The sequence below is a fragment of the Lactobacillus sp. M0390 genome, from assembly GCF_016102085.1.
In the GTDB taxonomy this organism is placed as follows: domain Bacteria; phylum Bacillota; class Bacilli; order Lactobacillales; family Lactobacillaceae; genus Lactobacillus; species Lactobacillus apis.
Map to the genome: position 1 here is coordinate 1 of NZ_JACFPH010000001.1, position 57671 is coordinate 57671.

Consider the following 57671-nt stretch of genomic DNA (forward strand, 5'->3'; position numbering starts at 1 on the left):
CGGTGTGGCGGAATTGGCAGACGCGCCAGACTCAAAATCTGGTGTCCGTTTAGGACGTATCGGTTCGACCCCGATCACCGCTATTATATGGCAGCTTCTTACTAGAAGCTGCTTTTCTTTTATATTTTTTTGCTTTTGTTTTTATAAAAATTGCACATGCAGGGTGTAATCTTTATAATACCTTTTATGGAGGTATTCAAATGAATATTGGTATTTTTACCGATACGTATTTTCCGCAAATTAGTGGTGTAGCAACATCAATCAAAACATTAAAGGATGCCCTTGAAAAACAGGGGCATAATGTTTTTATTTTTACGACTACTGATCCACATGTACAAAAGGGAGCAGTTGAAGCAAATGTTTTTCGCTTCAGTAGTGTCCCGTTTATTTCTTTTACTGATCGACGTGTAGCTTTTAGAGGCTTTTTTGAAGCAACTAAGGTTGCTCGTGAAGTAAAACTTGATATTGTTCACACGCAGACGGAGTTTGCACTGGGAATGATTGGGAAATATGTTGCGCATCAATTAAAGATTCCGGCCATTCACACGTATCATACGATGTATGAAGACTATTTACATTATGTGCTCAATGGTCATCTTTTGCGCCCATACCATGTTAAGCAATTTACCAATGTCTACCTCAAAAATATGGATGGCGTTATTGCCCCTAGCGAGCGCGTAGAGAAGCTTTTAAAGCGCTATAAGGTATCTATCCCTATGAAGGTGATTCCAACGGGAGTGGACATTGAGAGCCTAAATCAGCCTATTACTAACGACGTTCGTCACGATTTAGGAATCGAACCGGACGCACAAGTACTTTTGACCCTAAGCAGGATTGCTGGAGAAAAGAAGATTAACCGGATATTGAATGTTTTGCCGGAAATTGTAGATGAATTTCCAAAAGCATGTTTAGTAATTGCAGGCGACGGTCCTGATTTAGAAGTCCTACAAGAGCAGGTTGAGCGTTTGACACTAGAAGATAATGTCATTTTTGCAGGAGATGTTCCCCATGAAGATGTTGGTTCATTCTACAAAATGGCAGACTTATTTGTTTCTGCTAGTGATACTGAAACACAAGGACTAACTTATATTGAAGCTCTTGCTTCGGGCACTAGGTGTGTTGTTTATGACACTGATTACACTGAACGGGTATTTGATGATAAATGTTTTGGTGAAGTTTTCACACGACCAAGTGAGATGCGTGATGAAATTTTAGATTACTTAAGAGAAGGTCCAAGCGAAATTCCAGCTGATAAGCTAGCTAAAAAGCTAGATCAAATTTCCGCTAAACGTTTTGGTAGTGATGTTCATCAATTTTATGAAGAGGTAATTGAAAATTACCAAGAGGATCTCGAAGAAGAGGATACCAATGATTAGAATCAATATGTTTTCGCAAGCTGATTCAGTTAAAGGCCAGGGAGTCGGTTCTGCTTACAATGAATTAATTAGCTTATTGAGAACGCATTTAGTAGAAGAATTTTATGTTACGAATAATAAGTATGGTCGAAGTGATTTAACGCACTACCATACAATTAACCCAACTTTTTATGCTAATAGTTTTTCTCCAGCACGTGGGCGAAAAATTGGTTATGTTCACTTTCTACCTGAAACACTTGAAGGCTCAATCAAGTTACCCACTCCAGCTAAAAAAGTCTTTTATAATTACGTAATAGACTTCTATAAGCGAATGGACCAAATCGTTGTCGTTAATCCTATTTTTATTGATAAATTAGTTAAGTATGGCATTAGACGCGAAAAGGTAAAATATATTCCTAACTTCGTTTCAAAAGAAGAGTTTTATCCTGAACAGCAGGCTGAAAAAAATGCCTTTCGAAATCAATTGGGAATTCCATTAGATAAATTTGTTGTTTTTGGTGACGGCCAAGTTCAAGCCAGAAAAGGTGTCGATGACTTTGCAAAGATGGCTGAAGCGAATCCGAAAATTCAATTTATTTGGGCTGGTGGATTTTCTTTTGGAAAAATCACGGATGGCTATGATCACTTTAAAGAGCTAGTCGATAATCCGCCAAAAAACTTGATTTTTACAGGAATAATTGATCGGCAAAAATTAGTTGATTATTTAAATATTGCAGATTTATTCGTTTTACCATCTTTTGATGAACTATTTCCGATGTCAGTTCTTGAAGCCTTTAGCTGTGGTACGCCGGTGCTACTGAGAGATCTTGATTTATATAAAGCAATTATCGATGGCTACTACATGAAGGGCGAAAACTTTGAGGAAATGAATGAGCAACTGCGTCGAGTAGCGTATGATAAAACAATGCTAAATAAGTACGCTAACTTATCAAATATGGCCAGTGAAAAATATTCAGAAGATAATTTAGCCAAGATTTGGAATGATTTTTATCATGAGCAATATGAAATTGGCAGAAGACTAGGACAAATTCACTAATGAATAAGAAACATTTATGGGGCATTGCCATTGTTTTACTAATCAGCTGCGGTGTATTGTACGTTGATCTTAAGGATACTCCAGTTACGCAGCTGGCTAATGCAGCTCATGGAATCAATTACGGTGCGTTAATTTTAGTATTTGCATTGATGATACTTTCCTATGTGTTCGAAGCAAGCATCTTAGCAGTTTTAGCTCATCGCAAAGACGAACCAAAACGTTCAAAATGGTCCTTTTTTCGAATTCCTATCATTCAGGCACTGTTCAATGCTATTACGCCAATGTCAACTGGCGGACAGCCTTCTCAGCTTGCAGCAATGGTTCAAATGGGAATTGAGGGTGGCCGAGCAACATCGCTTCTTTTAATGAAGTTCATTATTTATCAAATCGTGGTTTTTCTCGCTTATGTGGTAACAATAATCACAGGCTTTAAGATGGTTGCAACAAAGTTTGCTGGTCTGGCATTCTTTATTGGAATTGGCTTCTTAATTCATGTGAGCTCGATTGTCTTTTTATTAGCTATTTTATTTGCCTATAACTGGACCAAAAAAGCTGCCAATTGGATAATGGACTTATTAGCAAAGTTTATTTCAACAGATCGCGTTGAAGTATGGCGAAAGAATACAGTTGATAAAATTGATACTTTCTATACTGAAAGTCAAAAACTCAAGCGCGAGAAAAAGAAATTGTTTCTTAGTGGGCTTTTGACTATTTTACAGCTTTTGTGTTTTTACTCAGTTCCTTACATGGTATTAGTTACCTTAGGTGTGCCTGCAAGTTGGGCAAGTGTAACGCAAATGAACATTATGATTATCATGTTTATGGCAATTATTCCAATTCCTGGAGCTTCTGGTGGAGCTGAATACAGCTTCCAGACTTTGTTTGCGACTTTTGTTTCTTCAAAAGGAGCGCTAGTTTTGGGGATGTTCTTATGGCGGTTTGTAACCTACTTTTTAGGAATGATTCTGGGAATTTTTGGTTGGATTTTTAAGCCGAAGAAAATTACTAATACACCAAATGATTAATTTTTACTAAAACCACTATGCATAATTGGCCTAAAGGGTACTATATTATCATAGTGAGAGGAGAATGGAATGACACGGATTAAGTCTTTCTTTCAATGGTTAGTTACTAATAAGCTAGGTTTTTTCACCATTGTCTTGATAACGTTTTGGCTAAAAACGTATTTGATTTATTTAACTAAATTCAATCTCGGTGCAGTCGGAGCGATGCAAAACTTTCTTTTGTTCATTAACCCACTGCCTGCTGCACTATTGCTACTAGGGATAGGTCTTTTCTTCAAAGGACGAAAATCGTATTGGATTATTATTGCAATTGATCTAATCCTTAGTACATGGTTATTTGCGAATATTTTATATTACCGTGAATTTTCCAATTTTTTGTCACTTTCAATTATTAAGACGTCTGGTTCAACTGCAGATAATCTGGGTAAAAGTATTGTTGGCATAACAAAAATAAGTGATTTTTTAACTTTTCTTGATGTAGCAGTCATTATAGGTTTGATGGCAAGTAAAGTTATCAAATACGATTTAAGGCCTTTAAAACTGAAATTTAATCTTTTACTTGAAGGATTAGCCGTGGCTTTAATCGGCGTTAATCTGATGATGGCGCAAAAAGATCGCTCAGGACTTTTGACTAGAACGTTTGATAACAGCTATATTGTTAAGTATCTAGGGATGAATCAATATGCTGTGTATGATGCCTTTAAAACAGCACAGACAAGTGAACAGATGGCCAAGGCAAATGTTTCTGATTTGAGTTCTGTTAAAAAGTACTTGAAGGTTAATTATGTTAAACCTAATCCTGAATATACCGGTGTAGCTAAAGGTAAAAACGTAATTGTAATTCACTTGGAGAGTTTCCAACAGTTTTTGATTGGCTATAAATGGAAGGGGAAGGAAGTAACACCTAACCTAAATAAGCTGTATCATTCGAAGAATACTTTGAGTTTCTCCAATTTCTATAACCAGGTTGGTCAAGGTAAGACTTCTGACGCTGAAATGATGCTAGAGAACTCTTTATATGGGCTGCAATCAGGTTCAGCAATGTCGAGTTATGGTACTTCAAACACATTTGAAAGTGCACCAGCAATTTTAAATCAAGCTGGAGGCTATACTACTGCTGTAATGCACGGTGGTGCAGGATCATTTTGGAATCGAAATAATGCCTATAAGCAATTCGGCTACCATTACTTTATGCCACTGTCTTATTACGAGAACAAGCCAAAGTACTATATTGGTTACGGTCTAAAGGATAAAATCTTTTTATCGCAATCAATCAAGTATATTGAGCGTTTGCCTCAACCGTTTTATCTTAAGTTAATTACTGTCACTAATCATTATCCATATGATTTGGATAAAAAGAATCAGTCAATTGATCCAACTGACACTGGGGATGAAACTGTTGACGGTTATGTTCAAACGGCGCATTATCTGGATCAGGCAATTGGTGAATTTTTACAATGGATGAAGAAAACTGGTCTTGATAAGAAGACAATACTTGTTCTTTATGGTGACCACTACGGTATTTCTGGAAATCACCATAAGGCCAGTGCCGAATTACTTAAGCAAGACGAGTTCACCAATTTTGACAATTTGAAGTTTCAACGAGTACCATTAATGTTCCATATGAAGGGACTAAAAGGTGGCATAAAGGACACATATGGCGGCGAAATAGATGTTTTGCCAACGTTGTTAAACTTGCTTGGCATTAACGACAAGGACACTATTCAATTCGGGCACGATTTGCTTAGCTCAAAGGCGCCGCAGATTGTTGCCCAGCGTAATGGTGACTTTATTACGCCTGAATATGCTAAGGTGGGCGGTACCTATTACTACACTAAAACCGGTGAAGAGATTGAGAAACCAGACAAAAAGCTTAAGACTAAGCTGGTAGCAATTTCAAATAAGGTAACTACTCAATTGTCATTGTCTGATCGTGTCATTGCGGGTGATTTGCTACGTTTTTATAAGCCTAAAGGCTTCAAAAAAGTAAATCCACATGATTATGACTATAATGAAAAAAAGGCGCTTAAACAGCTATACTCTTCTAAAACTAAAACATCTTTGTGGTATCAAAATCACAAGAAAACAACTCAGAAGCAGTTCAAAACTGATGCGCCAGAGTTAGAAAAATAAAAGCTCGAAATAAAACATATTTTGTGCTAAAATTTATCAGTAATCGTATCTGTATATTGGAGGCAGCGTATTGTACAATTTATTTATGACGCTACTAATTATTGTTTCAATTTTAATTATCATTGCAACAATGATGCAGCCGCAGAAGCAACAAGATGCATTAAATGCCTTATCCGGCGGTGCAGTATTTAGTGGTCAAACGAAGAAACGTGGTTTTGAAGCATTTATGGAGAAAGTGACATCAGTATTACTAGCTCTCTTTTTCATTTTTGCTATTGTATTAGCTTATTTGTCTTCAAAATAGTAATGGTTCCTCCCGATCAAACGATGGGAGGATTTTTTTTATCTTTTTATCAAAGAATGGAGCTTAAGTGAATGGCACAGAACGAAAAAATTCTCGCTAATGTTTTAGAGATCTTTCGCCGCAACCCTAAAAAACAATATCAAGTAGAACAGATTGATCGGATGCTTAAACGAGACCGTTTAGGTAACTTTTCTGATATCGTCAAGGCTCTGTCATTTCTTGAGCAAGAAAAGAAACTTATCACGGATGGTAACGGACATTATCAACTGGCTCAAGAAAATACAATAGTCGACGGAATTTTTAAGTCTAATAGCAAAGGTTTTGGCTTTGTTAGGGTTGAAGATGAAGAGACTGATGATATTTTTGTTGCCAAAGATTATACTGCCTACGCAGTTGATGGCGATCAGGTCCGCGTGAAAATTACCGCTGGTGGCAATCCTTGGAATGGAAAAGGTCCAGAAGGACAAGTTCAGGAAATTGTTGAACGTAATTTAACGTCACTAGTTGGTGAATTTCATCCAATGAGCGATGAGCAAGTCAAGACAAGTCACTTTATCGGTTACGTATTAAGTACGAACAAAAAATTAGCAAATTACCGTGTTTACATTGGTGAAAACGGGCTTAAACCGCAAAAAGGTGATATGGTCAAGGTTTCAATTAGCAATTATCCTGACCAAGATAATCCTGATTCAATGACCGGTGTGGTAATTCAGGTCATTGGTAATAAGAGTTTGCCTGGCGTTGACATAATGGCAATTGTGTCAGCTCATGATGTTAAAACCGAATGGAATGAAGATGCACTAGAACAGTCAAACAATATTCCTGATCACGTTACACCAGAGGATATGGCTAATCGCGAAGATATTCGTGATCAACCAACTGTTACTATCGATGGGGACGATTCTAAGGACTTTGACGATGCTGTTGTTTTATGGCAACTGCCAAACGGAAATTATCATTTAGGTGTTCATATTGCTGATGTTGCGCATTATGTTAAAGAGAATACCCCACTGGATAAAGAAGCATATACACGTGGTAATAGTACTTACCTAGTTGATCGCGTGATTCCGATGTTGCCGTTTCGACTTTCAAATGGTATCTGTTCATTAAATGAAGGTGTTGATCGTCTAGTGCTTTCGTGTGAGATGGAATTAACCCCTGAAGGTGATCGAGTTAGCTACGATATTCATCCGTCAGTCATGCGCTCACATGGCCGTTTGACGTATAATAATGTTAACAAGGTGTTAGACCCTGACAATAATGATGAATTGGAAGAAAAGTACGTTAAGTTAGCGCCAATGTTAAAAGAAATGGCTGAATTGCATAACGCACTCTATAAAAAGCGTCATCAACGTGGTGCAATTGACTTTGAAGAGCCAGAAGCAAAAATCATTGTAGACGATCAAGGTAAACCAACCGATATTGTCTTGCATGATCGTGGTACAGCAGAAAAAATGATTGAATCTTTCATGTTGCTTGCTAACGAGACAGTTGCTGAAGCCTTCTATAAAAAGCATGTGCCATTTCTCTACCGTGTGCACGAAACTCCGGACGGCGAAAGAATTAAGAGCTTCTTCGAATTTTGTAGCGCATTCGGTCTAAATATTACTGCAGATCCAAACCATGTTAAGCCACTCGATTTACAAAAGGTGGTATCAAAAACTACAGGCACTCCCGAAGAAGCCGTTGTGCAAATGATGATGTTGCGTAGCTTAAAGCAAGCTCATTATTCGGAAGAGCCGCTAGGACACTTTGGTATTGCGGCTAAATTCTATACGCACTTTACTTCTCCAATCAGAAGATATTCTGACTTAATGGTGCACCGAATGATTCATGCATACGCTGAAGAAGGAACTGATAAGGAAGTCAGAGATCACTTTGCAAATTGCTTGCCTGAAGTTGCAGAACAAACTTCAACCCAGGAACGTGTCTCAATTGATACTGAGCGCGAAACTAATGATCTGAAGATGACTGAGTATATGGCTGATCAAGTGGGTCAACATTTTGACGCAGTTGTCTCTTCTGTGACTAGCTTTGGGATGTTCATTCAATTACCTAACACAGTTGAAGGATTAATCCATATTTCTAACTTAACTGATGATTTCTACAGTTTTAATGAAAAGAGTATGACATTAACTGGTCGCGGGACGCATAAGCAGTACCATGTTGGGATGCCAATCAAGGTAACGCTAACCAACGCAAATGTTGAACAACACCAGCTAGACTTTGAAATTTATGATCCTAACGCGCCTAAAAAGGCACATCACGATCGTGGTACCAACAATCGTCGCCGAGGAAGTCGCGGCTTTCACAATGACCATGGTCGCCGCAATAATGATAGAAATCGTAGCAATTTTCGGAAAAATGGTAATCATCCACATATAAGTAAATATAATCATTAGGACGGAAAATTGAAAAAAGAAAAGCAAGAAAATTTAATTGCTCAAAACAAAAAAGCGCATCATGACTATTTCGTTAAAGAGACATTCGAAGCAGGTATTGCATTAACTGGTACAGAAATTAAATCAGTACGTGCTAGGCGAATAAATCTTCGTGATGGTTATGTCCAAATTATTAATGGCTCTGCTTATCTAGAAAATGTTCACATTAGTGAATACAAAGAAGGTAATCGTTATAATCATGAGCCACTACGCAGAAGGCAGTTACTTTTACACAAAAAAGAAATTGCACGCTTGGCTAAAGAACAAGCAGAGCGTGGTATTGCAATAATTCCGCTCAAAGTCTATCTTAAACATGGCTTTGCCAAGGTTCTTATTGGCGTGGGCCAGGGAAAGAAAAAGTATGACAAACGTGAGACTATCAAGAAGCGTGACCAGGAACGTGAATTACGTCGACAATACAAATTTTAGAAAAACAGTTTAATTGGGTAACCAATTAAACTGCTTTTTTTGTAAAAGAACTTATTTTTTAGTATATAAATGGTTGCTGCTAAAAACTTGGTCTTTTATAATGAAGCGCATAAGTATACATGAACATTTATTATAGATTTAAATAATAATAGTTAACTGTTATTTAATAAAAGCAAACCTTAATTTTTTTATGATATCTTTCTTGTTAAGCATTGCATTATGTATGGATATTTATTATATTATTAGTATGGATAAGAGTTATTTATGACGCAATAATAACTGAATATAGTGAAATTATGCAAAAAGCGCTGCATTTGTTGTGTTTTTTTTATTTTTATGATTAATTTTGTTATTTAAAGGTATAATTGTCTGACTAAATGAACTTTGTTCGTATGCTAAGTATAGAGTAAAGTATGTAAGGAATTGAATTGTAATGGAATTTAATGATGTATATGACCAGGAACGAGTAACTCGTAAATTTACTAACAGAAAAGTCAATGAAAAATTACTTGCTAAAATTATTAAGAAAGCACAGCAATCCCCTTCATTACTTAATTCACAGCCGTGGAAGGCATATGTTCTAACAGGTGAACCACTTAGTTGCTTAAAAGAAGAGGTTAAAAAGCAAATAGATGAAGGCGTAGAGCCTCATGAAGATTTTGCTAAAATACTAGCACTTAATTGGGATCCATATCCTAGTCAAAATTTGGCTGTGGTTGGTGCTTCTCAGCCTTATTTTTTCCACAATAAGATGGATTTATTTAAGAATTCAAATGATACAATGTTCAATGCTCAAGATGTTGTTTTTCTAACAATTCCAAAAGCTTCACCAGCGTGGTCAGTGTTTGACTTGGGCATTTTTTCTCAAAGCATTATGCTTTTAGCAATTGATGAAGGTTTGGCTGTTATGCCAGCTCATTCAATGGTTTCATTTCCCGAATTGGTTCGGAAATATGCAGAAATTCCTAACAATGAAATTGTAGGAATGGCTATCGGTTTAGGATATAAAGATAAAACTGCAGAGGTCAATGATCCAAAGTTTATTCCAGATCGTTTACCATTTGAAAAGATTTATAAACTCGTAAAATAAATCTTCTTTTTATAAAAATAAAGTGCTATTAATGCTAAGATATATATCAAAGGATTTTTTTAAAGGTGATATAAATTTTGAGTACAACCCAAATAGTTACTAATTTAATAGCAACTTTAGTAATTTTTGTCTTTGCAGCTTTTTTTGTTGCTGCAGAATTTGCTTTAGTCCAAACGAGATCAAGTCAGCTTGAAGACATGTTGAGTAATAATGTGGGAAGCAAGCGTAAAGTTAAGCGTGCTTTACATATGACTCACAACCTAAATGAATATCTATCAACAACGCAGGTGGGAACTACACTTGTCGGTGTTGTTTTAGGTTGGTTTTCAGCTGACACGTTTGCGGCTTTATTTTTTAGATTATTTAATTTAACCCAACTAAATCATTCTCTTGTGCGCTCTATTAGTGCACTTTTAGGAGTGATTTTCTTGACGTATTTAGAAGTGGTGGTAACAGAAATTGTTCCCAAGAATATCGCAATTGATATGCCGGTAAAAATCTTACTAGCAATTTGTACACCACTTCAGCTTTTCCATACACTGGTTTATCCATTCGTCTGGCTGCTTAATACCAGCTCTAATGGACTGTTAAAACTGCTTGGCTTTGATCAGGCTGATGAAGAAAATCAAGTTTATTCACAATCAGAGATTATTAAGCTTTCTCGTAAAGCCGTTCATGGCGGCGCGCTCGATAAGAATGATTTAACTTACATGCAACGCGCTTTTGAGTTAAATGATAAAGTCGCCAAAGACATTATGACTGACCGAACAAGGCTAGTTGTTATTAACTCGAAAGACACAATTAAGCAAGCGTTAAAGATGTATCTTGATGAGGGCTCTAGCAGAATTCCAGTCGTCCGTGATAATGATAAAGACGAAGTGGTTGGCTATATCTATGCCTTTGACGTGGTACAGCAAAGTCAAATTGATGAAAATGTTCCAGTTACGCGGATTATTAGGACGATGATTACTGTTCCTGAATCAATGCCGATTCAAGACATTTTGCATCTGATGATCAAGAAGCACACACCAATTGTGCTGATTGTGGATGAATACGGTGGAACTAGCGGAATTGTAACTGATAAAGATATTTATGAAGAGTTATTTGGAACGGTTAAAGATGAAATTGATGATGTTTCAGATGACTACATTATCAAGGATAAGCATGATAATATTCATGTTTCCGGCAAGACTACGTTATACGATTTTGCGCGATATTTCCACAAAGATTTAAAGAGTTTTCAGAACAGTGATATCATCACTATAGGTGGATATATGATGGAGCATTATCCTGATTTGAAGAAGAATGAAACTGTTGAATTAGAAAACTTTGAATTTAAACTTGAGAGTATTGAGCAAGGTTTTATGCGCTGGTTTGTGGTTAAGCAGTTAGATAAAAAGCAAAAGTCAGAAGAAAAACAAGAATAAAAAGAAAAGGACTTATCTCTTAAAAGATAAGTCCTTTTTAAGTGCTAAAAATAATTATTTTTGAGCTAATTTGATAACTTCAGGCTTTAAAACACCAATGTAACTCAGGTTACGGTAAAAGCTCATAAAATCGAGACCATAGCCGACTACAAACTCATTACCAACCTTGGAACCATAATATTCAATTTCAATATCATTTTTACGGTTAGCTTCTTTATTTAGTAGAACACAGCATTTTACGCTTTTAGCACCACGCTTTTTGAGTAAGTCCTTCATAAATTTTAAAGTTAATCCTGTATCAACAATATCTTCAACAATTAAGACATCGCGATCTTCTACATCAGTTGCTAAGTCAGAAACAATCTCAACTTTGCCTGAAGACTCAAGCCCATCACCATAACTTGAAACATCCATAAAATCGATTTGTTCTTTTACGTCCATTTCACGAACCAAATCAGTTAAAAAGAAAATTGCACCTTTAAGTGCTCCAACAATTAATGGATTCTTTCCAGCATAATCTTCAGTTAGTTGTTGACCTAGTCTTACACACATTTGATGAATATCATCTTCAGAAAATAGTTTGTGATCAATAATATTATCAATATTGTCGTTTTTCGGCATTTATCTACCCTTCACTTAAATAAACTCAAAATTACTTGATAAAATCGATTATATCATTTTTCATATAAAAAAGTACCGTAAATTAGACTTTTTCACAGTTTATTGCCTATTTTACGTACAAAAAGTTAAATTAAATGAAAAATAGTAAGATTATTATAAATGCTTTTTAATTTAATGGTTATGGGCTAACAGTTTTTGCTACAATGGAAGAAGTAATTAGATCAAGCGAAAGGTATTAAAAGTATGAAAAAAGAGCAAGAAATCAAAATGCTAAAGGCTTTTTCAGATGCCAATTCAACTTCTGGCTTTGAAGAAGAGTTTGTAAAATTATTTACTGAAACTGTTAAAGACATTGCCGATGTTAAAGTGGATGGAATGTTGAACGTATATGCTTCAAAAAAGGAGAATCAACCAGATCGTCCAGTTATTCAGCTTGATGCACACTCAGATTCGGTTGGCTTTATCACTCAGGCTGTTCGACCAAACGGAATGATTAAGTTTGTCCCACTTGGTGGTTGGGTAAAATATAATATTCCAGCTTTACGGGTTAAAATTTTAAATCGTGCTGGTGAATATGTTCCTGGTGTTGTTGCAACTAAACCGCCTCACTTTATGACTGAAGAAGAACGTAATAATGTTCCCGATGTTGCCGATATGTCGATTGACGTTGGTTCAAGTTCACGTGAAGAAACGATTAATGACTATCAAATTGACACCGGTTGTCCAATCTTTGTCGATGTAAAATGCGAGTACAATGAAAAAACCGGTCTTTTCTTTGGTAAAGATTTTGACGATCGTTTTGGTGCTGCTGCAATGGCTGATGTACTTGACAATTTAAATGGTGAACAAGTTGACTTTAACGTAGTTGCTGCCTTATCTAGTCAAGAAGAGGTTGGTTTAAGAGGGGCATATGTTACTGCTAAGGCTGTTAAGCCTGACTTGGCAATCGTTCTTGAATCATGTCCCGCTGATGATACCTTTACTCCAGAATGGTTATCTCAAACTGGATTAAAGCGTGGACCAATGCTTCGTGATATGGATACATCGTTTTTGCCTAATCCTAAATTCCAACAATATGCTTGTGATATAGCTGATAAAAACAATATTCCTTACACTCGTTCAGTTCGTACTGGTGGTGGACAAGATGGTGCAGCAATTTACTACGAAAATGGTGCACCAACAATTGTTATTGGAATTCCTGTACGTTATGAGCACTCACCATACTGCTTTAGTGCATATCAGGATTTCAAGGCATCAGTTGATTTAACTGTTGCTATTATCCGTGATTTAACCAAAGAAAAATTAGCTAGTTTTAGTCAATTTTAAATTCAAGGTTGATTACTAATCTTTTAAGCCAAGCATACTTGGCTATGTTATAATAGAAAAAATAAAGTCACTAGGGGTGCCACATTTAGCTGAGAAATACCCTCTGAACCTGAACGGGATAATACCTGCGCTAGGGAAGTGTTGAAATAGATTTTTCATGTGCTCCTAATGACTGTTGAAGTTTGTTAGGAGTATTTTTTATGTTTACAAGATCTTCAAAATGGAATGTTAAATCGATTATTCTACTTGCGTTAATTGGAATTATTTTAGGGGTAATTTATACCTATGGATTTAACTGGGCATTTAACCTGGTAAAAATGATGTTATTACCAACAGGCTATGCACCAGTGACTGATGCAGTCTTTTCTGGACTCTGGTTACTTGCAGGACCACTTGCAATGTACTTTGTACCTACAGCAGGCTCTGGCGTTGTTGGTGAAACTTTGGCTGCAATTGTGGAAATGGTGATTGGTGGTCAATGGGGCGCTACAACGGTCCTTTCTGGACTAATTCAAGGCGCTACTAATGAAATTGGCTTTTTCCCTAAAAAAGAAAGATATCAAAAGTTTTCTTGGCAAAGTGTTTTAACGGGTGCCTTTTTTGCAGGGCTAGGTAGTTTTATACCAACGTACTTTTTATATGGCTGGAGTAAATTCAGTGTTAAACTGCAAATTATTATGTTTGTGACAATGATGCTATCGGCGCTGCTTTTTGATGCGGTATTGGTTAAACTAATTACCAACTTATTTGATAGAGCACTAAAGCCTAAGATTGACTAAATAAGGTAAACGCTAATAATAATTAGCGTTTTTTTAATGCCACAAAAGCCATGGACTAAATTGTGAAGAAAAATTATAATTAATATTTATATGAGTAAGTAGAGTGCAAAGATACTATAAGGAGAATTATGGCAGAGAATATCACAAATTGGCGTTCATTAGGTGGCTATGTTGGTGCCGAAGGTAAAAAGGTTAAAGAGGGGATGCTTTTTCGTTGCGGTCAGTTATTTGATTTAACTGACGAGCAAAAAGATTTGGTTCAAAATCATTATCAACTTAAGAGACTTGTTGATTTACGTGGTGATGATGAACGAAAAGAATACCCAGACTATGTTTGGCCAGGTCTTGATTATGTGATTTTAGATGTTTTAAAAGATTCAGGTACAAATCAGGCAAGTGTAGATGAAATTGTTTCGGCTAACAGTCATGTGGAATCTGATATGCTCAAGACATACGAAGAGCTAGCCTTATCAAATTCTGCACGTGAAGGTTATCACCACTTTTTAATGGATTTAATTAACGATCCTGTACCAGTTGCATTTCATTGTTTTGCTGGGAAAGACAGGACTGGTGTTGCAGCAGCATTAATCTTGAAGAGTTTGGATGTTAGCGAAGACCAAATTTTTGAAGATTACTTGAAAACAATTGAGGCTCGTAAAGAAGCAAATCAAGAAATTTTGGATTACTTAAAAGACAAAATGGATCCTAAGAATATCAAAGATGTTGCCATTGCCTTAACGGTTGAACGTCAGTACTTGGAACGTTACTTTGAAACAGTTAAAAAGAACTATGGCGACTTTGACCGCTACTTTGTGGAAGGTCTTGACTTGCCAGCTGATTTTAAGGAGCAGATGCAAAACATTTACTTAGTTTAGTTTTTTCACTGTGATAAATAGTATTTGGAGAAAAGAGAAAAAATGAATCGCGAAGATTATATCAAGAATTTAAACCTTAAACCCCACCAAGAGGGTGGCTGGTTTCGCCAAATTTATACTAGTGACGAGCAGTTTTATGCTGAAGATAGTAAAGGCAATCGCTATTACTACACTTCAATTTATTTCTTACTAGATGATACCAGTTGTTCTCATTTTCACCGTTTAAATCACGATGAACTGTGGTATTACCATGATGGGGAACCAATCACCATCCACTGTATTTCACCCGAAGGAGAGTATCAAGCTGTTAGACTAGGTAAGGATGTTACCAAGGGTGAAGTGATGCAATTTAAAGTACCTAAAGAAACGATTTTTGCTTCTGAAGTAACTAAACCTGACAGTTTTTGCTTAGTTAGCTGTGTTGTTTCACCAGGTTTTGATTATCATGACTTTGAGATGCTTAAGAAAAAAGAATTGTTAACGCAGTATCCAAAATATGCCGAAGTAGTTGAACGTCTAGCAATTGACTAAAGAAAAGACCAAGTTCTAATGAACTTGGTCTTTTTATGTTGAGATAATTATTTAGCGTTTTGACTTAAGACAGAATGGACCTTGGTAGTCAACATATCAATCGCAACGTCGTTTTCGCCACCCTCGGGGATGATAATATCCGCATAGCGTTTCGTTGGTTCAATAAATTGGTGGTACATTGGCTTAACAGTATCAAGGTATTGTTCAATTACTGAATCAATTGAACGACCACGTTCCTTAATATCGCGCTCTAGACGCCTAATAAAACGAATATCGTCGTCAGTATCAACATATACTTTGATATCCATTAAGTCACGAATTTCCTTGCTAGCTAATACAAGAATGCCTTCCAAAATGATAATGTCCACAGGTTCCGTATGGATTGTTTCCTTGCTTCTTGTATGTTCCTTAAAATCATAAACAGGCATCTCAATTGGTTGATGCTTTAACAAACAACCAATTTGCTCTTCTAGAAGTGGAACATCAAAGGCATCGGGATGATCATAATTAATGTTCTGTCTGATATCCATTGGGATGCCAGTGTTGTCTTTGTAGTAGGAATCTTGCGTCATAATCAAGACATGTTCATTTTCTTGCATTTGATCAACAATTTTATGGGCAATTGTTGTTTTTCCACTACCAGAACCACCAGTAATTCCAATCACAACAGGTTTTTCAAGTTTAGACATTGAGCTACTCCTTTTTTATCAATAAACATTTTACTTTACTTTTCCTTGAATTACCAATACTTAGGGGAAAAAGAAAGGTTCTACGTGAGTTTTTAAAATTTATTACAACTTAATAAGTCTAAAAAATAAAAGACTTGATAAATTGAACTAATCGTTTTTTGTGTTCAGGAAGAATAAAATAGTATTTGGTAGAAAATATGAATAATGGTAAACTTCAACCTAATAAAAGATTCAGTATTTTTATTGCGCAGCAGGAGAAGTAATGTGGAGGGCCTCTAAATGAAAATAATTGATTTAAAGAAGTATTTAACACCATTTGAATTTCAAGTAGTTGATAAAGATATTAGGGTAAAAATATATTCGGACACTACAATCGAGGCTTCTGGATTTTATAATTCCATTTTTAAAGGAGAAACTGGATCATTGAGGAAAAGACTTTTTACAATTATTGAAAATGGAAAAATAGTTTCTGTAATTACTTCAATAATCCCACAAAAGTTCATTAGCAATCCACGTATTGATGATATTGAAGAGGAAACAGACAAAATACAAAAAAGTACAGAAATTTATAATGATATTATGCTTACTTGGCCCAGTAATGACGAAGAAAAATTGTTTTTAAGCGATCAAACGCAAGAAAAGTTTCAAGTTATCTTACGAAAGGCTCTTTTTGTTAATGCGAATAATGACATAATTAGGTATGAGGAAGATGCGATGTTACCTGATGTTTTTTGTTTGCAAAAGGGGTAGCTATGAGTTCATTTTTATATCAAGAAGCCAAGAAAAAAATATTGGACATAATTGCCAGCGGCGAGTTTAAACCAAACTCTAAAATTTGGAATGAACGAGTTTTTGCCCAGAAATTAGGCTACACACGTTCAACTATAAAAAATGCAATTAATTCATTAGTTGAAGATAATATTTTAGAAAAAAGAAGGGGAGATGGAACGTATCTAGTGAATGAGAATGTAAATAACTCATTTGAAATAGGAGATGATTCCCCGAATTCATTTACACAGCTTGTTAAAATTAATCGACAAGAAGTGGTTAATAGAGTAGAGTCGTTTAAATTAATCTATGATAATAAAGATTTAGCTATTATTTTTGATAATAAATATAGCGACTTTTATGAACTAATTAGAACACGCATAGTAGACAATACTGTTGTGGCTGTTCAGAAATCGTATATTCCTTTTAGTTTGTTTGAAGATGCACACCGATATGATTTCAGTAATATGTCTTTATACGATTATATGGACTTTAAGAATCATAAACCGACAAAATTTGAGACTAGAATTGAAGCTCGGCCAATTAGTGACAATCAGTTTGTAGAGGATACAATTAAGTTAGATAAATCTAAATACGCCTATTTATTATTCTTGGAGTATCGCGGTTTTTCAGATAAAAAAGAGATGGTTGAATACACAAAGTCATGGTATAATCCCGATTTTATTAGCTATAAAATAAAAGTAAAAAGATAAATTGGTCTTAAAATTGGTTGCAAAAAAGGAACTACTTTAGAAAGCGGTTCCTTTTTCTATTGCCTAAAATAATATTAAGTACTAAATTAAAGTTATGAAGAAAAGAAGGGAGGAAAGTCGCATGGAAATAGTATTAGCAAGCCATTCCACTTTAGCTCATGGAATGTATGATACTGCTTCACTTATTATGGGAAAGTCAAAAAACCTGCACTACATAACTGCATATTTAGATGATAGTGTTAACTTTTGCGACCAATTGAAAGAAACAACTGATGAGATTTCAAATCAAAAAATTGTTTTTGTTACTGATGTTGTGGGTGGTTCTGTTAATAATGAGCTTACCAAATTTGTTGCTGAAAAACCAAATTGGTTTCTTGTTTCTGGTATGAATTTGCCTTTTGTATTAGAACTGCTTAATTATTCAATTGCTTATCCAGATGACGATTTGGAAGAAATTAAAGCTAAGTTGGCTTCTTTAGTTGAAACAGGTAGAGAAGGATTACAGCTAGTTGAATTAAAAGATCAAAATGAAGAAGAAGATTTTTAATTTGAAAGGGGATTATAAATTATGATTGCGATGACGAGGATTGATTATCGGTTATTACACGGACAGGTTGCTTTCGCATGGACCAATAACCTATCGGCTAATGCAGTTTTAATTGCAAATGATGAGGTTGCAGGAGATAGTTTTCGTAAAAAGACATTTCAATTGGCTAAACCAGAGAATGCTAAGTTGATATTTAAAACAATAGAGGATTCTGCTAAAGCAATCGCAAGTGGCGTAACTGATAAATATCGTGTTTTTATCGTGGTTGAAACCATCAATGACGCGTACCGTTTAGCTAAACTTGTTCCTGAAATAAAATTAATTGACTTAGGATTATCGAGTGAAAAAGAGGGTTCAACTAACATTGCAAAGTCAGTTTATGTAACAAAGAAGGACATTGAACAACTTACTGAACTTGAAAATGATGGAGTAAAGGTTCTTGTAAAACAGGCGCCAGGCGATCCTGATACAGAATTTTCTTCACTGATTAATTAGGAGGAAGAAAAAAATGGTTTTACAAATTATTGGTATCTTTCTTGTTTCCTTAATTGCTAATATGCAAGATTTTCTTGGTTCATCTTTTATTGGACGACCAATTGTTACTTGTTTATTTATTGGCTTGATTTTTGGAAACGTCCAACAAGGATTAATTATTGGAGCAACACTTGAATTAGCCTTTCTAGGTTTAATGGGTGTTGGAGCTACCGTCCCTCCTGATGAAATAATCGGAGGAATTTTGGCAACAGCTTTAGCATTAAAAAATGGTTATGGAGTCAGTGTGGCTCTTACATTGGTTTTACCAATTGCAACCCTAGGGTTATTAATTAAAAATTTGCTTTATGTTGTTATCTTCCCTGCAATGGCACATAAAGCAGATGATTATGCGGACCAAGGTGAAGTGACTAAAGCAGGAAATATGCATATTTGGGCATCATTCACGAGAGTCATTATGATGGCACTAGTAACGACTATTTCGTTTGCTCTTGGTAGCAACTTAGTTGGTGCATTCGTTAAATTGATTCCGAAGTTTTTGATTGACGGTATAACTGTTGCTACGCAAATTTTGCCAGCCGTTGGTTTTGCAATGTTAATTAACATGACTTTCTCGAAAAAAGTTGCACCATTTTTCTTTATTGGATTTGTTTGTGCGGCATATTTGAAGCTAGACATGATTGCAGCATCAATTATTGGAGCTATCTTTGCGGGCATCATGTATCTGATTACTGAAGAAATTCATAACAGTAATGGTGGAAACTCAAATAGCGCTACGGAGGTGCAAGAAGATGACTTCTAATATTAAAGAGAATACTCAGGAAAAGAAACTCACCAAAAAAGACTTAAAAGGAATTTTTTGGCGTAGCATGCCAATGGAAGCATCATTTAATTATGAACGAATGATGAGTATGGGTTTTGCCTATACTATGACGGGAATTATTAATAAGCTTTACGACAAAAAAGAAGATAGAAAACAGGCAATTAAGCGGCATCTTGAATTTTTTAACTGTACTTCAGCCACATCACCATTTATTGCTGGTGTATTGGCCTCAATGGAAGAAAAAAATGCCAATGATCCAGAATTTGATCCTAGTTCAATTAACACAATGAAAACTGGATTAATGGGCCCTCTTTCAGGGATTGGTGATTCAATTTTCTGGGGTAGTCTAAGAATTATTGCGAGTGGTATCGGTGTTTCTCTTGCTCAAAAAGGAAGCATTTTGGGACCAATCTTGTTCATTCTAATTTATAACATTCCAAATTTATTAGTTAGATATTATGGCACAATGTGGGGTTACAAGTTAGGAACAACGTTTGTAGATAAGATGGCATCTGGCTTGATGAACTCAATTACGTATGCCATTAATATTTTGGGAAATACGGTCATTGGTGCTATGGTGGCTTCAATGGTTGTTATTAATATCCCAGTTCAACTTAGTGGTGGTAAAAATCCCGAAACAATTCAGTCATTGCTTAATTCAATAATGCCCGATTTAATGCCTTTAGCAATCACCTTTTTCATTGCTTGGTTACTAAAGAAAAAGCATGTCAAAATGATGTGGATCTTGCTAGCAATCTTAGCTATTAGTATTTTGGGCACATTCTGTGGTTTCTTAAAGCCTTAATGGATTGAAAGGAAAAAATAAATGTATTTCGATAAAAATGAGTTTTTAACTAATTATAATTCTGCCGTGAAGGAACTTGATCACGTTGATGAAGTTCTAGCAAAATTAAGAAAAAAAGATATCAAAAATATTTTCTTTACTGGATGTGGAGGTTCATATACCAAGTTTGTTAACTTACGTCCGTTAATGTTTAAAAAATTGTCTATTCCTTTTGTTGTCACTACACCTGAAGAATTATGTGACCTATATCATGATGATATAACCAATGATAGTTTAATTTTAGCTGGTACAAAAACCGGTGAAACGACAGAATTGGTTGAAGCAATTGGAAAAATCAGAAAAGATTTTCCTAAGTCAACGATTATTAGTTTTATCGGAGACGAAAACAGTACCTTAGAAAAAGAAGGTCTTATTGATGAGCGTATTAAATCGTTTGATACGGATGCAAATTTAATTGAATTAGGTTGGTTTTTAATTCACTTTGCACAAGAGACAGATAATAGAACAAATGAAAGCCAAAAACAGCAGCTTAAAGAAATGGCACAAAATGTAGCCGAAGGGATAGAAGCACTTGTTCCTGCTGCCTTAGATCACGTCAATAATACTGATATTGATCAGATGCAAATGTGGGTTGGTTCAGGAAATGTTTGGGGAGAAGTTTGCTGCTTTGCAAATTACTTAATGGAAGAAATTCAGCACATTAAAGCACAAGCAATTAACTCTGGTGAGTTTTTCCATGGACCTTTTGAAATTATTGATAATAATCAAAGTGTTAGTGTTGTTGTTAACAGTAATTCGAATCGCCAAGAAGACATGCGTGTAGTAAACTTTGTTAAACAATTTGCTAAAAATCCTTTGATCATTGATATGAAGGTTTTTAAACTAGATAAATTTGATAGTGACTTACAGGTGTTCATTGAAGCTTATGCTTTAAACCATTACTTTGATACGCTTTTCAACATGTATTCAATTAAAACGGGAAGATCTGCTAAAACAAGACGCTACTACCGTTTGCTTGAGTATTAAACCATAATCTTATTAAAAAAATGATTCAAAAGCCATATTTCGGTACTTGACCGAGATATGGCTTTTTTTTGCTAAAAATGAGCCATTATTTGCTGGAAGTGCTATCATAAAAGTATAAATAGATGTAGTACCACTCCTTAGAAAAAGACAGTGCAAGTCTAATAACTTTCAATTACTAATCTTTTACTAAAGATAAAGATACTTACTTAATTGAGGAGGACAGAATCATGCTTTTAACTTCTAGTTTGGCAACCTTATTAAAGGGCAATGTTACTGGTCGCTTAGTTGGAATTGTTTTAATTATCTTAGGTGTAGTTGAATTGCTTTTCAGCTTAAGATATAGCAAGGGTGTAATTAAAAATGGGACTAGCAATGGCTTCGCCCCAGCTTCGATGGCCTTTTCGTTATTCTTCGGGCTGATTTTATTAGTTGTGGGAATTTTCGTTGTTGTAACTACTTTTTAAGTAGTAAACCAATTTTTTATTAAAGACGAAAATAGGATTAAATATTATCTTTTTGATAGTAAGCGCTAACCTAAAAGTGTTATAATGTAATTAAATTACGGATACATTTTAGGAGGAAAAAATTATTATGGCAGAACAAACTATTATGCTGAATTGTAGTGCAGGAATGAGTACATCATTGCTAGTAACCAAGATGCAACAAGCTGCTAAAGATCAAGGAATTGATGCAAATATTTTTGCTTGCCCAGCTTCAGAAGCTACTCAACATATTGAGCAGGATCATCCAGATTGTATTTTACTTGGGCCACAAATTCGTTACATGGAAAGTGACTTCAAGAACAAAGTACAGGGTCAAGGTAAAGATGGAAAAGATATTCCTTTTGCCGTAATTGATATGCGCGCTTATGGTATGATGGATGGCGTAAAAGTTTTACAACAAGCAGAAGATTTAATTAACGGTTAAAACGGAGGAATACGATGGCAGAAAATATGACACCTGAACAAGAAGAACAAGCTACTTTAGAATCAGCAATGGGTTTAATTGCCAATGGTGGTAATGCAAAGAGTTTAGCTTTTGAAGCAATTCGTTTGGCTAAAACTGGTGACATTGAAGGTGCTAGAGCAAAATTAAAGGAATCAGATGAGTCATTAAATGAAGCTCACAATTCTCAAACTGGTATGCTTACCAAGGAAGCTCAGGGAGGCCATACTAAAGTCACCTTGTTAGTAGTTCACTCACAAGACCATTTAATGAATGCAATTACTTTCAGAGATTTAGCCGGTGAAATGGTTGACTTGTACGAAAAATTGTATGAAAACGGTACTTTGAAAAAATAAGATAACTAAAGAGTAAAACTTTTATATCTTCTAAAAACCAGATAACCTTTAAATAAGGTTATCTGGTTTTTATTTTAATTAAACAGTAATCGAGTTCTAAAAAATATTTTTCCCTATTTCCTAAAATACAAAAAAGCGAAGTTAGTAAGAGCTTCGCTTTTTGATTGATTTTTAAATTTACTAGTCTAAATCTTCACCATTTGAACTAATAACTTTTTTATACCAGTTAAAGGAATCTTTGCGTGAACGCTTCAATGTTCCTTCACCAGCATCATTTTTGTCAACATAGATAAAGCCGTAACGCTTGTCCATTTGTCCAGTTCCTGCAGAAACTAGGTCAATTGGTCCCCATGGAAGATAACCCATCAGGTCAACACCGTCAATTTCAACGGCTTTTTCCATTTCGGAAATATGCTTTCTCATGTAATCAACACGGTAATCATCATGAATTGAGCCATCTTCTTCAACTTTATCATATGCACCCAAGCCATTTTCAACAATGAATAGTGGGATGTGGTAACGATCAGTTAAGTGGTTTAATGCAATTCTAAGTCCCTCTGGGTCAATTTCCCAGCCCCAGTCACTACGTTCCAAAGTTGGATTCTTAGCGATTGCTTTTGATAAATCGTTTAATTTATCAGGTTTAACCTTTTCGGCCGATACAGTAGTTGTCTGGTAGTAGCTGAAGCCAACGTAATCAACTGTACCTTCTTTTAAAACAACACGATCTTCATCAGTGATGTCTGGACGGTAACCATTACGAGTAATGTATGCTTCAACTTCTTTTGGATATTCACCGAAAACATGAACATCTGAGAACCAGTCACGTCTTTGCTCAAACTTGTCAGCTAATAATACATCATCTGATGAAGGAGTTAGTGGACGAACTGGTGAGTAATTAATCATACAGCCAATTTGGAAATCAGGATTAATCTTATGTCCGATTTTGACAGCTAAGGCTGAAGCAACCAATTCATAATGAGCTGCTTGGTACATTGCTGCTTCTTTTTCTTGATCAGTCATGCCATCAAGAATAAGTCCTGAGTTAGTAGCCATTAAGAAGTCTTCATTATAAGCTGCTTGATTATCAATTTCGTTAAAAGTCATCCAGTATTTAACGCTGTCTTTGTAGCGGTTAAAACAAACTGTTGCAAAGCGTACAAAGTAATCAATCAACTTACGGTTAGTAAAGCCATGATATTTCTTTACTAAGTTGTATGGGATTTCAAAGTGAGAAAGGGTGATAACTGGCTCGATGCCATAGTGATGGCAGGTAGCAAATAAATCATCATAGAACTTCAATCCTGCTTCATTTGGCTTTTCATCGTCACCATTTGGAAAAATTCTTGTCCAAGCAATTGATGTTCTGAAAGCTTTGAAGCCCATTTCAGCCATTAGCTTAATATCTTCTTCGTAGTGGTGATAAAAATCAATAGCACTGTGGTTAGGATAGTTTTTACCTGGAATTACTCCATCTGTAATTTCACGAGGCTTAGTGGCTGAACCAACAGTCATGACGTCGGCAACTGACATACCTTTGCCGTCAACATTCCAAGCACCTTCTAATTGATGAGCAGCAACAGCGCCGCCCCATAAAAAGCCATCTGGCATTTTTGCTGAGTACATTTGAATCTCCTTTTTAATATTTTTACTGATAGCGCTTAACAAATCTATTTTAAACAAATAAGATAATCCAATCAAGTTATTATAAGGGAAATCAATTTTATTTTTTGGCGGTATAATAATACATAATATATTGCATAGTTAAGGAGAAAATAATGTCAGATAATTCACAACCAAAAACGGTTGAGCAAAAGAGGCACGCAGATAGCATTAAATATCTCTATTTTAGTCGGTATTTAATGCTACGGTATAGTGTAGTTATATTCTTATTCGTGAATTTATTTTGGTTTTTAATCCTAATTCAGTATCGGACATGGATTGGTATTGTGTTATCAGGGCTAGTAACGCTTTTTTCGGCTGCAGCTGGAATTGAGCAGTTAACCAAGATGCATAATCGCAAACCAGACGTTCCAGTGACACGTTACTATTTTTGGACACAAATTGGTTTAAATTTGATTTTAGCAATATGTTTATTTATCCCAATGAGAAAACAACTTTTTCCGTTTGTTACCAACGCAGATTCACTGTATCTGATGCTCGCTTTTTTATTTGTTGAGATAATTCTTGCCTACATTTGCGAAAGAAGAATCCACAATATTATAATAGGTAAGGATAAGTATAAAAAACTTATTGAAACATACAAAAAAGCAAAATAGGTATTTATTTTATTCATGAAAAGGCTTACAATGATATTAACTTAGTTAGGATACAAACTAAGAAATAGAGGGGAGTTATATTATTATGGCAGAAACGACAAAAAAACCGTTGAAGGATCGGTTTGCTGAAGTTGCCGGTAAATTTGCTGCTACAAGATTTGTTCGAGCAATCATGGATGCAGGATACAGCGTTATCTCGTTTTCAATTGTTGGTGCATTTTTCTTAATCTTGACAGTATTACCACAAGTTATTCGTGTTAATGGTTTTATTAGCTTTTATGCTAATACAATTGGGCGTTTTACTGACTTATTTCAGTCTGTTTATAATGCGACAATGGGGATTATTGCATTAGTTTTCTCAGGAACGTTTGCATTTTCATATACAAAAATTTATCGTGATGAAGAGCAAATCAATTTAGTTCCAATGAACGGATTAATGATGTTCTTAATGGGCTTTTTCATCACCGTTGCTCAGTTAGTCTGGAAAGATGGAAGAATGCAATTTTTGCAATCTATCACCAAGACTAAGATGGTAGTTGGTGGTTATCAAGCTTCAACAGCAGGTATATACAGAATAGGTGCTGTTGGTATCTTTGTTGGTTTGGTAATAGCTTGGCTAACGGTTCAAATTTACCGTTATACAGTTAAACATAACTGGCAAATTAAGATGCCGGATTCAGTTCCAGCAGGAGTCGCAAACTCATTTAGTGCTTTGATTCCAGCGTTTTGCGTTGCTATTGTAGTTGCTGTACTTAATGGTGCTTTAGTCATGGCTGGCACCGACATGTTTAACTTGCTATTTATTCCATTTTCATTCATTAGTAATATTGCAGACACATGGTGGGGCTTCTTGATTATTGTCTTCTTAATCCACTTCTTATGGTGGTTTGGAATCCATGGTGCAACTATTATTGGCTCATTTACGACTCCAATCGTTTTAGCTAATATGGCTGACAATGCTCAAAGAGGTGGACAACACTTCTTTGCAGGAGACCCAACTAACTCATTTATCACTATTGGTGGTTCCGGAGCAATGCTTGGTGTTGCAATTTGGTTAGTTCTTAGAGCTAGATCTTCTCAATTGAAAGAACTTGGTAAAGTTGAAATTGTACCTGCTATCTTCAACATCAATGAGCCACTAATATTTGGTTTGCCAATTGTTTACAATATCGATTTGATGATTCCATTTATCTGTGCTCCGCTTGCTTCAGGAATTGTGGCCTACCTTGCTATTACGTCGCACTTAGTTCCAGTAATTAGAGTTCAGCAACCATGGCCAACGCCTGTTGGTCTGGGGGGCTTTATTGCAACAACTAGTTGGCAAGGTGGAGTCCTTTCAATTGTCTGTGCGATAGTTGCTTTCCTTGTTTGGTACCCATTCATTAAACATTATGATAATGTCTTACTAAAACAAGAAAAAGAAGGAGCTACTGCTACCGCTGAATAAAATTAATATTAACTAATAAAAACACTCTATTTAATGAAATAGAGTGTTTTTTGTGTGTAAAGATATATCAAAAAGTCCAAAGTCTATTAAAGATTATTTTCACCCCAATCATTCATAGTCTCCATTATCTTAATGAAACTCTTTCCTTGTTTGGTAAGGTAATATTCCACATGTGGTGGTACGGAATGAAAGTCTTTTCTTAATACGAAACCGTCTTGGGTAAGTTCTTTTAGGCATCTATTGAGCATTACATTAGTGATTCCGTTAGTATCTCGTTGTAATTGATTAAATCTAATTCCTTCATTCTGGTGAATTCGCCAGATTATCAAAAATTTCCATTTTCCACCTAACTGACTCATTACTTTGGAAATGCCACAACTGGTCTGTGAAACTTGATTCATTAATATTCCTCCATTTACAGTAACAAAAAGATTAGTACTTGTTTATTTTTTACTGTAGTTTAAAGTTACTATATCAAAGAATATAGGGAGAATAAACTATGAAAAAAGATTTTATTGATTTTTTAGCTGAGAGAAAATCAATTAGAAAATTTGATACTAGTCATCGTATTTCAAAGCAGGAAATAGAAGAAATACTGTCTTTGGCGGCAAAAGCGCCGTCAGGAAATAACACACAGCCTTGGAAGGTTGTTACAGTTATGAACAAGGAAGTACAAAAACAATTGGTACCCCTATCTTTTAATCAAAGTCAGATTGAAGATGCAGCAGCAATATTTATCGTTTTTGGGGATCCACTTGAATATGATGTGGATCATTTAGCAGATTATAAAGCGCGTAATGAGCATTTATCTCCTGAAGAAATAGAAAAATTCAAAGGAAAAATGACGAAATTTTATGAAATGTCCCCAATCGACAAAGGTCCAGAAGCGCTTAAATTAGATTGTGGCTTATTCTCAATGAACTTATTATCCGCCATTCGTGCATATGGCTATGATGGCGCCCCAATGAGAGGTGTAAATTTTGCTGGAATTAAGGAGATTTTATCTATTCCTGAAGATTGGTTGCCAATATTAATTATTCCATTTGGGAAAGCAAATGAGCCTGGAAGGCCAAAAGTTCGCAAACCTGTTGCTGAGTTTACTAGGTTTATAATTTAATTGCCTTGAAGAACATATCGGGATTATTTTAAAAAAGTTGCTATACTGCTTTAACTTTCTATTAAAAGGGACTAGAATACTGGTAAATTAATAGAAGGGAGCGATTTATATGATCACTTTAGGTAAAAAGATGAATTACTGGCCATTGTTTTTCTCAATTTTTTGGGCCCTTTTTGTATTTCCATTTGCATTAATTCTTTTCCAGACAATTGGCGTTAATGCAGTTATTTGGTCTTTATGCGTTTCGGTGGCAGTTTTTCTATTTGTTTCAGGCATTTATTACCCAACAGCACTTCAATATGATTACAGTTATTATGAAATTTCTGCTAACCAAATTAAATACTATGACTTTAGTACTCGGCTGAAAAAGTTTGAGATGATTTTTTTAGGACCTAATACCCCAATGAAGAGCTTAAACATGGATGAAGTTGAAGATGCAAAAACTTTTGGTGAAAGTGGTGTAGAAAAGCTACCTTCTGTTGCTTTGTTTGATCCAATTATTTCTTTACCATTCCTGACAAAAGTTTCTGTTATTAAAAACCCTTATGGAATTGAATTGGAACTTGATGGAGGGCAAAAGGAATATATTTCATCTGCTCGTGATAAGGTTTATGACAAGCAAACTTGTACTGCTAAGACTAAGGCAGCACTGGATTTGATTCAAAAGAGCATCTATGGCAGGCAATTAGCTTAATATTTTTGCTTTAGCACGATTTACAATCAATATTTTAGTATTAACAAGGTGCACTCGATATAATAAAGGTGTAACAAATTTATTAGATTTGGGAGGCACTTTTATATGAAATATCCAAAGACTAAAGAAGTTTTAAATCAATTAGTTGCTGATTTGACACAATTACACATGATTGTTCATCAACATCATTGGTATATGCGTGGCAACCGTTTTTTGAAATTGCACCCATATTTAGATAAGGTAATGGATGAATTAGCTGATCAACTGGATGAAGTTTCTGAACGTTTAATTACATTAGACGGTTCGCCAGTATCTACTTTGAGTGAGATCGCAGCAAAAACAAATATCAAGGATGAAAAAGGAAACTGGGATGAAACAATTGATGAGCGCTACGCTAAAATCATCGATGGCTACCACTACCTTGAAAATCTTTATCGTGAGGGAATAAAGGTTAGTGATGAAGAAGGCGACTATGCGACAAATGATTTATTAACAGGTTTCCTTGCTGATGTTGAAAAACGGATTTGGATGATGTCAGGAGAAATAAATAAGGCACCTGAAATTGATCCAGAATAAAAACCAGTTTTAAAAGGCAGTTTTTGTTAACTGCCTTTTTTGTTGTCTTCTTTTAAAATTATTTTTGCTATAATGAAATTAACTTACTCAATGACAAATAGTTGATGAAAAGAAAGCAAAAAACAATGGATAAGCAGGAACAGGACAAATTAAAGCAAAAAGCAGCCGAAAAGGCAGCTAGTTTAGTAGAAAATGGAATGAAATTAGGCGTTGGAACAGGTTCGACTGTTGCCTTTTTGATTGAAGAGCTTGGAAAACGTAAGGACCAAGAAGGTCTAAACATAGCCACAGTAGTGACAACTTCAAGTAGAAGCAAGAAACAATTGGAGAGCTGTGGTTTTAAAGTTAGTGAATTGGCTGAAGTTGACCATCTTGACTTAACAATTGATGGAGCTGACCGATTTGCAAGTGATTTCGATGGAATTAAGGGTGGCGGTGGTGCACTGACACTAGAAAAAAATGTTGCGGTTAATTCGGAAAGAAATATGTGGATTGTGGATGAATCAAAACTCGTTGATCAATTGGGTGATTTTCCATTACCTGTCGAAGTTTTGCCAATTTCTTGCGAGCAGAATTTCCGTTTGTTTAAAGAAGATGGCTTGAAGCCACAATGGCGTATGAATGGCGAAAAGCGCTTTGTTACTCATTATGGTAACTACATCATTGATTTGAATATTGATCCAATTCCAGACCCATACGGTTTAGCGGATTACCTAGATAAAGTTGTTGGTGTAGTTGAAAACGGGCTTTTCCTTGAGGTGTGTGATGAAGTGATTATTGCGCATTCAAACGGCCAAATTGAAGATCGAAAGAAGCAGTAAATGTAGTGAAATTCTGCATATTATGCATGATAAATTGCGTTCGCTTTAAAGAAGAGGATTTTAATGACTAAAAAACCATTAATTATCAGTACTGATCCTGGTATTGACGATGTTGCAGCAATTATAATTGCTCTGTTTTCAGATATGCTTGATGTTAAGCTAATTGCCGCAACTTGGGGCAATGTGCCACTTAAAAAAACATTGACTAATACATTGAAATTAGAGGCTTTTTTGAATACGAATGTGCCTGTAGTTTCAGGCGCTTCATGTCCACTTCTGAGACAACAAATTGATGCTTCAGATGTTCATGGTAAAAGCGGCTTAGGTGGCTATGAATTTCCTGAACCGGATATGTCGCTATTAAAAGCTGGAATTGCAGCAGATGCCATTCATGAAGTAGTCGCAAATAGCAGTGAAAAAGTAACTTTAATGCAAATTGGACCAGCAACTGATTTTGCCTTGTATCTCAGACAATACCCAGAGGATTTAGCTAATATTGAGCAGCTGGTAATAATGGGTGGTGCAATCGGCCGCGGCAATTGGAGTCCTTATAGTGAGTACAATGTTGCTGGTGATCCTGAAGCAGCACAGATTGTTTTTTCTAGTGGATTGAAAATTTTGCTTGCGCCACTAGAACTAGGGCATCAAGCTTTTATTACACCTGATACGCTAAAGCAAATTAAAACGTTGAATCAGACAGGGGAAATGTTATATCAAATCTTGACTGATCTGCATGATGAAACAGAAGGTGATGGGCGTGAAATATACGATGCCCTTGCAGCTGGAATGTTAATCAAGCCAGAAATGTACACCTTTCAGTCTGCATATGTTGCAGTTGACACCAAAAGCATGTACTCTTATGGAGCTTCACTAATTGATTTTGACGATTTTTATCATCAGCCTGCTAATGCAGAAGTCGGTGTGAAAGTTGATCGTCAAGCTTTTGAAGACTGGTTTATTAGTGCAATTAAAAAGGCAAAGTAATTGAGGTAGCAAATGGCAGATTTCGTTTATCGCACAGTAATGCACGATATAAAACAAAATATATTGGATAACAAATATGAAGGGATGCGTCTCCCAGACGAGCGAAGTCTTGCTGAACATTATCAGGTTAGTCGTTCTTCAATGAAACGAGCAATGGAGCTTCTATCTCAGCAAGGGATTGTTTTTAAAAAAAGGGGAAGTGGGACTTTCATTAATCCTTTATATTTAAAGAACCAATCCTTATTTCGCTATGAGGGCTCTAATTTAGGGTTAACCGATAGTCTAAAAGTCCCTGGCAAAAAGCAGAGCATTAAATTACTAGACTATAATGTCATCAAAGCTCCAGAGGCAATCAGGCAAGATCTGTTTTTAAATGAAGATGATTTTGTTTATGAGTTTAAGAGATTAAGATTTCTTGATGAACAGCCATTTTTAATTGAGACAGGCTACCTTCCGATTAAAATTGTTCCTGAATTAAAGCCTGAACATTTGAAAAAATCTCTGTTTAATTACTTAGAGGATTCTCAAAATAAGGTTGTTACTAAAGCCTTTCTCAATATCACAGTTGAGCCTTCAAGTAGTGAGGATCAAGAGAAATTAAAGTTAAAAGAAACAGAACCTGTTGGAGTGATTGAGGGCATCTTCTTTTTGGATGATGGTACACCATTTGAGGTATCAACGATGCGTATTCATTACCAATACATGAAGTTCAACACGTTCGTAAATTTAAATAAATAGAGCATATCTTAAAGACCGAGAATTAATTTCTCGGTCTTTTGTTTATAAAAGTATACTTTCATTGTTTTACTTTGCCATGTATCTAAATGAATATCCTTGACCTATAATTGAAAGCGTATTCAGAAGGAAGGTGATCCTATTAATGAGAATGAAGTAAAAATTGTAAAGCAAATCTTGGATGAAGGTGTAACTCATTACAAAAATATTGAACATAATATTGGAATGTCTAGAAAGACTGTTAATAAGTATTTAAATGAAATTGCCGAAGAAATTAAGCCATTTAATGTCGAACTCGTTAGAAAACAAAGCGTAGGCATTTATTTTGCTGGTGATACCGCAAAAATTCGTTCTTCTTTACAAGATGGTGAACTAAAGGCAAATAATGAAAGTCCGCAAGAAATAAAATTGGCAATACTTTCATTGCTATTAACAACTAATGAACATATAACAATTCAAAAACTTTCTGATCGTTATTATGTGAGTAGAACAACTTTGGAAGGATACCTCAAGCAAATTAAAAGTCTAATAGACAAGCAAGGAGCTAAATTACAGAGTGATGAAAAGGGGATTTTTATTAAGGCTTCTGAAAATATTCGAAGAAAATTAATGACGCAGCTCCTTGGCTTTTATTGGGGGGATAGCTTAAAGGTCAAACATAATACTGATTTAAAGATGGTTATCAATGTTCCAGATGAACTAAAAAGTATCTTTGATCAGGTGATTTTTAAAGATGTTGTAACTACACTTAATCAGTTTCAGAAGGCCAGTTCAATTAAACTCAATGATTATCAGTTTCAGTCTTTGGCTGTCCATCTAGTGATTGCAATTCAAAGAATAAAGAACAAGGAAATTATAAAGGCTGATTCTGAACTGAGCAGTCATCCTTTATCCAAAAATACGATTTTGCTTTCAAATTTGCTTGAAGAAAACTTTGGTTTTGCTATTCCCGTAGCTGAACAGGCGTACATTAATATTCATATTCTTGCAGCTGAATCGGATCAAAAAGCACATTCAAGTCCAAAAAAAGATAAGGAAAACTCTAAGAATGGGGAATTAAGCCAGTTTCTAAAAAGCAATTTAACCCACTATGATGAAGTACTTGTTAATAATTTGATTTTACATTTAGTACCAGCTTTGCATCGATTTGAACTAGGTCTTAGTATAAAAAATCCATACAAAGATAGTATTAAAGGCAACTTTCCCTATGCATACAACCAAGCAGTTGATTTAAGTATTGAAATCGAAAAAAGATTTTCAGTAAGCATCAATGATGATGAAATTGCGTATATTGCCCTACATATTGAGAGTTTCTTAGAAAGGAGAGAAGAAAAAAGAGTAAAGACAGTAATTGTTTGTAGCACAGGACTGGGAACTGCAAGACTTTTAGAGCAAAGAATTAAGAAATATTTTTCTGATGAACTAGAAGTTAACCGGGTGGTATCTGTTTCTGAATTAATGGCAGCACCAATTACTGAAGATTTAATAATAAGTACAGTAGATTTAGATATTAGGCAAAAAAATGTAGTAGTTGTACCACCATTTCTAGACGTTCAGTCTAAAAGAAAGATACAAACTGCTCTTGACAAGCTGAATAAATTTCAAGAAAAAGCAACAGAATTTATGAAATTGGTTGAGCCTGATTTAATCATAGTTGATAACCAAAAAATCAATCGTGATCAAGCAATAAAAAAAGTTTGCAAACGTCTATGCGATAAACACTATGCACTTTCTGGAATTGCAGAGGCTGCGATTGAAAGGGAAAAAGTTGCGAGTACTGAAATGGATTTTGTAGCAATGCCACATGCGCCAATTAAATATGTTAAAACTCCTCGGATTGCAATTTATCTTAATTCACATGGTATTGATTGGGATAAAGGTAAGGTAAATATCGTTTTCTTTATGGCAATGAACGAAAGTATCAAAGGCTCAATTGACCAAATTTATAACTACTTCAATGCAATTCTTGAAGATAAAAAAATGTTAAAAAGTTTGTGCAGATTAACATCAAAACAGGAAATAATTAGGCTTTTAGGAAGTGAAGAATTTGAATAGTAAAAGTAATGATTTTATCTCGAAAGATAATATTGTCATTGGTTTAAATGCATCTTCTAAAGAAGATGCAATCACGCAATTAGCAAAAATAATGGAAAAAAATGAAATTGTAAGTGATGCAAAAAAATTTAGAGATGATGTGTTAGAACGTGAAAGTCAGACAACAACAGGAATAGGCAATAATATCGCTATTCCACATGGTAAAAGTTCTACTGTCAATGTAGCGTCGCTAATGTTTGCAAAAACAACCACGCCACTAGAGTGGAATTCCTTAGATGGTAGCAAAGTTTCAATAATTTTTTTGATGGCGGCCAGAGAAAAAGATACTGGTAAAGAACATCTGAAAATGTTGGCTACAGTCGCAGGAAAATTAATGGATGACGATTTTGTCAAAGAAATCAAGGCAGAAAATGATCCAGATAAGTTAGTTAATATCTTTAAAAAAATAGAAGAAGATTAGGAGAAAAATTATGAGTAAATTCGTAGCAGTAACTGCTTGTATTGCAGGAGTAGCACACACATATATGGCAGCACAAAACTTGAAAAAATATGCCAAAAAAAATGGTGATCAAATAAAAGTTGAAACTCAAGGTGCAATGGGTTTTGAAAATAAACTTAGTGCTAAGGATATTGCTGAAGCAGATGCCGTCATTTTTGCGGTCGATACAAATGTTAGAGAAAAAGAACGCTTTGATGGTAAAAAAATTGTGAAAATGGGAACATCAGAGGTCGTGAAAGACGGTAGCAAAGCGATTGAAAAAGCGCACGAAATTATTGACAACTGATAAAGACAGAAAGAAAAGGTTATATAAATGGACAAGTTAAAACAATTTTTTAAGGACTTAGTAGACCACTTCCAAACAGGTGTGTCTTACATGATTCCATTGGTTTCTGCTTCCGGACTGATTGTTTCAATTGCCGTTATTGGTGGTGGCAACGGAGTTTGGAATCAAACCAGTAACATTTGGGGAATTTTAAGAATGATCGGTCAGCAGGGATTAGGATTTATTCCTGTAATGATCGCCGCCTATATTTCATACTCGATTGCTGATAGACCAGGGCTTGCGCCTGCTTTTATTGTTGGCTTGGTTGCTAACAAATTAGGTATGGGATTTATTGGTGGAATGGTAGTTGGTGTTTTAGTCGGCTATTTAGTATATTGGCTGAAAAAGTTACCAATGCCTATGAGTTTAATTTCGCTAAAATCAATTTTCATCATTCCACTAACTTCAGTGTTAATTGGTGGTTTAGTAATCTTCTATGTCTTCAGTGATCCTGTTAGAGGAATGCAAAACGGTTTAACTTCATGGCTAGCAAGTATTAGTGGTTCAAACAAAATCTTAGTAGCTGCAATCATTGGAGCGATGATGGCTACAGATATGGGTGGTCCAATCAACAAAGTTGCATATACATTTAGTATGGCTTCATACACTTCAGGTGGATATGCAATTAGTACAGCTTGCTTTATTGCAATTGGTATTCCTCCATTAATTATGGCTTTAGCAAGTTTCATGGGTAAAAAGTATTATAGTCAAGACGAAAAAGAAAATTCTACTACGGCTTTAATTATGGGTATTATTGCCACAACAGAAGGTGCAATTCCGTTTGCAGTTTCAGATCCACTGGCTGTTATTCCTAGTTGTATGGTTGGCTCAGGACTAGCTAGTGCATTAAACGCTTTCTTTGGTACAACGCAAAAAACAGCTCTATCAACATTTATGGCGGCTCCATTTGACTCAAATATTTTGCTGTATTGCTTATCGATCGTAATTGGCGTTGTAGTTGGAGCAGTAATGTGCAATTTCCTTAAGAAATTAATGCATCGTGACCAAAAAGTTGCAGCAGAAGCTGCGGCAAATTAAATAAAAGGAGTAAAAATGTACAAAGTTTTTTATAAACCTACAGAAGATAAATGGATGGGCGATATTATGCCCTTTGGTAAAGACGGAAAGTTTTATTTGTATCACCAAAGAGACCCTAGAAAACCTGGTCCTCTGACTGATAATGATGAACCATTTGGCTGGTCGCTCTCAACTACAACTGATTTTGTTAATTATGATGATCATGGGGATGCAATACCTGCAGGTAGCGCAGACGATCCAGCACAATGGATTTATGCAGGATCTGTTTTTGAAGCTGATGGAAAAGTACAAGCTTTTTACACAGGCTATAATAAAAAAGCTGAGCAGGAAGGACGAGCTTCCCAAGTCTTACTTCATGGTGTAAGTACTGATTTCGATCATTTTCAAAAAAATGTTGATAAATTGTTATTACCAGCTCAAGAAGGTTATGACAAAACAGATTGGAGAGATCCTTGGGTAATTTGGAATGAAGATAAGCAAGAATATTTGCTGATTTTGGGGACAAGATTAGCAGGTCCAAAATCCAAATTAACTGGCAGAATTGTTTCCTTCACTTCCAAAAATCTTAAAGACTGGACATTCCAAGGCGACTTTTTTGCGCCAAATCTGTACACAGGGCTGGAAATGCCAGATCTCTTTAAAATGGGAGATTGGTGGTACTTACTATATACAGAATATAGCGAGCAAAGCAAAACTAGGTACCGGATGAGCAAGAATATTGATGGTCCATGGTTAAAGCCTCAAGATGATTCCTTTGACGGTCGTGCATATTATGCTGCTAGAACGGCCTTTGATGGTAAACGAAGAGTTTTATTTGGTTGGGTACCGACCAGAGAAGAAGGCAAAGGTGACAAGGTTAACTGGGAATGGGGCGGTACGTATGTTCCATTAGAGTTAGTGCAAAGAAATGATGGAACTCTAGCTACCAAATTACCTGATGAATTAACCAAACAATTTACAGAAGAAACACATCTTGCTGATTTATCAATTGATAATCAAACTGGAAGAACTGAAAAAATAATTGCTCAAAACGTTGGTAAACATTTTGTTTTAGATATGGATGTAACTTGTCAAGACGGCATTAGCAATATTGCTTTGCGATTCTTTAAAAATGTCGAAACTGATGAATCATATCAATATCTGCTGTCAGCTGACGATCGGAGACTTGTCTTTGATAAAAGTCCGGAGTGGCCATGGTTCCAAATGATGAATAAGGGACTTGATCGCCCACTTGCAAAGAGTGAATTCGAAAAAATGCACATTAAATTGATGGTTGATGATGACATAGCTGTTATTGTTGTAAATGGTATTAGTTTAATTGCACGTGTGTACCAAAAGTTTGGTGATGATTTGGCATTAGCCGTATCTAACGGTAAAGCAGAGTTTTCAAATATTACTTTGAGAAAGTAATTGTTTATGGCAGATAAAATTAATTCTCTAATATTTTTTGACTTGGATGGAACTCTTCTATCGAGTAATTCTACTGTTTTACCTGAAGTAAGTGCTGCTGTAAGAAGCTTAAAAGCTAACGGAAATATTCCAATAGTTTGTACAGGTCGTGCCGCTTTTGAAGTTCGTGAAATTATGGCGGAATGTGAAATTGATTCTCTGATTGCGACTAATGGACAATATGTAGAGTTTAATGGTCAAGTGAAGTTTAATCGAACTATTCCCTCACTCTTGTGTCAGCAGGTACTGACTTATGCAAACAGCAGAGATGACATCATTGGTTTTTACAATTATGAACAAATTGCTATCTCTGAAGATCAGCCGCTATCTCGGCATTTTTATCAAAATATTGCTTCATCATTTCCTCAAGTAGCACCCGATTTTTACCGGACAAACCCCGTTAATCAAATTTTGGTAATAGCGCATTGTGCTGATCAACAGTATAGTGATCATTTCCCTGAATTAAACTTTATGATAACTGGTCCTAATTCAATTGATACAGTTCTAAAAGGTAATTCAAAAGGAAAAGGAATTTCTGACCTAATTAAAAGTGAGGATCTTCATGTTCCAACTTACGCTTTTGGAGACGGTAACAATGACCTAAGCATGTTTGAAGCAGTGGACTATGGTATTGCAATGGGTAATGGAAATGATGCAATTAAAAATTCTGCTACGTATGTCACTGATACAAATGATAAACTAGGGATAATTAAAGGTTTACAAAAGTATGATTTGATTTAATGAGGTTTTGAATATGAGTATTTTTAAAGGGATTTCCCATGTAGGGATTCCAACTAATGATTTTGCTAAGAGTGTAACTGAATATGAAAAGATTGGCTTTAAGTTAATTAATCAAGAAGATAATAATGGTAGTGCGACGGGCTTTTTCCAATTAGGTGATTTAATGCTTGAAGTTTGGGAAGCTGAGACCAACCCGGTAAATGGTGCAATTAACCATTATGCTATTGATACCGATGAAATTGATGAAGCGTTCGAAAAGATTAAAAATGCAGGTTTTAAGCTAATTGATCAACAGGTGATGCACTTACCTTTTTGGGAGCATGGAATTAGTTACTTTAACTTTTATGGTCCTAATAATGAAACTATTGAAATTTGTCAAAGAAATAAGAAGTAAAAATAATGTTATTAGGTTCAGTAGAAGCCGGCGGGACAAAATTTGTTTGTGCTGTTGGCAATGAAAACTATCAAGTAAAAAACTCAATTAGAATAGCTACTACAACTCCGCAAGAAACGCTTCAGCAAGTAACTGCTTTTTTTAAAAAGTATCCTGTAGAAGCGATTGGAATAGCCTCTTTTGGCCCAATTGAAATACGCAAAACGGCTTCTAAATATGGCTACATAACGGACACGCCCAAAAATGGATGGCAAAATACTGATTTCCTTGGCTTTTTGAAAAAAGACATTGATGTTCCAATGTTCTTTACAACTGATGTAAATGGTTCTGCATATGGTGAATATGTTATGTCATTGCTTTCGAATGAAGACATTGATTCCTTGGTCTACTACACGATTGGTACTGGAGTGGGTGGTGGAGCCATAATTGATGGTCAATTAGTTGGCAGTCAAGGACACCCAGAAATGGGACACGTTTTGTTAAAAAGGCATCCCGATGATGTTGATTTTCTAGGAATATGTCCATTTCATCAGGATTGCTTGGAAGGACTTGTGTCTGGACCAACATTTGAGGCAAGAGTTGGCAAGCCAGGATCAGAAGTACCATTGACTGATTCTGTTTGGAACATATTGAGTTATTATGTGGCCCAAGCAGTTTTACAAGTTACATTGATTTTACGTCCTGATAAAATTGTTTTTGGTGGGGGCGTAGTTAGTGAAGCATTCTTAAAGAAAGTTAGATCTGATTTTGCTAAGATGCTGAATAGTTATGTCAAAGTCCCAAATTTAGACCAGTACATTGTTATGCCAGCTATTGCTAATAATGGCTCAGCTACAGTTGGCGACTTTGCGTTAGCTAAAAATTTATTAAAACAATAATCCTAAAAAGAGTGCACATGTATTAACCAACTTGTTAATTGACGTGCACTCTTTTTTAAAATAATAAAGGAGATAAAAATGACAACTGCTTATTTAGTAAATCATACCCACTGGGATCGAGAATGGTATTTTTCGATTATGGATGAGCAAGTTTTAGGAGAGCAATTATTTACAGAAGTTTTAGACGAACTGGAAGCACATCCAACTGCAAATTTTTGCTTGGATGGACAAGTTTCAATTGTTGATGAGTATGTTGCGATTCATCCAGAAGCTAAGGCCAGAATTCAACGTTTAGTGAATGAAGGTAGGCTATTTATTGGCCCTTGGTATACTCAAACTGATGCTCTGATGCCAACTGCGGAATCAATTATTCGCAATTTAATTATTGGCATTAAGGATACAGAAGGAAACTATGGTAAGCCAATGATGATTGGCTATTTGCCTGACTCATTTGGTTTTAATGCGCAGATGCCGACCTTATTAAAACAAGTTGGTATTGATAATATGGTCTTCTGGCGAGGAATTAACTTTAAAAGACAAGCAGGTTCGACTTATTTTTGCTGGCATGGAATAGGTAACAAAGAAATAGTTGCACTTAATTTTCCATTTGGGTATTTTACAGGTCAAATTACGCCAGAAGCAAAACAAAAGTTAAATGAATTTGTTGAACAAAAATATGATCCAGCAATTAAATTTGAATCTGAGCATGACCAAAATGAAGATGTTTTAATTCCCTCTGGAATTGATCAGATGAATATAGTTAAAAATATCAATCAGACGGTTGAACAAATTAATAGTATTAGTAAATATCATACCGAAATTTCTACTTATCCTGAATTTGTCGAATTAATTCGTCATAGGTCTGAGAGTCTGCCAGAATATCGAGGAGAATTGCGCCTACCTACATATGCGCGTGTTCATCGGTCAATTGGATCAGTCAGAAGCAAATTGAAGAGAGAAAATTTTAGACTAGAGCAGAAACTTTTGAAACGAGTGGAGCCGTTATGCGTAATTGGTCACAAGGTAGGAGTTAATATCGGTAATGGTTTGCTGACCAAAGCTTGGAAAAAATTATTAAAGTGTCAACCACATGATTCTCTTGGTGGCAGTGTTTCAGAAAATGTAGCAAAAGATATTTGGCAGCGATATAAAGAAGTTGATGAGCTAGTTGACGGGATTGAGAACATGGTTAAGAAAAAAATTGCTCAATACTTAAAATTAACCTCATCGCAATTACTAGTATTTAATACAGATCCACATGAATTTGACGGTTATAAAGAAGTAGATATTGTTGCTTCAACAAAAAAAATCAAAATTAAGGGGATGGAAGATACTGAAATTGTTTCTAGTAAGTACCACCCTGCAAGAGAGCATATTTTAATGCAAACGCCCCATGGAGAGGATTATACTGACGAACCTAGTTATTATGAATTAAGAGTCAGAGGTAAGGTTCAATTACCAGCCTTGGGCTATAAAGTTTTCAAAGTGATAGATAGCAATGAAAAATTACCAGAAATTACTGCGGGGAAATTTGGTAGTTACGGCATTATTTCTAATGGCAAGCAAGCTATTGAATTTAGTGATGGTGAGATTACCTTAATTAATGACGGTACTAAAATCAAAAACTTTATTTCTTTACTAGATCAGCCCAATGATGGTGATACATATGATTTTTCCCCTTATAAAGACTTTAAAGAACAGGAGCTACCTTTTCAAAGTGTAGGTATTAGCAAAGGCAAACATGATGTAATGACTCTGAGAGGAAGTGCTAGTTTACCACTGGATTTGGTTGATTATACAGATGAAAATCCTAGATACGGTAAATTATCGTATTCATTAGATATTTGGTTTAATGAGTTGGGACAAGTTGCGGTTAAATTACTGGTTGATAATCAAATTAATTCTCATCGATTAAGAGTTTGTTTTTCACCACAAATAAATACCGATGAAGTCAGAGCAGAGATTCAAGCAGGTTATGTTACAACTAAAAACGAGCCAATTGATCCTGATTGGCAAAAAGAGTTTGTTGAGAAACCAGTCAATTTATATAATTTTGATAAATCTCTTAACTTAATTGATGCAGATAAATACTTCACTTTTTGGGGATATGGTCAAAAAGAGTATCAATATGAAGACGGAAAGCTTAAAGTTACGCTAATGGCAACAACAGGAGAATTAGGAAAGCCTAATTTAAAGTGGCGGCCTGGAAGAGCATCTGGTGACACGACTAGTCAGGGGCATATTATGATGGCAACTCCTTCGGCTCAAGAAAAAGGACAAAATAAATTTGTATTTGCATTTAAACTTGATGGTGGCAAATTTAGTGAAGAAGAAAATAATCAATTGACAAATAAATGGTTGCAGCCAAATATTTCATACCAGTTACAAGGTCTAAATGTTTTTATCAATCGTTTAGATAATAAGATTTGGGCAACAGAAAAGACTCCTAGGATACCTGAACACATTGAACTATTGAACTTACCGAAAGAAATAATGGTTTCAGCGCTGTATCCTTCGGTGACAGATTCAAATAGTTATATTCTAAGATTGGAAAATTTGACTAATCAAGCTGTCATGTTACCAGACTTTATTAGGGATAAAGGTCAAGTTGTTAACGCACTTGAAGAGCCGAGTGACGAGCAGCAAATTTCTCCATACGATTTAATTTCAATTAAACTTTCAATATAAGATAAAAAGCAAGTAAAAGTGGACCATATAGGTTCAAGCATTACTTGCTTTTTTGGATACATTCTATTTAAAAGAAGGAAATTAAATATTACTAAATTTAAATTGGCTTATGTCCGTGATGGGACTAGTGTAAACAAAATTTAAACTTATCTGTTTGGTTTTGTCACTTAAACTATGTAGGAGCTTTTGCTGAAAATTGGATAAGTGCAGATGATTAAGCGCAGTGTTAGCCTGAATATACAGCACTAATTTACCAGTATATTGTAGCGGATGATCATTTGACTCGAATTTTCGCATAACTAGTCCGATTGCATCTCGAATTGGCAGATATTTTGCAATATTTAATTCGTTATAAATATTATTAAAAAAACTACGATAAAATTGATCTAATTCTTTGTATGTTTCATTAATCAGCTTTTTTTCTTTTGGAGATGAAGCACCGATTAAGTGAACACTCATTACATCACTTCCTTAGTACAGAAATAATTTGTGTTTTAGGCGCAAATTTTTCTTTTAGTTCTTGGGGTAACGGATCATCAGTAATAAGTACATCGATCTGACTCAAGGGGATTGACATAAACGGAGAAGTATTTTGACTGTTGAACTTATAATTTTCTGCGATTACCACGACTTGTTTTGCCCTCGAAGCAGCGACACGAGTTAATTCTGCATCACTCATCTTTGTGAGATAAGCACCATCTTCTTTGACGTTTGATGTGCCAAAAAATGCTGTATTAAAGCTCATTCGCTTTAAAGTATCAATCGATGTGACTGAATAATTAAAGCGATGTTCTTTGTCGATTTTTCCACCTAATAGACGAACGTCGGGTAGTCTTGATCGCATCAATTCCAGGGAATTATCAATTGAATTTGTCACAATCTGCAAATCCATACCACAAATTAATTCGCATAGCTTTTTCAGCGTAGTTGAAGCACCAATAAAATCGTATTGATTTGGATGAACAAAGCGGAGCGCCATCTGTGCCATTTTCGTTTTAATAGGGGAATCGATGTGATTCCTGGTAATGAAATTAGGTACATTGTCGTGACTGTTAGCCAGTAACCCACCGTGAACTCGAATTGCCTGACCTGTGGAAGTTAATCTAAGAACATCTCGCCGGGCTGTATCAAACGAAACATTAAAGTAGTCAGCTAAATCTTTTGTAACTAAGTGATGTTTTTGTTCTAATAATTTTTTTATTTCGCGAATTCGTTCTTCTTGAGTCATAATATTTCTCCTAAAAATAATCTAGCATTTTTTATTTTTTTAAGAATCAAATAGTCAGTATTTCATATTGGATTTTATGTGCTTGTTTGTGTTTAACTAAAATTATACTGAAGTTTAAAGTTAAAAAGACTGATAAATCAAGATTTTGAAAAAACATATATACTTAAATGCTTATTTTAAAAATTGGAACGAACCAATTTTTAAAATGGTTGATATTGAATACAAAATTGGTATAATAACCGTATAAAGAAAGTTTAAGTAAATAATTTCTAAATAGGAGAAATAATATGGCAGTAGATTATGATTCAAAGGAATTTTTAAAGAGCGTAGATGCCCATTGGCGCGCAGCTAACTATTTGTCAGTTGGTCAACTCTTTTTGATGGATAACCCGCTTTTAAAGCATGACCTTAAAGCAAGTGAAGTTAAGCCTAAACCAATCGGACACTGGGGGACAATCTCACCACAAAACTTTATTTATGCACATTTAAACCGCGTCATTAAAAAGTATGGCTTGGATATGTTTTATATCGAAGGCTCCGGTCACGGTGGTCAAGTAATGGTTTCCAATTCATATCTTGATGGTTCATACAGTGAGCTTTATCCAGAAATTCAACAAGATGAAAAGGGAATGGCTAAGTTATTCAAACGCTTTAGTTTTCCTGGTGGTTCTGCTTCTCACGCTGCTCCTGAAACTCCAGGTTCAATGCATGAAGGTGGCGAGCTTGGCTACTCACTTTCACATGGTACCGGTGCAATTTTAGACAATCCTGATGTGATTGCAGCAGTTGAAATCGGTGATGGTGAAGCTGAGACTGGCCCGTTAGCTGCAAGTTGGTTTAGTGACAAGTTCATTAACCCAATCAAAGATGGTGCTGTACTACCAATTCTACAAATCAACGGTTTTAAAATTTCTAACCCAACCATCGTTTCAAGAATGTCAGATGAAGAACTAACCAAGTACTTTGAAGGTATGGGTTGGCATCCTTACATTATTTCTGCATATAATGGTGGTGAATTTGACGGCTATAAAGATCACATGCAAGTTCACGAAGAAATGGCAAAATTAATGGATACTGTAATTGAAGAAATTAAAGCCATTCAAAAGAATGCTCGTGAAAATAATGATGAGACTTTATCACATTGGCCAATGATTATCTTCCGCGTTCCAAAGGGATGGACAGGACCTACAACTGATCTTGACGGTAATCCTATTGAAAACTCATTTAGAGCACACCAAATTCCAATTCCTGTTGCTCAAGATGACATGGAACATAAAGATATGTTGGTTGATTGGCTTGAAAGCTATAAACCAGCAGAATTGTTTGATGAAAATGGTGTACCAACTGAATTGGTAACTGCTGATAATGTTACTGGTGATAGCAGAATGGCAGTCAACCCAATTACAAATGGTGGTGGCGACAAGGCTAAGCGTCTCAACCTTCCAGATTATCGTAAATATGCCTTAGAGTTTGATCAACCTGGTTCAGTTGAAGCAGAAGATATGACTGAATGGGCAAAATATTTGAATGAAATTGCAGAACTTAACCCAGACAATTTCCGTGGTTTTGGACCTGATGAAACCAAATCAAACCGTTTGTTCAAATTTATTGATGAGCAAAAGCGTCAATGGGAAGGCTCAGTTCATACACCAAACGATGAGAACTTAGCACCAAGTGGTCGTTTAATTGATTCTCAATTATCCGAACATCAAGACGAAGGTTGGCTTGAAGGCTATGTTTTATCTGGTCGTCATGGTTTCTTTGCAACTTACGAATCATTTGGACGTGTTGTTGACTCGATGTTAACCCAGCACATGAAGTGGTTAAGAAAAGCCAAGGAACAATATTGGCGTAAGGATTACCCATCTTTGAACTTTGTTGCAACTTCAACTGTTTTCCAACAAGATCACAATGGTTATACTCACCAAGATCCAGGTATCTTAACTCACTTATATGAAAAGAATCGTCCAGATTTGATTCACGAATACTTACCAGCTGATACAAACTCTTTATTAGCAGTATCTCAAAAAGCATTTACTGATCGTGAATGTATCAACGTTTTGGTTACTTCTAAGCAAGAACGTCCACAATGGTTTTCAATCGATGAAGCAACTAAGATTGCTAACCACGGTTTATCATATATTGATTGGGCTTCAACTGATCAAAATGCTAAGCCTGATGTTGTCTTTGCTTCAACTGAAACTGAGCCAACTATGGAGTCTTTAGCTGCTATTGACATTTTGCATAAGAATTTCCCAGAAATGAAAATTCGTTACATTAACGTCATTGATGTAATGAAGTTAATGAATACAACAGATAATCCAGAAGCAATTTCCGATAAGGAATTTGAAGAATTATTCCCAACTGATGTGCCAGTAATTTTTGCATGGCACGGCTACAAGGCAATGATGCAATCAATCTGGTTTGGTCGTAATCGTAGCAATGTTCATATTCACTGCTATGAAGAAGAAGGAGACATTACTACTCCATTTGACATGAGAGTTGTTAATGAACTTGATCGTTTCCATTTAGCAAAGGATGCAGTTTTGAGTATGCCAGAATACGCTGAAAAGAGCGCCGGCTTTGTTGCAGAAATGGATCGCTTATTAGCTAAGCACCACCAGTACATTCGTGACAATGGTAAAGATATGCCAGAAGTAACAGAATGGAAATGGACAGGCTTAAAATAAATTAAGTGTACATCTCATTTTACTTATAAATAAAAACGTGATTCCAATCGGAACCACGTTTTTTGCTTTGAAAATTATTGTTGATCTTTTGGATTGATTCCCCAAAAGAAGGTTAATATTGCTGCCGTAATTAGAGATATTGCGGAGCCTAAAATCATAAAGCCAATTGGCTTATACATTAGCATCAAGATTGAGAAAATGTTGTCAATTTGGAATGCTCGAACAACTACGTGAAGTGAGGCATTAATGGCACCACCAATTCCACCTGCAATTGCTGTGATGATCATTAATCTCTTTGAGGGCATAATTAAACCGTACAAAATCGGTTCAGTTACACCGGCAAAAATACCTGTAATTGTAACAGATCCTGATAGTCCCTTGAGTTTGGCATCTTTCTTTTTGAGCAAACTGTATAAAAAGATACCGAGGGAAACACCGATTTGTGCCCAAACGGCTGCAACTGCCACACCACCAATTACATCACCACCGTACATTTTGAGGTTTTGCAATGTGATTGGCACTAGGCCCCAGTGTAAACCAAGTACGGTTAAGAAAGGATAGACCATGCCTAGCAGCAAGCCGGCAACTAATCTGCTTTTACCGAATAGCCACATGATAATAGCTGAAATCCATTTACCAACAGTGTCACCAAATGGACCAAAAATTAGTACGGTTGCTGGTACTAAGATAATTAAACAAATCATTGAATTTAGGAAAATCTGAATTTGTTGTGGAATAATCTTTTTCAATAAGCGGTCAAGTAAAACGTAAACCCCGATAATGACAAAAATTGGGAATACTGTGGTGGAATAGTCAATTGCGTCTAATGGCATGCCAAAAAGACTAAGACCGTGCTTTCCAACCAGCTGAGTGAAATTTGGTTCTAACAGTGCCGCCCCCAAGGCACCACCGACGAATGGGTCTGCTTTAAATTCTTTGGCTAAAGTAATGCCGACAAAAATAGGTAGAAAGTAAAAGACTGAATTCCCAGCTGCAGATAAGACAAGATAGGCTGTACTAGTTTCAGATAACCAATGCAAATTAGCTAAAACTGTTAGAACAGCCTTTACCATTCCGGCGCCAGCCATTACTGAAAGAAGTGGCATAAAAGCCCCGGAAATAGTTTTAGTTATTGACAACTTAGCCTTTTTATCTGTTTTTTCTTCTTTAGAGTTAGCTGTCTTGTGATCACTCAGTTTTTTCTGAATGACGTCATAATAATCTGCCACATTAGTACCAATTACGACCTGCTCTTGACCGCCACTTTTAACGACACTTAAAACGCAAGGCAAGGAATTCAATTTGTCTTTATCGACTTTACTATCGTCTTTTAAGTCAAAGCGCAATCTAGTTACGCAATGGACCAAATTATTGACGTTATCTGGTCCGCCAACATATTTTAAAATTGCCTCTGATTCACCATTAATATTATTCATACATTCTCCCACTTATAAAAATTAATGAGAACAACTTTTAAATTATCTCATTATATTTTAAAAAATAAGCAATATTATAATTTAACTTTATAGTAATTGTCAATGAACTTAAAAAGAACATTTTAGAAGTATATTGCCATTTATAAATCCTTTAGTATAAAATTAAATTGTTGGTAATTTTTAACAAATTTAAAAAAGGAGGAAACAGTGAATAAACTAGTAAATGTGTTAACTACGACAGATATCCATGGCTTTATTTCTAATGAGGGGCAGCCACCTGCCTTGGCGTTGCAAGGAATAAAGGAAAAATATCCTAACTCTCTGTTAATGGATAGTGGAGACTTCTTTGTTGGCAACCCTTTGACCACTTATTTTTGTGATCAGATGCAAGTATCTCCAATGGTAGATTATGCCAATAAAGTCGGGTTTGATGTCATGGTACCTGGAAACCATGATTTTGATCATGGATTGAATTATTTAAAGAGTCAGGTTAGCCATTTAAATGCTGACTATGTTTGTTGTAATGTTTTTGATGAAGAGGGAAATTGGATTTTTTCACCGTCTACCATTAAAGAAATTGATGGAATCAAAGTGGGAGTAATCGGCTTACTGACAAGTAGAATGTCAATGATCAGTGACTTTGATGTAACCACGGGAGTAGTTGTTAAGGAAGCATTACCTGAATTACAAAAACAGGTAGCAGCTTTGCGTGAGCAAGTCGATTTAATTTTAGTCGGCTATCACGGTGGAATTGAACGGGATTTGAAGACACACGCTGAAACTAACTATGCAACGGGTGAGGATGAAACTTTTAAATTAGTATCGCAAACACCAGGCATTGATGGTTTTAGCTGTGGTCACCAGCATCGTATTAATCATGGTCAAATAGGTGATACCCTTGTTGTTCAAGGTGGATACCGAGGTAATTGCTTTGGTCACATGACGTTTGACTTTAATGATCAAAATAAAATTGTAAAACGTCAAGAAGAAATCGTCTTAACTGAGACTCTGCCAGCCAAAACAGGCGATTTTTATTCAGAAGAAGATTATCAAAATTGGCTTGCAGAAGATTTTGATCTCAGTCATTTAGTAGAGTTTTTAAAACAAAAATTTGCTCGCGAGCATTTAGGAATTTTTATTAGCTTAAAAGGGAAAACTAGGCAGCAAGTAATAGATTCTTTTACCATTCCATATGGTGTTAGAATTTATCGCCTGACTTCGTCCGAATATCAGGTTTTCAGCCAACAAGATTGGGCTCTTAAGCAAGAAAATTATGATTCTAATGCTCACGATTTTTTGGTTCTGACGAATTCTTATGAAGTACCAGAATATCGGTTGACGGACCAATTTGTTGATAATATTTTTGATGAATATTCATACTATTTAACGCAGCGCAATTAGGGAGAAAGTAATGGGAGTAATTGGAATTATTATAGTGTTGGGTCTACTTTATCTGGTAAGTTTTGATCGCAAGCACATCGACTACAAATCACTTATTTATCTTTTTGTAACAGAATTAGTAATCCTGTTTTTGATTTTAAAGACAACAATTGGTAATTGGATCATTAAGGGATTATCCGGTAGTTTAAACATTATCAGTCAGTCTAGTAGTAAGGGTGTAAACTTCGTTTTCGGTGATTTAAAAAATCCTGGTGCTACTTCACAATTTTTCTTAAATGTCTTATTACCATTGATTTTTATTTGTGCACTGATTGAATTGTTGCAGTATTTGCGTATTTTACCTTTTATTATTAAATATGTTGGTAAAGTTCTGAAAAAGCTGTTCCATATTGATGAAATTAATGCGTTTACGATTTTAAGTTATCCTTTTGTAAGTAATGGTGTTTTTGTTCCTTTTAAGGATCAAATGAAAGACATGTCACCAAATCAATTATTTACACTATCAATTTATACTTTATCAAATACTACAGTAACAATGATTGCTTCATATATGCATATTATTAAATCTGAATTTATTATTGTTGCTTTGATACTTAACCTCTTCACTTCGATTATTGTTGCTAAAATAGTTGCACCATACGATATTTCGCAAGTTAATTATGAAATTTCGACTAAGAACACTAATCAAAAGTCATTGATTACGCGCTTGATTGACAGCATGAACCTTGGATTTAAACTGGCAATTAACATTTCAATCTCAATTATTGGTTTTGTTTCGTTAATTACTTTTGTCAACATTATTTTCAAATCAGTTTGTGGTAAAACCTTAACGGCCTTAATTGGTTATGTTTGTGCTCCTGTAGCTTTTATCATGGGAGTAGATCCACATTCAATTGTTAGTGCTGGTACAGTTCTGGCTACCAAAGCATTTACCAATATCTTTGTCGCAATAAACCAAATTAATATGCACGCAGTTCCGCTTAAGACGCAAGCAATTGTTAGTGTTTTCTTGATTTCTTTTGCTAACTTACCAAACTTGGGTACTACCCTGGGTATCATGCATACAATGGTTGACGAAGAGCATGGTGAAGCTATTGCAAGTCATGCATTAAGACTATTTTTGGTGGCAACAGCAGTCAGCATTCTTAATGGGGCATTGGCTGGTCTATTTTATTCATTTTAATTAGCTTTCTCCTTGTTAATCTGAAGATTTTTATTTATAATAAAAACATCATAAGGGAGTAACAGCAATTACCTGCGATAAGCCCAACAACCGAAGATATACTTCTGGACTTATCTTAATTAGTGAGACTTGTGTGTGTTAAACATATAAGTCTCTTTTTTATTTTTAGGAGGAAAAAATGCCCCAAAATTTTTATAATCAAACAATTAAAGATATTGAAAAAGAGCTTTCAACATCTTGTGAAAATGGTTTAAATTCGGAGCAAGTAAAGCAGCTTCAGGAAAAATATGGTCCTAATAGTCTTGCTGGTAAGAAGAAAACCAGTATGTTGCAACGCTTTATTGCACAATTTAAAGACTTTATGATTATTGTTTTGATCATTGCTGCGCTTTTATCTGGTTTTGTCGCTCAAGAGTGGACAGACGCTGCGATTATCATGGTTGTTGTTATCCTGAACGCTGTTTTAGGTGTCTTCCAAGAAACTCGTTCTGAAGAAGCAATTAATGCTCTGAAAAAAATGGCCACGCCGAATGCGCATGTGCGAAGGAATGGGCAAGTGGTTGAGATTCCAAGTACTGAATTAGTGCAAGGCGATATTGTTTTACTTGAAGCTGGAGATGTCGTTCCCGCAGACTTGCGTTTGACAATCGCTGAAAGCTTGAAGATTGAGGAGTCCGCATTAACTGGGGAATCAGTACCAGTTGATAAAGAGCACGACCAAATTGATGAGGATAAAGTTGCTTTAGCCGATCAGGATAATATGGCGTTTGCCAACACCAACGTTACCTATGGTCGTGGTGAAGGAATTGTCACTGAAATTGGAATGAATACTGAGGTCGGTAAAATTGCCACCATGCTTAATAATACCGATGAAACGGATACACCACTTAAGCGCAACCTTAACCAATTAGGTAAGACATTAACAATTATGATCTTGCTGATTTGTGCGGTTGTTTTCGTTGTCGGTTTCTTTACCAAGCAGGGTACAGAGCCAACACAAAAATTAGCAATTGATATGTTCTTAGTTGCTGTTTCGTTAGCAGTTGCGGCAATCCCAGAAGGACTACCTGCAATTGTTACCATCATTTTGGCGCTGGGAACGCAAGTAATGGCTAAGCACAATTCGATTGTGCGTAAATTACCTGCAGTTGAAACTTTGGGTGCAACTGATATTATCTGTTCAGATAAAACTGGTACATTAACTCAAAATAAGATGACAGTTGAGCAGGTCTACTATGACAATGAAGCTCATCAAGCAGACCAGAAGATTTCTGAAGATAACCCTACGTTGTTGTCAATGGTTTTAGCTAACGACTCTAAGCTTGATGACACAAATAGATTGTTGGGAGATCCAACTGAGACTGCACTTATTCAATATGCCTTAGATCAAAAGATTGATGTTCATCAGCTACTTGACCAGCACAAACGGGTTCAAGAAGTTCCCTTTGATTCTGGCCGTAAGTTAATGAGTACGGTTAATGAAAATGGTGGACAATATTTTGTTGCTGTTAAGGGAGCACCTGACCAATTACTTAAACGAGTCACTAAAATCGAAATTAATGGCAAGGTAGAAGCGATTTCTGCTGAACAAAAAGAAGAAATTTTACTTTCTAACCAAAAAATGGCAAAAAGAGCCTTAAGAGTCTTAGGTTTAGCGTATAAGACAGTTGATCAGCTATACGATGCTCCTTCAACTGATAACGTTGAACAAGATTTGATTTTTGTCGGTTTGGTTGGAATGATCGATCCAGAAAGACCTGAAGCTAAAAAAGCAATCGCAGAAGCACATGATGCAGGAATCAGAACAGTTATGATTACTGGAGACTTCCAAGTGACTGCACAAGCAATCGCTGAGCGACTTGGAATTCTAAAACCAGGCCAAGATGAACGTGTGGTTACTGGTGCTCAACTTGATGAGGTTAGCGATGAATACTTGCAAGAACATGTACCTGATTACAGCGTTTATGCTCGTGTTTCGCCAGAGCACAAGGTTCGAATTGTTAAGGCATGGCAAGCACGTGGCAAAATTGTTGCGATGACAGGTGATGGTGTTAATGACGCTCCTAGTTTGAAGCAAGCCGATATTGGTATTGGTATGGGGATTACAGGTACTGAAGTTTCCAAGGGTGCTAGCGATATGATTTTGGCCGACGATAACTTTGCCACAATCGTTGAAGCTGTTAAGCAAGGTCGTAAAGTTTTCAGCAATATTCAAAAGGCAATTCTGTACTTGATGAGTTGTAATGTTGGTGAAGTTTTGACAGTGTTTATGATGACAATGCTTGGCTGGGACATTCTAGCACCCGTTCAACTTCTTTGGATTAACCTTGTTACTGATACATTACCAGCTATTGCACTTGGACTTGAACCAGTGGAAAAAGGTATCATGAAGAGGGCACCACGTGGTCGGAAATCCAATTTCTTTAGTGGTGGCGTTTCTAGTTCAATCGTCTACCAAGGAATTTTGGAAGGTATTTTAGTTTTAGCAACTTATCAATTAGGCTTGAAATTTGGTCCTCATGTTAACAGTGCTAACTTACAGCATGCGGATGCATTGACTATGGCATTCTTGACTTTAGGATTAATCCAATTATTCCATGCGATTAACTCAAAATATATCCATCAATCAATCTTTTCTAAGCATACACTTACAAATAAATGGTTTAACTGGGCTATCCTTATTTCAGCAATAGTAATGGCCGCGGTAGAACTACCATTTATGACTAAGTTCTTTGATGTTACTGAATTAAATGGCATGCAATGGTTAATTGTCTTAGGTGCAGGAACTTGTATGATTATCATTGTTGAAATTGTTAAATTCTTCCAACGTCAAGCAGGTCAAAAATAGTCAAAATAATAACTAAAAAACTGGTAAATTACGCTATAGAAGCAGTAGTTTACCAGTTTTTTTGCATTTATTAATTTTAAAAAGCTAGTTTAAATACAGTTAGCAATTTTAGTTAGGTATTCGGAATCAATATCGTCAAAACGTGCGAAGTTCTTGCTATCAAGGTCTAAGACGGCAATCAAAACTTCATTTTTCATGATTGGAATGACGATTTCTGAATTGGTAGCAGCATCGCAAGCAATATGGCCAGCGAATTTATGAACATCAGGGACAATTTGCGTTTCTCTTGCTTTTGCGGCTGTACCGCAAACACCTTTGCCTATTGCAATGTGCATGCATGCAACAGGACCCTGAAAAGGTCCCAAAATTAATTCGTTATTTTGATAACGATAAAAACCAGCGTAGCTGACATCAGGCAAATTATTAAACAGAAGGGCACTGATATTACTCATATTGGCGATCAAATCGTGCTCATCTTCAAGTAGGCTTTGTGCTTGTTTAAGTAGCAGTTGATAACGTTCAAGTTTGTCCATTAGCTTTCTCCTTTTTGACTAAGTCTAAACTAAGAGGGTGATTTTTAAAAGTCAAACAAAGTATTTACTTTTTGATTTCAAATGTGTAAGATTGAACAAGCCGTTATAAAAAAGCTATAATGAAATGTGTGGTAGCGCTAAAATCATTGCTAATATAAGATTTAACAATGATTTGGTACCTAAGAAACTTTGTGATTTGTAAGAAATAAATTACAAAAATGTATAAATTTTCATTAAAAAAGGTGTATAATTTTTAAAAATCTTAACGGCTATAGTAAAATGGTCTCAATGACTTATTTTATTGCAAGATAATGAAAGGGGCGATAACAATGTCGATGATAGAGTTCCATGACGTGCAAAAATATTATGGCCATTTTCATGCACTGCACGACATTAATTTGGAAATTGATGAAGGGGAGACGGTGGTTTTAATTGGACCATCAGGTTCAGGTAAGAGTACTTTAGTACGTACCGTGAACGGCCTTGAAACAATCCAAAAAGGTCAATTGATTGTTAACGGTCATGATTTGTCTGATCCAAAGACTAACCTTAACATTCTTCGAAGTGATGTTGGGATGGTTTTCCAGCACTTCAACCTGTACAAAAATAAAGATGTACTTGAAAATATTATGTTGGCACCAAGAATTGTTAGCCATATTCCAGAAGAAGAAAACAAAAAACGAGCAATGGAACTGCTCGAAATGGTTGGTCTGGAAAAATGGGCACACAATATGCCTTCACAAATTTCAGGTGGTCAAAAACAGCGTGTTGCCATTGCTCGAACATTGGCCATGCGTCCTAAGCTTATTCTTTACGATGAACCAACTAGTGCGCTTGACCCAGAAATGATTGATGATGTTTTGCAAGTTATTAAGAAAGTTACAAATGAGAGCGGAATGACATCCTTGATTGTTACCCACGAAATGGGCTTTGCTAAAGAGGTTGCCAACCGAGTTATCTTCATGGACCAAGGTCAAATTGTTGAAGATGAGAATAGCGCAAGTTTCTTTGAACAACCTAAGACAGTACGGGCACAACAATTCTTGAGTAAGATCATCTCTCACTAAGGAGGCCGATTATGAAAAAGAAATTTTGGTTGCTTCCTTTACTAGCATGTGTATTGATGCTAACTGGATGTGGTAAGAGCCTAAGTGATCAATCTGTTTTAGATAATGTTAAAGAGTCTAATACGATTACTTGGGGCGTTAAAGGTGATGTTAAACTTTTTGGCTTGATTGATGTCCGCGATGGTCAACAAAAAGGTTTTGATGTTGACATGGCCAAGGCAATTACTAAGCGTATCTTAGGACCTAAAGGCAAGGCAGAATTTGTCACAACCACGTCACAATCAAGAATACCGCTTTTGAAGAATGGTAATGTCGATGCAATAATTGCTACGATGACGATTACTCCAGAGCGTAAAAAGATTATTTCATTTTCACACTCATACTTTGATGCCGGTCAGTCAATATTAGTTGCTAAAAATTCCTCAATTAAAAGTGCCAAAGATTTAAATGGTAAGACTGTTATTGGGGTAGTTGGTGCTAATTCAGTGGACAACATTAAAAAGATAGCTCCTAAGGCAAAAGTGATTGAACTACAAGATTATGCTCAAGCTATGAATGCATTGAAATCAGGTCAAGGTGATGCTTTGACTACTGATAATGGTATCTTATTTGGGTTAGCAGTTCAGAACCCAGGCTATGAAGTTCGTGGTGGAACTTTCACCGTTGAACCTTATGGTGTTGCGGTTAATAAGGGACAAACCGGATTTACTAAGGCTGTTGACAAGGCAGTTCTTGAGATGCAGCACGATGGTGAATACAACCGCTTAATCAAAAAGTGGTTTGGCGATGTTCCAGGATTTAAGTATAAGGAGCTGTATCGCCGATGATTGATATTTTTACAAGATTTAGTGGTCAATTATTTGTTGGTTTAGGCTGGACGATACTTTCAAGTGTGATTGCATTATTCTTCAGTTTGATTATAGGAACTGTATTTGCAATTATGGAAGTTGTTCCTAGTAAAATAGCTCGCTTCATTGGACGTGCTTACGTAGAAATATTGCGTAACATTCCACTGCTGGTAATTACGATGTTCTTCTATCTTGTTATTCCAAAATATGTGATGAAGATTAATGGTTTTACTGCAGGAACAATTGGTTTAACGCTTTATACTTCTGCATTTATTGCTGAAACGATTCGTTCAGGTATCCAATCTGTTTCTGGTGGACAAATGGAGGGTGCTCGTTCTACAGGTATGACTTATTGGCAAGCAATGCGTTACATTATTTTGCCACAAGCATTCAAGATCGTTATTCCACCACTTGGAAACCAGTTTGTTAACTTAGTCAAAAACTCATCGGTTCTTGCCTTTGTTGCAGGATTTGATTTGATGTATCAAGCAAACTCAATTGCTTCGACTACTTTTGACCAGATTAACAGCTATTTAGTAGTTGGGGTTTTGTATTTAATTATTACATTACCACTTAGCTACTACATGCAGTATTTGGAAAAGAAATTAGCCTGAGAGGAGGTTCAGTGAAATGCAAAATTGGATTAGCGCCTTTTCATGGCTAAACGTGCACTTTCTATTAATGGGCCTTTGGGTTACTATCTATATTTCAGTAATTTCAGTTATTTTGAGTTTCATTATTGGCTCAATTTTGGGAATTATTAGATATTCAAAAATCAAGTTTGTTTCAAAAATCGTTGGTTTTATAATTGATATTATTCGTAACGTGCCGTTACTTTTGATTATCTTCTTTACCTACTTTGGCTTGCCAAACTTTGGGTTGAGACCAGAAACGATTCCAGCAGCAGTTATTGCAATGACGGTCTTTGAATCAAGCATGATTGCAGAAATTGTTCGTTCAGGAATTCAATCAGTTTCTACCGGACAAATGGAAGGTGCAAGATCAACGGGAATGTCCTTTGTTCAAGCATTATGGCATGTTGTATTGCCACAGGCATATAAGAACATGATTCCAACAATTATTAGTCAATTCGTTTCGCTAATTAAGGATACTTCGTTAGCAACAATTATCGTTGTTCCAGAAATGATGCAGCATGCACAAGTTATTTATGGACAAAATTCTAATTATATTTTGCCAATGTTTGCTGCTTTAGCAGTACTATACTTCATCGTCTGCTTTACACTTTCAGTGATTGGCAACGTAATTGGAAAACATTTGACTTAAAATTAAATATTTTGATTTATTTTCTTAAAAAGGATTTCACACTGTGAAATCCTTTTTTTGTGTGTTTTTGCTGATATAAAGCTTTTTATGACTGAGTATCCGATTATAAATAAACAATTAATTAGATTTTTTTTAGAAAAAGTATTGACAGATTAAAAATATACACTTATCTTATTATATAACATCATATAACAATTAATAGATAAGAGGTAAACAATGAAGAAACAATATCAAGACGAAATAACAAATGCGATTAAAGCCTGTCAAAAGATTGACGGCATCAATCATATTTATTTTGCGGCATGTGGTGGTTCAATGGCTTTCATGCAACCAGCAGAGTACATTATTAACCGCGAGTGCGACATTCCTGCAACTATTTTGCCATCACGTGAATTTACCACACGTGATCCTCATGACTTGGGCGAGCATAGTGTAGTTGTAACTTGTTCTCACTCAGGTAGTACTCCAGAAACTAATGAAGCTGCCAAATTTGCTAAAGAAAAAGGCGCTTTAACAATTGGAATTGCCTTCACACCTGATTCAGACTTGGAGAAGAACTCTGACTATACTTTGCATTACAGTTGGGGAAAAGGTACAGACGCTTCTGATTTAAACACCGGTGTACTTTATGGCTTTATTTTTGGTCTGTTAAAGGCTGTGACTGGTGATGCTAAGTATGACAAGGGCTTGAAAGCACTTGACGACTTGGAAGCAATTGCTGAAAGAACTCGTCAGCAATTCGGTGATACAACTAAGAAGTGGACTAGTGAGTTAAAGCGTGAAAAGTTGATTTATGCAATTGGTTCAGGTATTAACTTGGGTGAGACATACTCATTTTCAGCATGCTGGCTCCAAGAAATGCAATGGATTAACAGTAGCTGCATTGACTCAGCTGAATACTTCCATGGTCCATTTGAAATTACCGACTTTGATGTTCCTTTCATTATCTGTGAAGGAATGGGTGTTACTCGCAAGATGGACCAACGTGCGGTTGATTTTGCTAAGAAGCACAGTGACAAAGTTTATGTAATTGATAATGCAGACTTTGATATGCATGAAATTGATGACGATTTTAAAGAATATTATTCACAGATTCTTTCAGGTGTGGTCTTCCGTCAACTTGCTGAAGGTTTTTCATATGAAAGAGGTCATTCTCTAGAAGCTCGTCGTTACATGTGGCACTTAGATTATTAGTGTTAGTCCAATGAAGATAATTTCAATTGGAGATAATGTAGCTGACACCTATGTTAAGCAGAGAATTTATTTTCCTGGTGGAAATTGCGTCAATGTTGCTGTTGATGCAAAAAAAGCTGGAGCAGAAGTTTCTGCTTATCTCGGCATTTTAGGTAATGACGATCGTGCTAGCCATATTGAAGAAGCACTAAAAGAAGAGCAGGTTGAATTAGTTAACTGTCGTAAAGTTTATGCTCCTACGGCGCAGCCACGAGTTTTCCTAACTGCTGAGGGCGATCGAACCTTTGAAGCAGGCCCGAAGAACTCAGGCTTACACTTATTAAACTTACGATTAACTCCTGATGACTTTACAACAATCGATGGCTTCGACGTTATTCATGCAGGAATTGATTCTGGAATTGATGAGTATCTACCAGAATTACATAAACGAGTAAAAGTTTCCTTTGACTTTTCTATTTCTCGGGATAAGGACTACTTTAAAAAGACACTTCCTAATGTTGATTTTGCATTTTTCTCTGGGTCTGAAATGAGTGATGACCAAGCTGTAGAATTTGCCAAAAAATATTTAACCTTAGGTCCAGAAGTTATTGTTATTACAAGGGGAGAAAAACCCGCATTTTTGTTAACTTCACAAGAATCTTATTACCAAGAACCGCAAAAAATAAAAGTTGTCGACACGATG

General features: G+C 35.7%; 58 protein-coding genes, 1 tRNA gene and 1 riboswitch (1 of these 60 running past the window's edge). Of the genes, 51 read left to right on the forward strand and 8 right to left on the reverse strand.

Annotation, left to right across the window (positions count from 1 at the left end; all coding sequences use genetic code 11):
* From H3R25_RS00005 to H3R25_RS00050, 10 genes are all read left to right on the forward strand, one after another.
* Nucleotides 1-83 (forward strand) — tRNA-Leu (locus H3R25_RS00005).
* A 117-nt stretch (nucleotides 84-200) separates the two neighbouring features.
* Nucleotides 201-1376, forward strand: coding sequence for a glycosyltransferase family 4 protein (locus tag H3R25_RS00010; protein WP_198193684.1), 1176 nt, complete (start codon nucleotides 201-203; stop codon nucleotides 1374-1376).
* A complete protein-coding gene (locus tag H3R25_RS00015; protein ID WP_198193686.1) occupies nucleotides 1369-2412 on the forward strand; it encodes a glycosyltransferase family 4 protein in 1044 nt (347 codons plus the stop codon). Before H3R25_RS00010 ends, H3R25_RS00015 begins: the two co-directional genes overlap by 8 nt.
* Nucleotides 2412-3437, forward strand: a complete 1026-nt coding sequence (locus tag H3R25_RS00020; RefSeq protein WP_074425709.1) for a lysylphosphatidylglycerol synthase transmembrane domain-containing protein — start codon at nucleotides 2412-2414, stop codon at nucleotides 3435-3437. The genes H3R25_RS00015 and H3R25_RS00020 overlap by 1 nt, the downstream gene beginning before the upstream one ends.
* A 69-nt stretch (nucleotides 3438-3506) precedes the next feature.
* Nucleotides 3507-5570: an LTA synthase family protein gene (locus H3R25_RS00025; RefSeq protein ID WP_187157601.1), complete on the forward strand. Its 2064-nt coding sequence runs from the start codon at nucleotides 3507-3509 to the stop codon at nucleotides 5568-5570.
* 70 nt (nucleotides 5571-5640) lie between these two features.
* On the forward strand, nucleotides 5641-5874 hold the full coding sequence (gene secG / locus H3R25_RS00030) for a preprotein translocase subunit SecG (protein WP_046306231.1): 234 nt from the start codon (nucleotides 5641-5643) through the stop codon (nucleotides 5872-5874).
* 71 nt (nucleotides 5875-5945) lie between these two features.
* Nucleotides 5946-8276: a ribonuclease R gene (gene rnr, locus H3R25_RS00035; RefSeq protein ID WP_198193688.1), complete on the forward strand. Its 2331-nt coding sequence runs from the start codon at nucleotides 5946-5948 to the stop codon at nucleotides 8274-8276.
* A gap of 9 nt (nucleotides 8277-8285) precedes the next feature.
* A complete protein-coding gene (gene smpB, locus H3R25_RS00040) occupies nucleotides 8286-8744 on the forward strand; it encodes an SsrA-binding protein SmpB (protein ID WP_074425706.1) in 459 nt (152 codons plus the stop codon).
* A 433-nt stretch (nucleotides 8745-9177) separates the two neighbouring features.
* Entirely contained in the window at nucleotides 9178-9834 is a 657-nt protein-coding gene (locus H3R25_RS00045) for a nitroreductase (RefSeq protein ID WP_198193690.1), read from the forward strand.
* A 77-nt stretch (nucleotides 9835-9911) separates the two neighbouring features.
* A complete protein-coding gene (locus H3R25_RS00050; protein WP_122034430.1) occupies nucleotides 9912-11261 on the forward strand; it encodes a hemolysin family protein in 1350 nt (449 codons plus the stop codon).
* Between the two features lie 54 nt (nucleotides 11262-11315).
* On the opposite strand, the gene hpt is transcribed toward H3R25_RS00050, so the two are convergent.
* Complete coding sequence (gene hpt, locus H3R25_RS00055) at nucleotides 11316-11882, reverse strand: hypoxanthine phosphoribosyltransferase (RefSeq protein WP_198193691.1); 567 nt, start codon at nucleotides 11880-11882, stop codon at nucleotides 11316-11318.
* 243 nt (nucleotides 11883-12125) lie between these two features.
* Between hpt and H3R25_RS00060 the strand changes: the two genes are divergently transcribed.
* The 4 genes from H3R25_RS00060 to H3R25_RS00075 all read left to right on the forward strand — a co-directional run bounded on the left by H3R25_RS00060 (nucleotide 12126) and on the right by H3R25_RS00075 (nucleotide 15393).
* On the forward strand, nucleotides 12126-13208 hold the full coding sequence (locus tag H3R25_RS00060; RefSeq protein ID WP_187157605.1) for a M42 family metallopeptidase: 1083 nt from the start codon (nucleotides 12126-12128) through the stop codon (nucleotides 13206-13208).
* Between the two features lie 62 nt (nucleotides 13209-13270).
* Nucleotides 13271-13362, forward strand: a riboswitch (TPP riboswitch).
* Nucleotides 13363-13408: 46 nt separating this feature from the next.
* Nucleotides 13409-13987 carry an ECF transporter S component gene (locus H3R25_RS00065; RefSeq protein WP_198193693.1) on the forward strand — a complete coding sequence of 193 codons (579 nt, stop codon included), beginning with the start codon at nucleotides 13409-13411 and terminating at the stop codon, nucleotides 13985-13987.
* A gap of 128 nt (nucleotides 13988-14115) precedes the next feature.
* Nucleotides 14116-14862, forward strand: a complete 747-nt coding sequence (locus H3R25_RS00070) for a tyrosine-protein phosphatase (RefSeq protein WP_198193695.1) — start codon at nucleotides 14116-14118, stop codon at nucleotides 14860-14862.
* 42 nt (nucleotides 14863-14904) lie between these two features.
* On the forward strand, nucleotides 14905-15393 hold the full coding sequence (locus H3R25_RS00075) for a cupin domain-containing protein (RefSeq protein ID WP_198193697.1): 489 nt from the start codon (nucleotides 14905-14907) through the stop codon (nucleotides 15391-15393).
* Nucleotides 15394-15440: 47 nt separating this feature from the next.
* On the opposite strand, the gene udk is transcribed toward H3R25_RS00075, so the two are convergent.
* Complete coding sequence (udk, locus tag H3R25_RS00080) at nucleotides 15441-16082, reverse strand: uridine kinase (RefSeq protein WP_198193698.1); 642 nt, start codon at nucleotides 16080-16082, stop codon at nucleotides 15441-15443.
* 279 nt (nucleotides 16083-16361) lie between these two features.
* Here udk and H3R25_RS00085 point away from each other — a divergent pair, with 279 nt between their 5' ends.
* From H3R25_RS00085 to H3R25_RS00130, 10 genes are all read left to right on the forward strand, one after another.
* Nucleotides 16362-16832: a hypothetical protein gene (locus tag H3R25_RS00085; protein ID WP_046306252.1), complete on the forward strand. Its 471-nt coding sequence runs from the start codon at nucleotides 16362-16364 to the stop codon at nucleotides 16830-16832.
* Nucleotides 16833-16834: 2 nt separating this feature from the next.
* Nucleotides 16835-17563, forward strand: a complete 729-nt coding sequence (locus H3R25_RS00090; protein WP_198193700.1) for a GntR family transcriptional regulator — start codon at nucleotides 16835-16837, stop codon at nucleotides 17561-17563.
* Nucleotides 17564-17684: 121 nt separating this feature from the next.
* Nucleotides 17685-18110, forward strand: coding sequence for a PTS sugar transporter subunit IIA (locus H3R25_RS00095; protein WP_198193702.1), 426 nt, complete (start codon nucleotides 17685-17687; stop codon nucleotides 18108-18110).
* Between the two features lie 21 nt (nucleotides 18111-18131).
* Nucleotides 18132-18605 carry a PTS sugar transporter subunit IIB gene (locus H3R25_RS00100; protein WP_046306256.1) on the forward strand — a complete coding sequence of 158 codons (474 nt, stop codon included), beginning with the start codon at nucleotides 18132-18134 and terminating at the stop codon, nucleotides 18603-18605.
* 13 nt (nucleotides 18606-18618) lie between these two features.
* Nucleotides 18619-19404 (forward strand): PTS sugar transporter subunit IIC, encoded by a 786-nt coding sequence (locus H3R25_RS00105; protein ID WP_198188939.1) that lies wholly within the window; start codon nucleotides 18619-18621, stop codon nucleotides 19402-19404.
* A complete protein-coding gene (locus H3R25_RS00110; RefSeq protein ID WP_122034449.1) occupies nucleotides 19394-20230 on the forward strand; it encodes a PTS system mannose/fructose/sorbose family transporter subunit IID in 837 nt (278 codons plus the stop codon). Before H3R25_RS00105 ends, H3R25_RS00110 begins: the two co-directional genes overlap by 11 nt.
* Before the next feature lie 21 nt (nucleotides 20231-20251).
* Entirely contained in the window at nucleotides 20252-21256 is a 1005-nt protein-coding gene (locus tag H3R25_RS00115; RefSeq protein WP_198193704.1) for an SIS domain-containing protein, read from the forward strand.
* A gap of 227 nt (nucleotides 21257-21483) precedes the next feature.
* A complete protein-coding gene (locus H3R25_RS00120; protein WP_046306260.1) occupies nucleotides 21484-21720 on the forward strand; it encodes a hypothetical protein in 237 nt (78 codons plus the stop codon).
* Nucleotides 21721-21847: 127 nt separating this feature from the next.
* Nucleotides 21848-22183, forward strand: a complete 336-nt coding sequence (locus tag H3R25_RS00125) for a PTS sugar transporter subunit IIB (RefSeq protein WP_046306261.1) — start codon at nucleotides 21848-21850, stop codon at nucleotides 22181-22183.
* A 14-nt stretch (nucleotides 22184-22197) separates the two neighbouring features.
* On the forward strand, nucleotides 22198-22557 hold the full coding sequence (locus H3R25_RS00130) for a PTS lactose/cellobiose transporter subunit IIA (RefSeq protein WP_046306262.1): 360 nt from the start codon (nucleotides 22198-22200) through the stop codon (nucleotides 22555-22557).
* A gap of 180 nt (nucleotides 22558-22737) precedes the next feature.
* On the opposite strand, the gene H3R25_RS00135 is transcribed toward H3R25_RS00130, so the two are convergent.
* Nucleotides 22738-24183, reverse strand: a complete 1446-nt coding sequence (locus H3R25_RS00135) for a 6-phospho-beta-glucosidase (protein ID WP_198193705.1) — start codon at nucleotides 24181-24183, stop codon at nucleotides 22738-22740.
* Between the two features lie 152 nt (nucleotides 24184-24335).
* Between H3R25_RS00135 and H3R25_RS00140 the strand changes: the two genes are divergently transcribed.
* Complete coding sequence (locus H3R25_RS00140; RefSeq protein WP_198193707.1) at nucleotides 24336-24836, forward strand: PTS cellobiose transporter subunit IIA; 501 nt, start codon at nucleotides 24336-24338, stop codon at nucleotides 24834-24836.
* Between the two features lie 85 nt (nucleotides 24837-24921).
* Nucleotides 24922-26283: a PTS cellobiose transporter subunit IIC gene (gene celB / locus H3R25_RS00145; RefSeq protein WP_187157617.1), complete on the forward strand. Its 1362-nt coding sequence runs from the start codon at nucleotides 24922-24924 to the stop codon at nucleotides 26281-26283.
* 86 nt (nucleotides 26284-26369) lie between these two features.
* Here the strand turns inward: celB and H3R25_RS00150 are convergent, their stop codons facing one another.
* Nucleotides 26370-26684, reverse strand: a complete 315-nt coding sequence (locus tag H3R25_RS00150; protein WP_074425686.1) for a helix-turn-helix domain-containing protein — start codon at nucleotides 26682-26684, stop codon at nucleotides 26370-26372.
* A 98-nt stretch (nucleotides 26685-26782) separates the two neighbouring features.
* Here H3R25_RS00150 and H3R25_RS00155 point away from each other — a divergent pair, with 98 nt between their 5' ends.
* The 15 genes from H3R25_RS00155 to H3R25_RS00225 all read left to right on the forward strand — a co-directional run bounded on the left by H3R25_RS00155 (nucleotide 26783) and on the right by H3R25_RS00225 (nucleotide 41277).
* Entirely contained in the window at nucleotides 26783-27400 is a 618-nt protein-coding gene (locus H3R25_RS00155) for a nitroreductase family protein (RefSeq protein ID WP_198193709.1), read from the forward strand.
* A gap of 109 nt (nucleotides 27401-27509) precedes the next feature.
* Nucleotides 27510-28094, forward strand: coding sequence for a hypothetical protein (locus tag H3R25_RS00160; RefSeq protein ID WP_232354519.1), 585 nt, complete (start codon nucleotides 27510-27512; stop codon nucleotides 28092-28094).
* A 105-nt stretch (nucleotides 28095-28199) separates the two neighbouring features.
* A complete protein-coding gene (locus H3R25_RS00165) occupies nucleotides 28200-28670 on the forward strand; it encodes a DNA starvation/stationary phase protection protein (RefSeq protein WP_046306275.1) in 471 nt (156 codons plus the stop codon).
* Nucleotides 28671-28795: 125 nt separating this feature from the next.
* A complete protein-coding gene (gene rpiA / locus H3R25_RS00170) occupies nucleotides 28796-29491 on the forward strand; it encodes a ribose-5-phosphate isomerase RpiA (RefSeq protein WP_198194376.1) in 696 nt (231 codons plus the stop codon).
* A 63-nt stretch (nucleotides 29492-29554) separates the two neighbouring features.
* Nucleotides 29555-30475, forward strand: coding sequence for a nucleoside hydrolase (locus H3R25_RS00175; RefSeq protein ID WP_198193712.1), 921 nt, complete (start codon nucleotides 29555-29557; stop codon nucleotides 30473-30475).
* 12 nt (nucleotides 30476-30487) lie between these two features.
* Nucleotides 30488-31213 carry a GntR family transcriptional regulator gene (locus H3R25_RS00180; RefSeq protein WP_046306281.1) on the forward strand — a complete coding sequence of 242 codons (726 nt, stop codon included), beginning with the start codon at nucleotides 30488-30490 and terminating at the stop codon, nucleotides 31211-31213.
* Between the two features lie 174 nt (nucleotides 31214-31387).
* Nucleotides 31388-33265, forward strand: coding sequence for a transcription antiterminator (locus H3R25_RS00185; protein WP_198193713.1), 1878 nt, complete (start codon nucleotides 31388-31390; stop codon nucleotides 33263-33265).
* Nucleotides 33258-33725 carry a PTS sugar transporter subunit IIA gene (locus H3R25_RS00190; RefSeq protein ID WP_122034488.1) on the forward strand — a complete coding sequence of 156 codons (468 nt, stop codon included), beginning with the start codon at nucleotides 33258-33260 and terminating at the stop codon, nucleotides 33723-33725. Before H3R25_RS00185 ends, H3R25_RS00190 begins: the two co-directional genes overlap by 8 nt.
* 10 nt (nucleotides 33726-33735) lie before the next feature.
* On the forward strand, nucleotides 33736-34050 hold the full coding sequence (locus H3R25_RS00195) for a PTS fructose transporter subunit IIB (protein ID WP_122034490.1): 315 nt from the start codon (nucleotides 33736-33738) through the stop codon (nucleotides 34048-34050).
* A gap of 27 nt (nucleotides 34051-34077) precedes the next feature.
* Nucleotides 34078-35127, forward strand: a complete 1050-nt coding sequence (locus H3R25_RS00200; RefSeq protein WP_122034492.1) for a PTS fructose transporter subunit IIC — start codon at nucleotides 34078-34080, stop codon at nucleotides 35125-35127.
* A gap of 15 nt (nucleotides 35128-35142) precedes the next feature.
* Complete coding sequence (locus H3R25_RS00205; RefSeq protein ID WP_198193714.1) at nucleotides 35143-36537, forward strand: family 43 glycosylhydrolase; 1395 nt, start codon at nucleotides 35143-35145, stop codon at nucleotides 36535-36537.
* Nucleotides 36538-36543: 6 nt separating this feature from the next.
* Nucleotides 36544-37317, forward strand: coding sequence for a Cof-type HAD-IIB family hydrolase (locus H3R25_RS00210; protein WP_198193715.1), 774 nt, complete (start codon nucleotides 36544-36546; stop codon nucleotides 37315-37317).
* A 13-nt stretch (nucleotides 37318-37330) separates the two neighbouring features.
* Entirely contained in the window at nucleotides 37331-37711 is a 381-nt protein-coding gene (locus H3R25_RS00215) for a VOC family protein (protein ID WP_122034499.1), read from the forward strand.
* Nucleotides 37712-37716: 5 nt separating this feature from the next.
* Nucleotides 37717-38589: a fructokinase ScrK gene (gene scrK, locus H3R25_RS00220; RefSeq protein WP_198188929.1), complete on the forward strand. Its 873-nt coding sequence runs from the start codon at nucleotides 37717-37719 to the stop codon at nucleotides 38587-38589.
* Between the two features lie 78 nt (nucleotides 38590-38667).
* Entirely contained in the window at nucleotides 38668-41277 is a 2610-nt protein-coding gene (locus H3R25_RS00225) for an alpha-mannosidase (protein WP_198193716.1), read from the forward strand.
* An 81-nt stretch (nucleotides 41278-41358) separates the two neighbouring features.
* On the opposite strand, the gene H3R25_RS00230 is transcribed toward H3R25_RS00225, so the two are convergent.
* Nucleotides 41359-41736 carry a bacteriocin immunity protein gene (locus H3R25_RS00230; RefSeq protein ID WP_198193717.1) on the reverse strand — a complete coding sequence of 126 codons (378 nt, stop codon included), beginning with the start codon at nucleotides 41734-41736 and terminating at the stop codon, nucleotides 41359-41361.
* A 4-nt stretch (nucleotides 41737-41740) separates the two neighbouring features.
* Nucleotides 41741-42505: a DeoR/GlpR family DNA-binding transcription regulator gene (locus tag H3R25_RS00235; protein ID WP_198193719.1), complete on the reverse strand. Its 765-nt coding sequence runs from the start codon at nucleotides 42503-42505 to the stop codon at nucleotides 41741-41743.
* 287 nt (nucleotides 42506-42792) lie between these two features.
* Here H3R25_RS00235 and H3R25_RS00240 point away from each other — a divergent pair, with 287 nt between their 5' ends.
* A complete protein-coding gene (locus H3R25_RS00240; protein ID WP_198193720.1) occupies nucleotides 42793-45195 on the forward strand; it encodes a phosphoketolase family protein in 2403 nt (800 codons plus the stop codon).
* A 74-nt stretch (nucleotides 45196-45269) separates the two neighbouring features.
* On the opposite strand, the gene H3R25_RS00245 is transcribed toward H3R25_RS00240, so the two are convergent.
* Nucleotides 45270-46631 carry a PTS transporter subunit EIIC gene (locus H3R25_RS00245; protein WP_052726756.1) on the reverse strand — a complete coding sequence of 454 codons (1362 nt, stop codon included), beginning with the start codon at nucleotides 46629-46631 and terminating at the stop codon, nucleotides 45270-45272.
* Nucleotides 46632-46838: 207 nt separating this feature from the next.
* On the opposite strand from H3R25_RS00245, the gene H3R25_RS00250 reads away from it, so the two are divergent.
* The 3 genes from H3R25_RS00250 (at nucleotide 46839) to H3R25_RS00260 (ending at nucleotide 52063) form a co-directional block, all read left to right on the forward strand.
* Nucleotides 46839-48032, forward strand: coding sequence for a metallophosphoesterase (locus H3R25_RS00250; protein WP_198193722.1), 1194 nt, complete (start codon nucleotides 46839-46841; stop codon nucleotides 48030-48032).
* 10 nt (nucleotides 48033-48042) lie between these two features.
* Nucleotides 48043-49215 (forward strand): nucleoside transporter C-terminal domain-containing protein, encoded by a 1173-nt coding sequence (locus H3R25_RS00255; RefSeq protein WP_074425675.1) that lies wholly within the window; start codon nucleotides 48043-48045, stop codon nucleotides 49213-49215.
* A 178-nt stretch (nucleotides 49216-49393) separates the two neighbouring features.
* Nucleotides 49394-52063, forward strand: a complete 2670-nt coding sequence (locus tag H3R25_RS00260) for a calcium-translocating P-type ATPase, PMCA-type (RefSeq protein ID WP_198193729.1) — start codon at nucleotides 49394-49396, stop codon at nucleotides 52061-52063.
* Between the two features lie 89 nt (nucleotides 52064-52152).
* On the opposite strand, the gene H3R25_RS00265 is transcribed toward H3R25_RS00260, so the two are convergent.
* Nucleotides 52153-52596 carry a GAF domain-containing protein gene (locus tag H3R25_RS00265; protein ID WP_198193731.1) on the reverse strand — a complete coding sequence of 148 codons (444 nt, stop codon included), beginning with the start codon at nucleotides 52594-52596 and terminating at the stop codon, nucleotides 52153-52155.
* Nucleotides 52597-52925: 329 nt separating this feature from the next.
* On the opposite strand from H3R25_RS00265, the gene H3R25_RS00270 reads away from it, so the two are divergent.
* From H3R25_RS00270 to H3R25_RS00295, 6 genes are all read left to right on the forward strand, one after another.
* On the forward strand, nucleotides 52926-53663 hold the full coding sequence (locus H3R25_RS00270) for an amino acid ABC transporter ATP-binding protein (protein WP_046306293.1): 738 nt from the start codon (nucleotides 52926-52928) through the stop codon (nucleotides 53661-53663).
* A gap of 11 nt (nucleotides 53664-53674) precedes the next feature.
* Nucleotides 53675-54490 (forward strand): glutamate ABC transporter substrate-binding protein, encoded by an 816-nt coding sequence (locus H3R25_RS00275; RefSeq protein WP_046306296.1) that lies wholly within the window; start codon nucleotides 53675-53677, stop codon nucleotides 54488-54490.
* Nucleotides 54487-55125, forward strand: coding sequence for an amino acid ABC transporter permease (locus H3R25_RS00280; RefSeq protein ID WP_198193733.1), 639 nt, complete (start codon nucleotides 54487-54489; stop codon nucleotides 55123-55125). The genes H3R25_RS00275 and H3R25_RS00280 overlap by 4 nt, the downstream gene beginning before the upstream one ends.
* A 16-nt stretch (nucleotides 55126-55141) precedes the next feature.
* Nucleotides 55142-55795, forward strand: a complete 654-nt coding sequence (locus tag H3R25_RS00285; protein ID WP_046306301.1) for an amino acid ABC transporter permease — start codon at nucleotides 55142-55144, stop codon at nucleotides 55793-55795.
* 216 nt (nucleotides 55796-56011) lie between these two features.
* Nucleotides 56012-56989 (forward strand): SIS domain-containing protein, encoded by a 978-nt coding sequence (locus tag H3R25_RS00290; protein WP_198193735.1) that lies wholly within the window; start codon nucleotides 56012-56014, stop codon nucleotides 56987-56989.
* A 10-nt stretch (nucleotides 56990-56999) separates the two neighbouring features.
* Nucleotides 57000-57671, forward strand: the 5' portion of a protein-coding gene (locus H3R25_RS00295; protein ID WP_198193737.1) for a PfkB family carbohydrate kinase. 144 nt of this gene lie beyond the right edge of the window; the window shows 672 of its 816 coding nt (coding positions 1-672); it begins with the start codon at nucleotides 57000-57002; its stop codon lies off the right edge, out of view.

Coding starts and splice junctions, on each gene's coding strand:
- H3R25_RS00115 (WP_198193704.1), top strand. CDS start 20,252: ATGTATTTCGATAAAAATGAGTTTTTAACTAATTATAATTCTGCCGTG.
- H3R25_RS00135 (WP_198193705.1), bottom strand. CDS start 24,183: ATGTACTCAGCAAAAATGCCAGATGGCTTTTTATGGGGCGGCGCTGTT.
- H3R25_RS00070 (WP_198193695.1), top strand. CDS start 14,116: ATGGCAGAGAATATCACAAATTGGCGTTCATTAGGTGGCTATGTTGGT.
- H3R25_RS00110 (WP_122034449.1), top strand. CDS start 19,394: ATGACTTCTAATATTAAAGAGAATACTCAGGAAAAGAAACTCACCAAA.
- H3R25_RS00125 (WP_046306261.1), top strand. CDS start 21,848: ATGGCAGAACAAACTATTATGCTGAATTGTAGTGCAGGAATGAGTACA.
- H3R25_RS00100 (WP_046306256.1), top strand. CDS start 18,132: ATGATTGCGATGACGAGGATTGATTATCGGTTATTACACGGACAGGTT.
- hpt (WP_198193691.1), bottom strand. CDS start 11,882: ATGCCGAAAAACGACAATATTGATAATATTATTGATCACAAACTATTT.
- H3R25_RS00270 (WP_046306293.1), top strand. CDS start 52,926: ATGTCGATGATAGAGTTCCATGACGTGCAAAAATATTATGGCCATTTT.
- H3R25_RS00200 (WP_122034492.1), top strand. CDS start 34,078: ATGGACAAGTTAAAACAATTTTTTAAGGACTTAGTAGACCACTTCCAA.
- scrK (WP_198188929.1), top strand. CDS start 37,717: ATGTTATTAGGTTCAGTAGAAGCCGGCGGGACAAAATTTGTTTGTGCT.
- H3R25_RS00205 (WP_198193714.1), top strand. CDS start 35,143: ATGTACAAAGTTTTTTATAAACCTACAGAAGATAAATGGATGGGCGAT.
- H3R25_RS00235 (WP_198193719.1), bottom strand. CDS start 42,505: ATGACTCAAGAAGAACGAATTCGCGAAATAAAAAAATTATTAGAACAA.
- H3R25_RS00085 (WP_046306252.1), top strand. CDS start 16,362: ATGAAAATAATTGATTTAAAGAAGTATTTAACACCATTTGAATTTCAA.
- celB (WP_187157617.1), top strand. CDS start 24,922: ATGGCAGAAACGACAAAAAAACCGTTGAAGGATCGGTTTGCTGAAGTT.
- H3R25_RS00195 (WP_122034490.1), top strand. CDS start 33,736: ATGAGTAAATTCGTAGCAGTAACTGCTTGTATTGCAGGAGTAGCACAC.
- H3R25_RS00255 (WP_074425675.1), top strand. CDS start 48,043: ATGGGAGTAATTGGAATTATTATAGTGTTGGGTCTACTTTATCTGGTA.
- H3R25_RS00045 (WP_198193690.1), top strand. CDS start 9,178: ATGGAATTTAATGATGTATATGACCAGGAACGAGTAACTCGTAAATTT.
- H3R25_RS00150 (WP_074425686.1), bottom strand. CDS start 26,684: ATGAATCAAGTTTCACAGACCAGTTGTGGCATTTCCAAAGTAATGAGT.
- H3R25_RS00230 (WP_198193717.1), bottom strand. CDS start 41,736: ATGAGTGTTCACTTAATCGGTGCTTCATCTCCAAAAGAAAAAAAGCTG.
- H3R25_RS00180 (WP_046306281.1), top strand. CDS start 30,488: ATGGCAGATTTCGTTTATCGCACAGTAATGCACGATATAAAACAAAAT.
- H3R25_RS00020 (WP_074425709.1), top strand. CDS start 2,412: ATGAATAAGAAACATTTATGGGGCATTGCCATTGTTTTACTAATCAGC.
- H3R25_RS00120 (WP_046306260.1), top strand. CDS start 21,484: ATGCTTTTAACTTCTAGTTTGGCAACCTTATTAAAGGGCAATGTTACT.
- H3R25_RS00245 (WP_052726756.1), bottom strand. CDS start 46,631: ATGAATAATATTAATGGTGAATCAGAGGCAATTTTAAAATATGTTGGC.
- H3R25_RS00010 (WP_198193684.1), top strand. CDS start 201: ATGAATATTGGTATTTTTACCGATACGTATTTTCCGCAAATTAGTGGT.
- H3R25_RS00025 (WP_187157601.1), top strand. CDS start 3,507: ATGACACGGATTAAGTCTTTCTTTCAATGGTTAGTTACTAATAAGCTA.
- H3R25_RS00090 (WP_198193700.1), top strand. CDS start 16,835: ATGAGTTCATTTTTATATCAAGAAGCCAAGAAAAAAATATTGGACATA.
- H3R25_RS00065 (WP_198193693.1), top strand. CDS start 13,409: ATGTTTACAAGATCTTCAAAATGGAATGTTAAATCGATTATTCTACTT.
- rnr (WP_198193688.1), top strand. CDS start 5,946: ATGGCACAGAACGAAAAAATTCTCGCTAATGTTTTAGAGATCTTTCGC.
- H3R25_RS00210 (WP_198193715.1), top strand. CDS start 36,544: ATGGCAGATAAAATTAATTCTCTAATATTTTTTGACTTGGATGGAACT.
- H3R25_RS00075 (WP_198193697.1), top strand. CDS start 14,905: ATGAATCGCGAAGATTATATCAAGAATTTAAACCTTAAACCCCACCAA.
- rpiA (WP_198194376.1), top strand. CDS start 28,796: ATGGATAAGCAGGAACAGGACAAATTAAAGCAAAAAGCAGCCGAAAAG.
- H3R25_RS00095 (WP_198193702.1), top strand. CDS start 17,685: ATGGAAATAGTATTAGCAAGCCATTCCACTTTAGCTCATGGAATGTAT.
- H3R25_RS00290 (WP_198193735.1), top strand. CDS start 56,012: ATGAAGAAACAATATCAAGACGAAATAACAAATGCGATTAAAGCCTGT.
- H3R25_RS00225 (WP_198193716.1), top strand. CDS start 38,668: ATGACAACTGCTTATTTAGTAAATCATACCCACTGGGATCGAGAATGG.
- H3R25_RS00130 (WP_046306262.1), top strand. CDS start 22,198: ATGGCAGAAAATATGACACCTGAACAAGAAGAACAAGCTACTTTAGAA.
- H3R25_RS00160 (WP_232354519.1), top strand. CDS start 27,510: ATGATCACTTTAGGTAAAAAGATGAATTACTGGCCATTGTTTTTCTCA.
- H3R25_RS00215 (WP_122034499.1), top strand. CDS start 37,331: ATGAGTATTTTTAAAGGGATTTCCCATGTAGGGATTCCAACTAATGAT.
- H3R25_RS00175 (WP_198193712.1), top strand. CDS start 29,555: ATGACTAAAAAACCATTAATTATCAGTACTGATCCTGGTATTGACGAT.
- H3R25_RS00265 (WP_198193731.1), bottom strand. CDS start 52,596: ATGGACAAACTTGAACGTTATCAACTGCTACTTAAACAAGCACAAAGC.
- H3R25_RS00165 (WP_046306275.1), top strand. CDS start 28,200: ATGAAATATCCAAAGACTAAAGAAGTTTTAAATCAATTAGTTGCTGAT.
- H3R25_RS00240 (WP_198193720.1), top strand. CDS start 42,793: ATGGCAGTAGATTATGATTCAAAGGAATTTTTAAAGAGCGTAGATGCC.
- H3R25_RS00015 (WP_198193686.1), top strand. CDS start 1,369: ATGATTAGAATCAATATGTTTTCGCAAGCTGATTCAGTTAAAGGCCAG.
- H3R25_RS00140 (WP_198193707.1), top strand. CDS start 24,336: ATGTCAGATAATTCACAACCAAAAACGGTTGAGCAAAAGAGGCACGCA.
- H3R25_RS00280 (WP_198193733.1), top strand. CDS start 54,487: ATGATTGATATTTTTACAAGATTTAGTGGTCAATTATTTGTTGGTTTA.
- H3R25_RS00260 (WP_198193729.1), top strand. CDS start 49,394: ATGCCCCAAAATTTTTATAATCAAACAATTAAAGATATTGAAAAAGAG.
- H3R25_RS00105 (WP_198188939.1), top strand. CDS start 18,619: ATGGTTTTACAAATTATTGGTATCTTTCTTGTTTCCTTAATTGCTAAT.
- udk (WP_198193698.1), bottom strand. CDS start 16,082: ATGTCTAAACTTGAAAAACCTGTTGTGATTGGAATTACTGGTGGTTCT.
- H3R25_RS00060 (WP_187157605.1), top strand. CDS start 12,126: ATGAAAAAAGAGCAAGAAATCAAAATGCTAAAGGCTTTTTCAGATGCC.
- H3R25_RS00285 (WP_046306301.1), top strand. CDS start 55,142: ATGCAAAATTGGATTAGCGCCTTTTCATGGCTAAACGTGCACTTTCTA.
- H3R25_RS00155 (WP_198193709.1), top strand. CDS start 26,783: ATGAAAAAAGATTTTATTGATTTTTTAGCTGAGAGAAAATCAATTAGA.
- H3R25_RS00275 (WP_046306296.1), top strand. CDS start 53,675: ATGAAAAAGAAATTTTGGTTGCTTCCTTTACTAGCATGTGTATTGATG.